Origin of the sequence: Mesorhizobium sp. B2-7-2 (assembly GCF_006440775.1) — a bacterium.
Classification (GTDB): domain Bacteria; phylum Pseudomonadota; class Alphaproteobacteria; order Rhizobiales; family Rhizobiaceae; genus Mesorhizobium.
This window is the reverse complement of sequence record NZ_VFTZ01000020.1, coordinates 53,902-109,211: the sequence shown is the minus strand read 5'-3', so window position 1 is coordinate 109,211 and position 55,310 is coordinate 53,902. Positions and strand designations below refer to the sequence as shown.

At 60.7% G+C, this 55,310-nt stretch carries 48 protein-coding genes, 2 tRNA genes and 1 pseudogene (1 of these 51 running past the window's edge); 25 read left to right on the top strand and 26 right to left on the bottom strand.

The genetic code is table 11. From position 1 onward, the window contains the following. From FJ425_RS32165 to FJ425_RS24010, 6 genes and pseudogenes are all read right to left on the bottom strand, one after another. A pseudogene (locus FJ425_RS32165) lies at positions 1–138 on the bottom strand (IS110 family transposase); the annotation flags it as partial. 246 nt (positions 139–384) lie between these two features. After that, on the bottom strand, positions 385–1,773 hold the full coding sequence (locus FJ425_RS24030) for a HAMP domain-containing sensor histidine kinase (RefSeq protein ID WP_140636593.1): 1,389 nt from the start codon (positions 1,771–1,773) through the stop codon (positions 385–387). Positions 1,774–1,818: 45 nt separating this feature from the next. Next, positions 1,819–2,496 carry a winged helix-turn-helix domain-containing protein gene (locus FJ425_RS24025; RefSeq protein ID WP_140636595.1) on the bottom strand — a complete coding sequence of 226 codons (678 nt, stop codon included), beginning with the start codon at positions 2,494–2,496 and terminating at the stop codon, positions 1,819–1,821. A gap of 151 nt (positions 2,497–2,647) precedes the next feature. Then, complete coding sequence (locus tag FJ425_RS24020; RefSeq protein WP_140546516.1) at positions 2,648–3,151, bottom strand: SRPBCC domain-containing protein; 504 nt, start codon at positions 3,149–3,151, stop codon at positions 2,648–2,650. Then, positions 3,135–3,494 (bottom strand): metalloregulator ArsR/SmtB family transcription factor, encoded by a 360-nt coding sequence (locus FJ425_RS24015; protein WP_140546515.1) that lies wholly within the window; start codon positions 3,492–3,494, stop codon positions 3,135–3,137. Before FJ425_RS24015 ends, FJ425_RS24020 begins: the two co-directional genes overlap by 17 nt. 503 nt (positions 3,495–3,997) lie before the next feature. Next, entirely contained in the window at positions 3,998–4,777 is a 780-nt protein-coding gene (locus tag FJ425_RS24010; RefSeq protein ID WP_140636597.1) for a hypothetical protein, read from the bottom strand. Between the two features lie 199 nt (positions 4,778–4,976). Between FJ425_RS24010 and FJ425_RS24005 the strand changes: the two genes are divergently transcribed. Further along, positions 4,977–5,609: an isoprenylcysteine carboxylmethyltransferase family protein gene (locus FJ425_RS24005; RefSeq protein WP_140636599.1), complete on the top strand. Its 633-nt coding sequence runs from the start codon at positions 4,977–4,979 to the stop codon at positions 5,607–5,609. Between the two features lie 419 nt (positions 5,610–6,028). Here FJ425_RS24005 and FJ425_RS24000 read toward each other — a convergent pair whose 3' ends face one another. Both FJ425_RS24000 and FJ425_RS23995 read right to left on the bottom strand, forming a co-directional pair. Next, complete coding sequence (locus tag FJ425_RS24000) at positions 6,029–6,238, bottom strand: hypothetical protein (RefSeq protein WP_140636601.1); 210 nt, start codon at positions 6,236–6,238, stop codon at positions 6,029–6,031. Further along, a complete protein-coding gene (locus tag FJ425_RS23995; RefSeq protein ID WP_140636603.1) occupies positions 6,235–6,990 on the bottom strand; it encodes a COG4280 domain-containing protein in 756 nt (251 codons plus the stop codon). Before FJ425_RS23995 ends, FJ425_RS24000 begins: the two co-directional genes overlap by 4 nt. Positions 6,991–7,248: 258 nt before the next feature. Here FJ425_RS23995 and FJ425_RS23990 point away from each other — a divergent pair, with 258 nt between their 5' ends. From FJ425_RS23990 to FJ425_RS23965, 6 genes are all read left to right on the top strand, one after another. Then, positions 7,249–8,268 carry an LLM class flavin-dependent oxidoreductase gene (locus FJ425_RS23990; RefSeq protein ID WP_140636605.1) on the top strand — a complete coding sequence of 340 codons (1,020 nt, stop codon included), beginning with the start codon at positions 7,249–7,251 and terminating at the stop codon, positions 8,266–8,268. A gap of 143 nt (positions 8,269–8,411) precedes the next feature. Continuing rightward, positions 8,412–9,287, top strand: coding sequence for an SDR family oxidoreductase (locus FJ425_RS23985; protein WP_140636607.1), 876 nt, complete (start codon positions 8,412–8,414; stop codon positions 9,285–9,287). A 166-nt stretch (positions 9,288–9,453) separates the two neighbouring features. Then, positions 9,454–10,419: a sugar ABC transporter substrate-binding protein gene (locus FJ425_RS23980; protein WP_140636609.1), complete on the top strand. Its 966-nt coding sequence runs from the start codon at positions 9,454–9,456 to the stop codon at positions 10,417–10,419. Between the two features lie 138 nt (positions 10,420–10,557). Beyond that, a complete protein-coding gene (locus FJ425_RS23975) occupies positions 10,558–12,057 on the top strand; it encodes a sugar ABC transporter ATP-binding protein (protein WP_181165069.1) in 1,500 nt (499 codons plus the stop codon). Continuing rightward, positions 12,054–13,070 (top strand): ABC transporter permease, encoded by a 1,017-nt coding sequence (locus tag FJ425_RS23970; RefSeq protein WP_140726497.1) that lies wholly within the window; start codon positions 12,054–12,056, stop codon positions 13,068–13,070. Before FJ425_RS23975 ends, FJ425_RS23970 begins: the two co-directional genes overlap by 4 nt. Before the next feature lie 12 nt (positions 13,071–13,082). Further along, positions 13,083–14,081, top strand: a complete 999-nt coding sequence (locus FJ425_RS23965) for a substrate-binding domain-containing protein (RefSeq protein ID WP_140636615.1) — start codon at positions 13,083–13,085, stop codon at positions 14,079–14,081. Positions 14,082–14,620: 539 nt separating this feature from the next. Here FJ425_RS23965 and FJ425_RS23960 read toward each other — a convergent pair. Both FJ425_RS23960 and rocF read right to left on the bottom strand, forming a co-directional pair. Beyond that, a complete protein-coding gene (locus FJ425_RS23960) occupies positions 14,621–15,679 on the bottom strand; it encodes an ornithine cyclodeaminase (RefSeq protein WP_140636617.1) in 1,059 nt (352 codons plus the stop codon). Positions 15,680–15,681: 2 nt separating this feature from the next. After that, complete coding sequence (gene rocF, locus FJ425_RS23955; protein ID WP_140636618.1) at positions 15,682–16,614, bottom strand: arginase; 933 nt, start codon at positions 16,612–16,614, stop codon at positions 15,682–15,684. A gap of 127 nt (positions 16,615–16,741) precedes the next feature. Between rocF and FJ425_RS23950 the strand changes: the two genes are divergently transcribed. Next, a complete protein-coding gene (locus FJ425_RS23950; RefSeq protein WP_095769871.1) occupies positions 16,742–17,182 on the top strand; it encodes an Lrp/AsnC family transcriptional regulator in 441 nt (146 codons plus the stop codon). Between the two features lie 178 nt (positions 17,183–17,360). Here FJ425_RS23950 and FJ425_RS23945 read toward each other — a convergent pair whose 3' ends face one another. From FJ425_RS23945 to FJ425_RS31695, 6 genes are all read right to left on the bottom strand, one after another. Then, the gene (locus FJ425_RS23945) at positions 17,361–17,744 is read right to left on the bottom strand and encodes a hypothetical protein (protein WP_140636619.1); all 384 of its coding nucleotides are present in this window, start codon (positions 17,742–17,744) and stop codon (positions 17,361–17,363) included. 238 nt (positions 17,745–17,982) lie between these two features. Further along, the gene (locus FJ425_RS23940; RefSeq protein ID WP_140726495.1) at positions 17,983–18,180 is read right to left on the bottom strand and encodes a hypothetical protein; all 198 of its coding nucleotides are present in this window, start codon (positions 18,178–18,180) and stop codon (positions 17,983–17,985) included. 24 nt (positions 18,181–18,204) lie between these two features. After that, a complete protein-coding gene (locus tag FJ425_RS23935) occupies positions 18,205–18,504 on the bottom strand; it encodes a hypothetical protein (protein ID WP_140726493.1) in 300 nt (99 codons plus the stop codon). Positions 18,505–18,780: 276 nt separating this feature from the next. Beyond that, the gene (locus FJ425_RS23930) at positions 18,781–19,371 is read right to left on the bottom strand and encodes a hypothetical protein (RefSeq protein ID WP_140726490.1); all 591 of its coding nucleotides are present in this window, start codon (positions 19,369–19,371) and stop codon (positions 18,781–18,783) included. Continuing rightward, positions 19,368–20,225, bottom strand: a complete 858-nt coding sequence (locus FJ425_RS23925; protein ID WP_140726488.1) for a hypothetical protein — start codon at positions 20,223–20,225, stop codon at positions 19,368–19,370. The genes FJ425_RS23930 and FJ425_RS23925 overlap by 4 nt, the downstream gene beginning before the upstream one ends. A gap of 402 nt (positions 20,226–20,627) precedes the next feature. Continuing rightward, positions 20,628–20,703, bottom strand: a tRNA-Gly gene (locus FJ425_RS31695). Positions 20,704–20,846: 143 nt separating this feature from the next. On the opposite strand from FJ425_RS31695, the gene FJ425_RS23920 reads away from it, so the two are divergent. The 3 genes from FJ425_RS23920 to dgt are packed head-to-tail and all read left to right on the top strand — an operon-like array spanning position 20,847 to position 23,892. Beyond that, positions 20,847–22,307, top strand: a complete 1,461-nt coding sequence (locus FJ425_RS23920) for a site-specific integrase (protein WP_140726485.1) — start codon at positions 20,847–20,849, stop codon at positions 22,305–22,307. A gap of 57 nt (positions 22,308–22,364) precedes the next feature. Further along, complete coding sequence (locus FJ425_RS23915) at positions 22,365–22,586, top strand: hypothetical protein (protein WP_140726483.1); 222 nt, start codon at positions 22,365–22,367, stop codon at positions 22,584–22,586. A 7-nt stretch (positions 22,587–22,593) separates the two neighbouring features. Beyond that, positions 22,594–23,892: a dGTP triphosphohydrolase gene (gene dgt / locus FJ425_RS23910; protein WP_140726480.1), complete on the top strand. Its 1,299-nt coding sequence runs from the start codon at positions 22,594–22,596 to the stop codon at positions 23,890–23,892. 73 nt (positions 23,893–23,965) lie between these two features. On the opposite strand, the gene FJ425_RS32495 is transcribed toward dgt, so the two are convergent. The 4 genes from FJ425_RS32495 to FJ425_RS23890 form a co-directional block, all read right to left on the bottom strand. Further along, a complete protein-coding gene (locus FJ425_RS32495) occupies positions 23,966–24,160 on the bottom strand; it encodes a DUF6527 family protein (RefSeq protein WP_246677993.1) in 195 nt (64 codons plus the stop codon). 158 nt (positions 24,161–24,318) lie between these two features. Continuing rightward, positions 24,319–25,683, bottom strand: a complete 1,365-nt coding sequence (locus FJ425_RS23900) for a ThiF family adenylyltransferase (RefSeq protein ID WP_140726474.1) — start codon at positions 25,681–25,683, stop codon at positions 24,319–24,321. A gap of 35 nt (positions 25,684–25,718) precedes the next feature. Beyond that, positions 25,719–26,132 (bottom strand): E2/UBC family protein, encoded by a 414-nt coding sequence (locus tag FJ425_RS23895; protein WP_140726471.1) that lies wholly within the window; start codon positions 26,130–26,132, stop codon positions 25,719–25,721. 3 nt (positions 26,133–26,135) lie between these two features. Then, positions 26,136–26,477: a multiubiquitin domain-containing protein gene (locus tag FJ425_RS23890; RefSeq protein ID WP_210241704.1), complete on the bottom strand. Its 342-nt coding sequence runs from the start codon at positions 26,475–26,477 to the stop codon at positions 26,136–26,138. A 160-nt stretch (positions 26,478–26,637) separates the two neighbouring features. Between FJ425_RS23890 and FJ425_RS23885 the strand changes: the two genes are divergently transcribed. Together FJ425_RS23885 and FJ425_RS23880 are read left to right on the top strand one after the other, a co-directional pair. Then, positions 26,638–27,033, top strand: a complete 396-nt coding sequence (locus FJ425_RS23885; protein WP_140726468.1) for a helix-turn-helix transcriptional regulator — start codon at positions 26,638–26,640, stop codon at positions 27,031–27,033. Next, positions 27,020–27,952, top strand: a complete 933-nt coding sequence (locus tag FJ425_RS23880; RefSeq protein WP_140726465.1) for a hypothetical protein — start codon at positions 27,020–27,022, stop codon at positions 27,950–27,952. The genes FJ425_RS23885 and FJ425_RS23880 overlap by 14 nt, the downstream gene beginning before the upstream one ends. 138 nt (positions 27,953–28,090) lie before the next feature. On the opposite strand, the gene FJ425_RS23875 is transcribed toward FJ425_RS23880, so the two are convergent. Then, on the bottom strand, positions 28,091–30,001 hold the full coding sequence (locus FJ425_RS23875) for a hypothetical protein (RefSeq protein WP_140726462.1): 1,911 nt from the start codon (positions 29,999–30,001) through the stop codon (positions 28,091–28,093). Positions 30,002–30,120: 119 nt separating this feature from the next. Here FJ425_RS23875 and FJ425_RS23870 point away from each other — a divergent pair, with 119 nt between their 5' ends. Further along, positions 30,121–33,513, top strand: a complete 3,393-nt coding sequence (locus FJ425_RS23870) for a TM0106 family RecB-like putative nuclease (protein WP_140726458.1) — start codon at positions 30,121–30,123, stop codon at positions 33,511–33,513. Positions 33,514–33,685: 172 nt separating this feature from the next. Here FJ425_RS23870 and FJ425_RS23865 read toward each other — a convergent pair whose 3' ends face one another. Next, a complete protein-coding gene (locus FJ425_RS23865; RefSeq protein WP_210241703.1) occupies positions 33,686–34,516 on the bottom strand; it encodes a hypothetical protein in 831 nt (276 codons plus the stop codon). 121 nt (positions 34,517–34,637) lie between these two features. Between FJ425_RS23865 and FJ425_RS23860 the strand changes: the two genes are divergently transcribed. Together FJ425_RS23860 and FJ425_RS23855 are read left to right on the top strand one after the other, a co-directional pair. Further along, on the top strand, positions 34,638–37,892 hold the full coding sequence (locus FJ425_RS23860) for a site-specific DNA-methyltransferase (RefSeq protein WP_140726455.1): 3,255 nt from the start codon (positions 34,638–34,640) through the stop codon (positions 37,890–37,892). 5 nt (positions 37,893–37,897) lie between these two features. After that, positions 37,898–40,723, top strand: a complete 2,826-nt coding sequence (locus FJ425_RS23855) for a DEAD/DEAH box helicase family protein (protein ID WP_140726452.1) — start codon at positions 37,898–37,900, stop codon at positions 40,721–40,723. Positions 40,724–40,747: 24 nt separating this feature from the next. On the opposite strand, the gene FJ425_RS23850 is transcribed toward FJ425_RS23855, so the two are convergent. Continuing rightward, positions 40,748–41,911, bottom strand: a complete 1,164-nt coding sequence (locus FJ425_RS23850; protein ID WP_140726449.1) for a hypothetical protein — start codon at positions 41,909–41,911, stop codon at positions 40,748–40,750. 662 nt (positions 41,912–42,573) lie between these two features. Here FJ425_RS23850 and FJ425_RS23845 point away from each other — a divergent pair. The 3 genes from FJ425_RS23845 to FJ425_RS23835 all read left to right on the top strand — a co-directional run bounded on the left by FJ425_RS23845 (position 42,574) and on the right by FJ425_RS23835 (position 46,210). Next, positions 42,574–43,308: a DUF4145 domain-containing protein gene (locus FJ425_RS23845; RefSeq protein ID WP_140726446.1), complete on the top strand. Its 735-nt coding sequence runs from the start codon at positions 42,574–42,576 to the stop codon at positions 43,306–43,308. A 154-nt stretch (positions 43,309–43,462) separates the two neighbouring features. Next, a complete protein-coding gene (locus FJ425_RS23840) occupies positions 43,463–44,107 on the top strand; it encodes a hypothetical protein (RefSeq protein WP_140726443.1) in 645 nt (214 codons plus the stop codon). A 183-nt stretch (positions 44,108–44,290) separates the two neighbouring features. Beyond that, positions 44,291–46,210 carry a hypothetical protein gene (locus tag FJ425_RS23835; protein WP_140726440.1) on the top strand — a complete coding sequence of 640 codons (1,920 nt, stop codon included), beginning with the start codon at positions 44,291–44,293 and terminating at the stop codon, positions 46,208–46,210. A gap of 394 nt (positions 46,211–46,604) precedes the next feature. Here the strand turns inward: FJ425_RS23835 and FJ425_RS23830 are convergent, their stop codons facing one another. Then, on the bottom strand, positions 46,605–46,802 hold the full coding sequence (locus FJ425_RS23830; RefSeq protein ID WP_140726506.1) for a helix-turn-helix transcriptional regulator: 198 nt from the start codon (positions 46,800–46,802) through the stop codon (positions 46,605–46,607). Positions 46,803–47,190: 388 nt separating this feature from the next. Between FJ425_RS23830 and FJ425_RS23825 the strand changes: the two genes are divergently transcribed. Continuing rightward, positions 47,191–47,508: a hypothetical protein gene (locus FJ425_RS23825; protein ID WP_246677992.1), complete on the top strand. Its 318-nt coding sequence runs from the start codon at positions 47,191–47,193 to the stop codon at positions 47,506–47,508. Between the two features lie 341 nt (positions 47,509–47,849). After that, positions 47,850–48,314 (top strand): MucR family transcriptional regulator, encoded by a 465-nt coding sequence (locus FJ425_RS23820; protein ID WP_140726437.1) that lies wholly within the window; start codon positions 47,850–47,852, stop codon positions 48,312–48,314. Positions 48,315–48,602: 288 nt separating this feature from the next. Here FJ425_RS23820 and FJ425_RS23815 read toward each other — a convergent pair. Beyond that, a tRNA-Gly gene (locus FJ425_RS23815) sits at positions 48,603–48,677 on the bottom strand. A 262-nt stretch (positions 48,678–48,939) separates the two neighbouring features. On the opposite strand from FJ425_RS23815, the gene FJ425_RS23810 reads away from it, so the two are divergent. The 4 genes from FJ425_RS23810 to FJ425_RS23795 all read left to right on the top strand — a co-directional run bounded on the left by FJ425_RS23810 (position 48,940) and on the right by FJ425_RS23795 (position 51,930). Then, the gene (locus tag FJ425_RS23810; RefSeq protein WP_140726434.1) at positions 48,940–49,434 is read left to right on the top strand and encodes a prolyl-tRNA synthetase associated domain-containing protein; all 495 of its coding nucleotides are present in this window, start codon (positions 48,940–48,942) and stop codon (positions 49,432–49,434) included. A 138-nt stretch (positions 49,435–49,572) separates the two neighbouring features. Then, positions 49,573–50,568: a thioredoxin gene (gene trxA / locus FJ425_RS23805; RefSeq protein WP_140726431.1), complete on the top strand. Its 996-nt coding sequence runs from the start codon at positions 49,573–49,575 to the stop codon at positions 50,566–50,568. A 271-nt stretch (positions 50,569–50,839) separates the two neighbouring features. Beyond that, the gene (locus tag FJ425_RS23800; protein ID WP_140544699.1) at positions 50,840–51,511 is read left to right on the top strand and encodes an LON peptidase substrate-binding domain-containing protein; all 672 of its coding nucleotides are present in this window, start codon (positions 50,840–50,842) and stop codon (positions 51,509–51,511) included. A gap of 170 nt (positions 51,512–51,681) precedes the next feature. Then, on the top strand, positions 51,682–51,930 hold the full coding sequence (locus tag FJ425_RS23795) for a Trm112 family protein (protein WP_140544697.1): 249 nt from the start codon (positions 51,682–51,684) through the stop codon (positions 51,928–51,930). A gap of 283 nt (positions 51,931–52,213) precedes the next feature. Here FJ425_RS23795 and FJ425_RS23790 read toward each other — a convergent pair whose 3' ends face one another. Beyond that, positions 52,214–55,310, bottom strand: the 3' portion of a protein-coding gene (locus FJ425_RS23790; RefSeq protein ID WP_140726429.1) for an error-prone DNA polymerase. The gene runs 236 nt beyond the window's last position; 3,097 of the gene's 3,333 nt are visible here — the last part of the coding sequence; its start codon lies off the right edge, out of view; its stop codon occupies positions 52,214–52,216.

The following is a 55,310-nucleotide window of genomic DNA, read 5'->3' as shown; positions in this document are numbered from 1 at the left end:
CGGCGGCTGCGCGGCGAAGAACTTCTCCACCTGCGCGCGGCGCAGCTGGCGTTGCACCACCACCTGTCCTGCCGCATCCACGCCGTGCACCTGAAACACATTCTTGGCCAGATCGATTCCAAATCTGATAACTTGCATGACGGACGGTCTCCTCCGCTGGGGTTTCAACACGGCCAGTTTGGCACATTCGATGCCGCAAGGGGCCGTCCACCCATCATTCTAGGGCGAGCGGGAAGCGAAGCGTACCGCGTGGACCCTAGAATCCATGCCGTGACGTTTAGGCGTTGCAGCGGTTACAGAATCTTCTGCACCGTCGCATTCCTCGGCAGAAGTCATGGCATGGATTCTAGGGTCTGCGCGCGTCGCTGCGCTCCTTGCTCCGCCCTAGAATGACGACGTCACCGGAGTTCGCACAGCCGGAAAGCTGACTGTAACGCCGAGACCCGGATTGCGGTCCTCGAGCGTTATCGCGGCGCCATGCAGGTCGGCCACCGCCTTGACAAGGCTGAGGCCCAGGCCGCTGCCCGGCGTCGTGCGGCTGGCATCGAGCCGATAGAGCCGGCGGAACACTTTCTCGCGCTCCTCGGCGGGAATGCCCGGGCCATTGTCGCGGACATGAATGAGGACGTGGTTGCCTGCCTTGGTCACCGAGAGCTCGATCGCGGTGCCCGGCGGGCAATGCCTGAGCGCGTTCTCGACCAGATTGGCCAACATCTGCATGAGCAGGTCGCGGTCGCCATGCACGTACCATTTCGTATCCGGAACGATCACGGTGGACAGAGACTTGCCGTCGTCCTCGGCGACATCGGCATAGACTTCGCCGATGGTCTCGACGACCGGCCCGACATCGAGATCGACGAAGCGCGCCTTGCGGGCGCCGGCTTCGATCTGCGCGATGCGCAGCAAAGCGTCGAACGTGCTGTTGATCTGCTGGCTCTCGGCGCGGGCGTCGGTCAGCTCGGTCGAGACATCCTCGCCCGACACCGTCTTGTCGGCGGCCGATTCCAGGATCATCTGCAACCGGTTGAGCGGCGTCTTCAGATCATGGGCGATGTTGGCGCTCACTTCGCGCATGCCGTCGACCAGGGCAGACAGGCGCTCGAGCGCGGAATTCACCTGGGCCGAGACGGCGTCGATGTCGTCGCCATTGCCGATCAGCGGGATGCGGGCGTCGAGCCGCCCATGCGAGACGTCGACCATGGTGTCGGCGATGCCGTCCAGGCGCCGCTGGACGCGCGAGGCAAGCATGGCGCCGCCGCCGATCGCCAGGACAGTGATGAAGAGCGTGGCCCAGCCGAAGCTCATCAGCACGATGGTTTCGAGATCCTCGGTTTCCGAGAGCGAGAAGGCGACCGTCAGCTTGCTGTCGCCGACCGTTCCTGAGTAAGCGCGGTATTCGGTATGGGGCGGGACACCCGGCAACTCGGCAGCGAACATCGAAAAACCCTCCGGTAGGCCGGAAGCGGTGAAATCCCCAGCGAGGCGGTTGCCGTTCCGATCGGTGAGGGAAAAGATCTGGTCCTTGTCCTGGCTGAACTGGGCATGGTCCCTGACGGTTGAAACGAGGTCTTCCTCGTCGCCCTCGGCATGGGTCGCCGCAATGAGCGAATAGGTCTCCTTGATCGACTGATCGAGCTGCCTGGCCAGCGAGGCGCTCATCAGCTGATAGACGATAGCGCCGGACAGGATGAAGGCCAGCAGGAACAGGAAGGCGAAGGTCAGCGCCAGCCGGAACGGCGTGCTGCGCAGCAGGCTGGAGCGCGTCCCGCTCATGCGATCGCGCCGGCGGTTGGCCGCCCCGCGATTGCGGAGGCAAGATCAGGCCGGGACATGCAGGCTGTAGCCGGTATTGCGCACGGTGTGGATCAGCGGCACGTCGAACGGTCTGTCGACCTTGGCCCTGAGCCGGCTGATATGCGTCTCGACGACACTGGTCTTGGGGTCGAAATGAAAATCCCACACGCGCTCGAGCAGCATGGTTCGGGTGATGACGCGGCCCTCGCCGCGCATCAGCACCTCGAGCAGGCTGAACTCGCGCGGCTGCAGGTCGATCGGTTGGCCCTGCCTGGTGACGCGGCGCTGGATAAGGTCCATTTCGAGGTCGGCGACGCGCAAAGTCGTCTTCTGCTCCTGCGCAGCCGGCCGGCGGCCGAGCGCATGGATGCGGGCAAGCAGCTCGGAAAAGGCGAAGGGCTTGACCAGATAGTCGTCGCCGCCGGCTTCGAGGCCCTCGACGCGGTCGTCGACGCCGCCGATCGAGGTCAGGAAAATAGCCGGCGTACGGATGCCGGCGGCGCGCACCGCCTTGATCATCGACAGGCCGTCGAGGCCGGGCACCATGCGGTCGGCGACGATCACGTCATAGGCGTTGCGGGTCGCGGCGAAGAGCCCGTCATGACCGTCGCGTAAGAGATCGCAGACATGGCCGGCCTCGGTCAGTCCCCTGACGATATAGTCCGCGGTTCTCGGATCGTCTTCAACAAGCAGAAGTCGCATCGCCCAGTGCTGTCCTTGCCGCCTCAACCATTTGTTTTTACGAGCTTTCGGACCGAGTGCCGCTTCACATTTTTGCGAGAGACAGCCGATATCCATCGCGGGCCGACGAGGGCAGTCGCGAAGAACCGGGCGGCCGGCGGTGAGAGCGACCTCATGGTCGTCCCGCGCTCGCGCCCAGCGTGAGGAGAAGCTCGTCCAGTTGCCCGAACGTCTCGCCCATCGCATCGGCCGCCCCGGTGCCGGCAGCGTCGAGAGCTTCTTTCGAGGGATAGAGCTCGTGCATGACCAACAGCGTCTTGCCATCCTTTTCCTCGAAGGTCACCGTGGTGACGGGTCCACCGTCGCCGCCTTCGTCGTTGGTCCAGGCGAGGCGCGAGTACGGTACCACTTCGATATACCTGCCGAAGAACTCAGCGGGGTTCGAGGCGTCGTGGCCGAACGCCAAACGGTACCCGCCCCCGACGCGAACATCCATCTCGCAGGAACGCAGGATCATCCCCATCGACTTCGGCGCCCACCACCGCTTGAACAGTTCGGGCTTGGTCCACGCCTCGAACACGATGCGCGCCGGGGCGTCGAAGGTTCGCGTAACGACCAGCTCACGGTCGGACCTCCGTTCTACCGTCGTGCGAGCAGGCTCACTCCGTTGTGCCATCGACTTCCTCCTTCCGTTTCAGGTCCTCGACAACCCTGTCCAGCTCTTCGAAGCGTGCGTCCCAAAGCCGGCGGTATCTCTCGATCCAAGCCGCCTCTTCCTCCAGTCCGCGCAGGCCGAGCCTGCACGTCCGCACCCGCCCGGCTTTCCGGGTGGTGACGAGCCCCGCCTGTTCCAAGACGCCGACGTGCTTCTTCATGCCCGTGAGGGTCATGTGGAATTTCTCGGCAAGGTCCGTGATCGAGGCTTCCGCGCGTCCGAGCTGCTCCAGAACGCCGCGCCGTGTGGCGTCCGAGAGCGCGGCGAACGAGACATCGAGGCTGGGTTTCGAATACTGAACCATTTGGTTCAGTATCTAACGCATCGATGAGCGGCGCGCAAGGGATAGCGGGCGTGCTGCGCCGCCGACCGCCTCCGCCCGGGCCCGTCTCGCTGCTGCAACTTATGGTGAATGTCGACATGCTCTAGTTCCCCGGACAGGGATTTTGAAAGGTTGGCGTTTGTCTTAGGGCAAGATTTCCGTTCACTTCGGTGAAATCAGCGCAAACGCCGGGGATTGGTTGAAGCCGCCCAACGTCATCATTCTATGGCGGAGCAAGGAGCGAAGCGACGCGGCGCAGACCATAGAATCCATTCCGTGACTTGGAAGCGCCGCCTCGGTGCAGAATTTTGCTCCGTTGCACGCCTTGGCGAAGGTAACGGCATGGATTCCAGGGTCTTCGCGACGGAGCTTCGCTCCTGCTCCGCCCTGGAATGACGGTCGCGATGGGCGTTTCGGCCAATCTCCAACGCATGCCACCTGCCAACACAAACAGAGCCGACCGGTCAAAATCCTGTGCGGCGCCTCTAGTCGAGGAGCGCCAGCTCGTCTTCGTCGATCAGCTTTCTCAGCGTCATATGGAGAACGATGGCCACGATGCAGCCGAGAAAGGTCAGGCTGGTGAAGGTGACGCCGAAGCCCAGCCCGCCATATCCGGCCGGATGCGAGAGCAGGTCGCCGAAGGAGGCGCCGAACGGCCGGGTCAGGATATAGGCGAGCCAGAAGGCGAGGACGCTGTTCAGGCCGAGGAAGAACCAGGCAAAAGCGATCGCCGCGATCACGCCGCCGAAGATGAGGCCGGTGGCGAGATAGCCGATATCGAAGCGCTCGGCCACCAGATCGCCGGCAGCCGTGCCGAGCGAGAAGGTGAAGAGGATCGCCAGCCAATAGAAGATCTCGCGCCTGGCGGTAAAGATGGTGTGGATCGAGAGGGTCCTTTCGCTGGCGTACCAGACCGCGAAAGTCAGGGCTAGGGCGACCGAGAAGACGATGGTCGTCGTCTCCAGCCGCACGCCGAAATCATCGACGAGGTTGTCGGCGACCAGGGTGCCGACGACGCTGATCAGCACGACCGCGAGCCAATAGGCCCAAGGTACATAGCGTTTCTGCGCAAACTGCAGGACGAGCGCGACGATGAGGATGCCGCCCATGATCAAGGACGTGACGGTAAGGCCGAGGCCGATATTGACGGCGAGGTAGTCGGCCGCCGTCTCGCCCATGGTCACCGCCATGATCTTGATCAGCCAGAAATCGATCGTGACGTCCGGGACGCGGTTGGGCGCGAGGCTGTCGGCTTGAGAGATCATGGCGCGATCCGTTGTTCGTTCGAGCCACCTCGAATTCCGTATGGCGGCGACGCCCAAATTAAGCAGGCGAATTCACCGCGGCCTGTCCGCGTTCTTACAAATTCGTAAGATTGGCCAAAAACATCCGCGGGGCCTCGCCATCACGCGGCAGAGAAGCTAGACAAGCTTGGCGCGCCTTCTTGGCGTCGGAACGGTGAGAATGGCCTACACATCCCTCAAATCGGCGCCGAAGGCGTTCGACCAGCACAAGCGCCTGATCGTCGTGCAGGCGGCCGCGGTGATGGCTATCGTCCTGTTGCTGTTTTCCAAGCCGTTCCTCAGCGAGGGCTCGAACGGGCACGAGCTGATGGAGACGGTCGGCTTCGGCCTGGTGCTCGTCTGTTTCCTTGGTCGGCTGTGGAGCATCCTCTATGTCGGCGGCAAGAAGAACAACGAACTGGTCGTCGCCGGCCCGTTCTCGGTGACCCGCAATCCGCTCTATTTCTTCTCGACCCTCGGCGCGACTGGAATTGGGCTGATGTTCGGGTCGGTGCTGGCGGCCGTCATGCTCGGCCTGGCGAGCTATCTCGTCTTCCGCTTCACCGCGCGTAAGGAAGCCGAATACCTCGCCGGCAAGTTCGGCGCGGCTTATGCGGCCTATGCCAACCGCACGCCGCGCTTCTGGCCCAACCCGCTGCTTTACCACGACGAGGCGCAGTGGCTGTTTTCGACGATGGCGTTGCGGAATACGTTTCGCGACGGGCTCTATTTCCTGGCTTTGTTTCCGGTGATCGAGGCGGTCGAGTATTTGCGCCTCAGCGGCGACCTGCCGACGCTTTTCACGGTTTATTAGTTGGGCGGCGGGCCATGCCGGCACGCAGCATGCCTTGGAGACTAGCCGAAATGCCCATCGCTATCGTCATTCTATGGCGGAGCAAGGAGCGAAGCGACGCGCGAAGACCATAGAATCCATTCCGTGACGTCGAGGCGTTGCCACGGTGTAGAATTCTGCTCCGCTGTGCCCTTCGATCAAGGTAACGGCATGGATTCCAGGGTCTTCGCGACGGAGCTTCGCTCCTGCTTCGCCCTGGAATGACGAGGTTGAGAGGCTTCCGCCAGTCTCCAGCGTTTGCGCTGCGTTTCCACGGCCAAAGTCACGGAATGATCCTCGGGTCTGCGCTCCGCTTCGCGTCGCTACGCTCGTGGATGACGAGGTTCGGGCGGCTCCACCGATCTCCAGCGGTTGCGCAGCTTCACCTGAATGAACGCCGATTAACGCGTCCTGCCGCGCGCGGCGCGGCGCGTGCTCTGCACGAGAATTGCCAGGCAGCCGGCGAGAAGCAGTAAGCCGCCGATGAGCGGCGGCAGCGCCAGCAATTTTACCGCCGCGGCGATCAGAGCGATCAGGATCAGCGTCAGCAGCGCAAGGCTGCCGTCGTCGACGAACATGCCGACGAGTTCGTTGAAGACCAGACGGATCATCGGACTACTCCTTCGGCGGGCGCCGGGTAGGCGCCGCGCAGCCAGCGCACGATGGCGAAGGATGCGGCGGCAATGACGACGAAGATGGCGAGCAGAGCGAGGTCGGCGCCCGGCCACTCGGCGCCGAGGCCTTCGCCGGTCCAGAACACGCCGAAGCTGGTCAGCATCAGGCCGACGACGAATTTCAGCGCATTCTCGGGCACGCGGGCCAAAGGACGATGCACGGCAAGGCCGATCAGCATCACCAGCACGAAGGCCGCCAGCGCGCCGAGGCCGGCATAAAGCGTCTGGCCGTGCGCGGCGCCGACGGCAATGACGATGAACACCACTTCGACGCCCTCGAGCAGCACCGCCTTGAACGACGCGACGGCCGCCAGATACTCGGCGCGGCGGTCGGCGGCCTGCCGCTGCAAGGCGGCCGTCTCCCTGGAAAAGGCCTGCTCCTCGTCATGCAGCGCGATCACGCCGACGCTGCGCAGGATCGCCTTTCTCAGCCAGCGCATGCCGAACAGGATCAAAAGCACGCCGACCACGAATTGCAGGACGGTGATGGGGACGAGCGCCAGCAGCGGCCCGAATGCCAGCACCAGCGCCGCAAGCAAGATGAGCGCCAGGGCCGCGCCGGTCAGGGCCGGGCGCCAGCTGCGCGTCACGCCGACGGCGAGCACGATAGTGAAGGCTTCGACCACTTCGACGAAGGATGCCAGGAAAGAGGCCGTTACGGTGGAAAATATGGGGGTCAGGCCATGCATGCAGGCTTCGTCCAATGCTCGGGAATCATCGGGTAGCGTGAACGATACAGCGCTTTGGCGGCGCAGAGAATGCCAGGGATGAGGCGATCGGCGCCGCCTCCGGCCCAATCACGCCCTGACGCGAGGGCGGACATTCGCAGAACGCATTGACGGTCTGTATCCGTTCGGTGTCCGTTGTATCGCAGCACTGCCCTGGCTATCTGCTGGAGCAACAAGAAGTTCAAGCGGTCGATGGGCCGCTCCAGCAGGAATGGAGCCATGAAGAAGATCGGATTTCTGTCGTTCGGGCATTGGTCGCCCTCGCCGCAATCGGGCACGCGCTCGGGCGCCGACGCGCTGCTGCAGTCGATCGACCTCGCGGTCGCGGCCGAGGAGCTCGGCGCCGACGGCGCCTATTACCGCGTCCACCATTTCGCCCGCCAGCTCGCTTCGCCGTTTCCGCTGCTTGCCGCGGCCGGCGCCAGGACCAAGCGTATCGAGCTCGGCACCGCCGTTATCGACATGCGCTACGAGAACCCGCTCTATATGGCCGAGGATGCGGGCGCCGCGGACCTGATTGCCGGCGGGCGTCTGCAGTTGGGCATCAGCCGCGGCTCGCCCGAGCAGGTGATCGATGGCTGGCGCTATTTCGGCTACGTGCCTGAAGAGGGCAAGAGCGATGCCGACATGGCGCGCCGGCACTCGGAGATATTCCTCGACCTGTTGCGCGGCGAAGGCTTCGCTCAGCCCAATCCGCGGCCGATGTTCCCCAACCCGCCCGGCCTGCTCAGGCTCGAACCCTTCTCGGCGGGCCTGCGCGAACGCATCTGGTGGGGCGCGGCCACCGACGCCACGGCCGTGTGGGCGGCCAAGCTCGGCATGAATCTGCAAAGTTCGACGCTGAAGTTCGATGAGACCGGCGAGCCGCTGCATGTCCAGCAAGCCAAGCAGATAAGAGCCTACCGCGCCGCCTGGAAGGAAGCCGGCCATGCCAGGGAGCCGCGCGTCTCGGTCAGCCGCAGCATCTTCGCTCTCGTCAACGACATGGATCGCGCCTATTTCGGCGGCAGCGAGGGCGAGGACCATTTTGGTTATATCGAGCCGGAGAAGCGCGCCGTGTTCGGCCGCACCTATGCCGCCGAGCCGGATGTGCTCATCGAGCAGTTGAAGGAGGACGACGCGATCGCCGAGGCCGACACGCTGCTGCTCACCGTGCCCAACCAGCTGGGCGTCGACTACAACGCCCATGTCATCGAGTCGATCCTGAAGCATGTCGCGCCGGCGCTGGGCTGGCGGTGACGCTTGATCCAGCCGCGGCCGACCCGGGTCGCGGCCGGTAAATTTTTTTCGACAGTCGAGAATCCTTTTCATCCGCCGTCTCGTCTTGGCAGGGCGAGGCGTTTTGCCGGGCGGATTCGGCCGGCCGTGAAAAGGAAAGACGGATGATATTGGTGACGGGCGCGACCGGCTTGAGCGGTCAGATAATTGTTCGTGAGCTGGCGCAAAACCATGTGCCGGCGAGGGCTTTGGTAAGAAGCGCTCACAAGGCGTCGGCCGCCGGTCTCGACAAGCTGCCGGGCATCGACGCGATCGAAGGCGACATGCGGGCTGGAGACGATGTCAAGACCGCGCTTGAGGGCGTCACGCGGGTGTTGCTGATCTCGTCGGGGACACCGGATATGCGCGAAACGCAATGCAACTTCATCGATCTGTGCCGGCAGGCCGGTGTCCAGCATGTCGTCAAATTTTCCGGAGCTGAGTCCGGGATCGGGTTCGATCCGGCCAAATTCCGGTTCACGCGCATGCATGAAGAGATCGAAGACCATCTCGAAGCGGCAGGCCCGGCATGGACGCATCTTCGGCCTTCGCAGTTCATGCAGGTCTATCTCAGGGAGGCTTCGACCATAAGCCGGGACGGCGAGTTGCGGTTGCCCTTCGCCGGCATTGAGCTTGCGCCGGTGGCCATCGAGGACATCGCGAAGGTCGCCTGCCGGCTGTTGCGGGACGGCGGCCACCAGGGCGAGAGCCTGGACATGACAGGGCCGGAAGCGCTGACGATGCACGAGCTGGCTGAACGGATATCGGCCGCGATTGGAAGGCCGGTGAGATATGTCCCGGTCAGCTGGGAAGAACGCCGCCGCACGCTGCTCGGTAGCGGTGCCCCTGCGGATTTTGTCGATGCGCTTGGCGAGCAGTTGCAAGAGCGTCTTAGGCGGCCGAAGTCCCGCGTCCATCTCGCCACGCACGACGCCTTCGGTGTCCGGCCGACCAGTTTCAGGGAGTTCGCCCGGACTTACGCACGGGCATTTTTCGGATAGGATTTCACGCGCTCACCTTCAACCAAGTGGTTGAAGACGCGGATGAATGCGGCCAACCCTCCAGTCGGGGGCTGCTCCTGATATTGACACTTTCCAAATTCGCGCTCTACTCTCCGGCGTAATCGGTTACGTAACCGATTACGGCTCAATCAAGTGGAGGAGACTAATGAGCAAGATTTCGAACACGCATGGGCTTGGCTCGTTCTCGCGCCGCCAATTCCTTAAGACCAGCGCCTTGGCCGCCGGCGCGCTCGCTTTGCCGCTCGGGCCGGTTCTCGCCGCCGACAAGCCGAAGGTCGGCCTGGTCATGAAGTCCCTGGCCAACGAGTTCTTCAAGCAGATGCAGGCCGGCGCGGAGGAGTATGCGGCGAAGAACAAGGACAAGTTCGACTTCGCCGCCGTCGGCATGAAGGACGAGCGCGACTTCGCCGCGCAGGTCGACGCGATCGAGAATTTCATCACCCAGAACTACAACATCATCGTCGTCGCGCCGGCCGACTCGAAGGCCATGGTCACGCCGATCGCCAAGGCGCTGAAGGCCGGCATCAAGGTCATCAACATCGACGTGGCGCTCGACACCGAGGCCAAGAAGAAGGCCGGCATCGACCTCGCCTTCTTCGGTCCGGACAACCGGGCCGGCGCCAAGCTGGCCGGCGACGCGCTCGGCAAGGCGCTGGGCAAGGGCGGCAAGGTCGTCATCCTCGAGGGCAATCCCGAGGCCGACAACGCCAAGCAGCGCAAGCTCGGCTTCGACGATTCGGTGAAGGAGTACAAGCTGAAGCTGCTCGACTCCAAGACCGCGCATTGGGAAACCGAGGAAGCCAACACGCTGATGACCAACTTCCTCACCCAGCATCCCGACATCCAAGGCGTGATGGCGGCCAACGATTCGATGGCGCTCGGCGTCGTCAAGGCGATCGACGCTGCCGGTAAGTCCGGCCAGATCAAGGTCGTCGGCTTCGACAACATCCCGGCCGTCGGTCCGCTGCTGAAGGAAGGCAAGATGCTCGCCACCGTCGAGCAGTATGGCGCGAAGATGGCGGCGATGGGCATCGACTACGGCCTGCGCGAGCTCGCCGGCGAGAAATTCTCCGGCTGGGTCAAGACCGACGTCAAGCTGGTCACGGCATGAGGAGAGCCTAGGCGCCGGCACTCCCTTCCGGCGCCAGGCTTTGTCTCTCTCGTCACCGCCGCCGCCAGTTCCGGCGGCGGTGACGAGCGTCCGCGCCGCTATCGTCGCCGACGGGCACGGTTTAGGATTCTGCCGCCCATGGATGCGATTCTCTCTCTTGAAGGGGTCGGAAAGACCTTTCCCGGCGCCATCGCGCTGAGCGAGGTGTCGCTATCGATCGCGCGCGGCGAGACCCACATCATCCTGGGCGAGAACGGCGCCGGCAAGTCGACGCTGATCAAGCTGCTCGCCGGCATCTACCAGCCGGATTCGGGCTTGATCGCCTTCAACGGCCAGCCCTACCGGCCGAAGACGCCGCATGACGCGCAGCAGAGCGGCATCCGCGTCGTGCATCAGGAGCTGAACCTGTTGCCCTATCTCAGCATCGCCGAGAATCTGATGCTGGAAAACCTGCCGCGCCGCGCTTTCGGCATCGTCGACCGCAAGGCGCTCAACAGCCGCGCGCTGGTGCTGCTCAAGGAAGTCGGCCTCGACATCGATCCGCGCATACGCGTCGAGGCGCTCGGCGTCGCGCAGATGCAGCTGGTCGAGATCGCCAAGGCGCTGAGCTACGACTCGAAGCTTCTGGTGCTGGACGAGCCGACGGCGACGCTGACGCCGCCGGAGATCGAGCGGCTGTTTTCCATCATCAAGCGGCTGAAGGCCAAGGGCGTCACCATCATCTACATCTCGCACCGGCTGCATGAGGTGTTCGAGATCGGCGACCGGGTGACCATTTTGCGCAACGGCAGACTGGTCGCGACGCGCGACCTGCACGGCCTCACCGTGCCCGACCTGGTGCGCATGATGATCGGCCGTGACATCGCCGACGAATATGGTTTCGACGCTTCGATCGTGCTGGGCAAGGTCGCGCTCAGCGTCGCCAATCTGAAGCGCGACGTCTCCACCCCGGACATCTCCTTCGCCGTGCGCCATGGCGAGATCCTCGGCGTCGCCGGCCTGGTCGGCAGCGGCCGCACGGAAGCGATGCGGGCGCTGTTCGGCGCCGATCCGAAGCTCGACGGCGTCGTCGAGATCGACGGCAAGCCGGTGGCGATCGCCGCGCCCAAGGATGCGGTGCGGCATGGCTTGAGCCTGCTCACCGAGGACCGCAAGGGCCAAGGCCTGCTGCTCGACATGGCCGTCGACAAGAATATTACCATCACCGATCTCAGCAAGATCTCGCGCAACGGGCTGCTCAACCGAAAGACGGAGGCTGCGGCCGCCAACGATCTCGTCGGCCAGCTGCGCGTCAAGGCGAGCTCGATCGAGCAGGCGGTGCGCAATCTCTCCGGCGGCAACCAGCAGAAGGTGGTGCTGGCCAAATGGCTGTTCCGCGGCACCTCGACGCTGATCCTGGACGAGCCGACGCGCGGCGTCGACATCGGCGCGCGGCGCGAGATCTACCAGCTGCTGTGGATGCTGGCGGCGCGGCAGAAGGGCATCATCATGGTGTCGTCCGATCTGCCTGAATTGATGGGCATGTGCCACCGCATCATCGTCTTTTCGAAAAACAAGATCGTCGGCGAGGTGCCGCGATCCGACTTCGACCAGGAGCGCATCCTGTCGCTCGCCTATCAGGAGTATGTGCGACCATGAGCGAGACGTCCGAGATAGCCGTGGCGGCGCCTGTTTCTCCGGGCCGGGCGAAATTCCTGCGCTTCCTGGTGCGCGATGCCGGTGTGCTCTTGGCGCTGGTGCTGATCATGCTGTTCTTCTCGGCCACCGCCCCCTATTTCGCTACCTCCGGCAACGCGCTGAAGATCTTCGTCCAGATCGCCATCAACACGGTGCTGGCGGCCGGCATGACCTTCGTCATCCTCACCGGCGGCATCGACCTTTCGGTCGGCTCGGTGCTGGCGCTGTGCACCGTGGTCGGCGCCACCGTCATGATCAACGAGAGCCTGTCGCCGGCCGCGGCAATCACGCTGGCGCTGCTTGCCTGCATGGCGACGGGTGCGGTGTGTGGCTTCCTCAATGGCTGGATCTCGACGCGCTGGAAGATCCCTTCCTTCATCGTCACGCTGGGCATGCTCAACATGGCGGCGGGCGCCGCGCGCGTGGTCAGCGACAATTCCACCATCACCGGCCTTCCGCAGAGTTTTGTCGATTTCGGCAACCTGATCATCGGCGGCTTCCTGCCGTCGATCTTCCTGGTCGCGGTGCTGGTGATCGCCGCCGGCTGGTTCGTGCTGCGCTTCACCGTCTTCGGCCGCATGATCTTTGCCGTCGGCACCAATGATGAGGCGGTCCGGCTGTCGGGCCACAATCCGGATTTCTACAAGGTAGCCGCCTTCACCATCAGCGGGCTCACCGCCGGCATCGCCGCAATGGTCTATCTGTTGCGCCTCAACATCGGCAGTCCGATCGCCGGCGTCGGCTATGAGCTCAATGCGATTGCCGCCGTCATCATCGGCGGCACCAGCCTCAGCGGCGGCAAGGGCTCGATCATCGGCACGCTGGTCGGCGCCTGCATCCTGCAGGTGCTCTCCACCGGATTGCAGCTGCTCGGCGTCGGCGACAATTTCAAACCCATCGTAATCGGCCTTGTCATCGTGCTCGCGGTCATCCTAGACGCGTATCGGGAGAGGCTGTTGCGGAGAATCCGCTGAGGGGAACGGGCCATGACGACGATCGCCGATGTTGCGCGCCATGCGGGGGTGTCCGTCGCCACCGTCTCGCATGTGATGAACCATACGCGTCACGTCGAGCCGGAAACGGCCGAGCGCGTGCGCGCCGCGATCGCGGCGCTGCGCTACAGCCCGAACTCGGTGGCGCGCAGCCTCAGGCGCGGCGAAACCAAGACCATCGGTCTTTTGCTCCCCGACAATTCCAATCCGTTCTTCGCAAGCGTGGCGCGGCAGATCGAGGACGCCGGCTTCGTTTCCGGCTACACGGTGATCCTGTGCAACTCCGACGGCAATGCCGAGAAGGAGGAGCGCTATCTCTCGGTCTTGATGGCCAAGCAGATCGACGGGCTGATCTTCGCCGGCTCGTCCGACCATGCGCGGGTGTTCGCCCGCCTCTTGCCCAGCGTGCCGGCGGTGCTGCTCGACCGCGAGATCCAGTCGGTCAATGTCGATTCGGTGCTGGTCGACCACGACCATGGCGGCTATCTCGCCGGGAAATACCTGGCCGGGCTCGGCCACAGGAAGATCGGCGTCATCGGCGGTCCGCGCGATTCGAGCTCCAGCCCGGCCCGCCTGCGCGGTTTTGCCCGCGCGCTTGGCGAGGCAGGCGTGGAGCTGCCGGCGTCGTCGATCGTCGATTCCGACTATCATTTCGCCGGCGGCCGCCTGGCGATGGATCAGTTGATGGCGCAGGCGTCCGGCATCACCGCGGTGTTCGCCTGCAACGACCTGATGGCGATGGGCGCGGTCACCGCGCTGCGCTCGCGCGGCATGCACGTTCCCGACGACATGTCGATGATCGGCTTCGACGACATCCCCTACGCCGTCACCACCTGGCCGCCGCTGACGACGATCGCGCAGCCGGTGGAAAAGATCGGCACGCTGGCGGTGAGCCTGCTGCTCGAGAGGCTGGGCGAGCCGGAAGCGCCTTCAAGGCGCGAGGTGCTGGCGCCGGTTCTGGTGGAGAGGGAAAGCTGCGCGGCACGGGGGTAGCCTGGCAATTGTCGATGCGGGCGCTGCCCCGCTCCGTCTCGGCGCTGCGCGCCGATCCACCTCTCCCCCATTTCATCCACGGCATGCACATTTCCAAGCGGCCGGCTTTTGGCGATAGCGTGCATGGCAGCGCGCTGATCGACCCCCACTCCGTCTCGGCTTCGCCGAGCCACCTCTCCCCCGATCGACGGGGTAGAGGAAAGGGGCCAAGCTTTTTGCCGTCAACGCCAGTCCAGCAACGCTCCCTTCCTTTCCCTCCGGAGGGGGGAAAGGTGGCGCTGCGAAGCAGCGACGGATTGGGGGAACCACCTGGCAATCAAGCCTCAGGTCGATCAGTCGCGCCAGTCACAGAAGATGTGTGCATAGCGTAGCCCGTTTCTGGGGAGAGGAAACGCTAATCACCGAGGGCACGGCCTTCGCAAGCTTGGGTTCCTCGCCCCCGCCAGAGGCGGGGGAGAGGTGGCTCGGCGAAGCCGGGACGGAGAGGGGAGCGCCCTATGCGATTATCCCGCCGTATGAAATCGCCTCAACGAACTCCCTCACGCCGCCGGCTGTATGGCCGCCCTCTCCAGCATGCCGAACAGGTCGCGCGGCTCGTCGGGGTCGGCGAGCAGGTCGAGCTCCTCATAGAGGCCGGTGGCCTGGAGCTGGTCGCGGACGTAGCGCAGCGCGGAAAAATCTTCCGTGGCAAAGCCGACGGAATCGAACAGCGTGATCTGCTCGGCCGACTTGCGGCCCTCGGCCTTCCCGGTCATCACCTGCCACAGCTCGGTCACCGGATGATCGGCGTCGAGCTGCTGGATCTCGCCCTCGATGCGCGTCTGCGGCGGGAACTCGACGAAGATGTCGGAGCGCAAGAGGATGTCGCGGTGCAGCTCGGTCTTGCCGGGGCAGTCGCCGCCGACGGCGTTGATGTGGACGCCGGAGCCGACCATGTTGTCGGTGAGGATCGTGGCGTACTGCTTGTCGGCGGTCACCGTGGTGATGATGTCGACGCCTTCCACGGCATCCTGGCCGGTCGAGCAAATGGTGATATCAAAACCCTTGCCGGCGAGGTTGCGGGCGCATTTTTCCGAGGCCGAGCGGTCGATGTCGTAGAGCCGCAGCCGGTCGATGCCGATGAGCGCCTTGAAGGCAATGGCCTGGAATTCGGACTGGGCGCCATTGCCGATGATGGCCATGGCGCGCGAACCCTTCGGCGCCAGGTATTTGGCGGCGACGGCCGAGGTGGCGGCGGTGCGCAGCGCCGTCAGGATGGTCATCTCGGTGAGCAGCATCGGATAGCCGGAGCCGACATCGGCGAGCACGCCGAAGGCAGTGACGGTCTGGCGGCCCTCGCGCATGTTCTTCGGGTGGCCGTTGACATATTTGAAGCCGTACATCTTGCCGTCGCTGGTCGGCATCAGCTCGATGACGCCGTCATGGCTGTGCGAGGCGATGCGCGGCGTCTTGTCGAACAGCTCCCAGCGGCGGAAATCCTCCTCGATATAGGCGGCGAGCTCGGTGAGGAAGCGCTCGACGCCGATGGCGAGCACCAGCTTCATCATGCGGTCGACGCTGACGAAGGGAACGATGGCGAGGCGCGAAGGCTGGGTCATGATCAGAGGCTTCCGGAATGGCTGCGGGTCGGGCGGTCCATGATGCGGCGGCCCATCAGGCTGGCGGTGAGGTCGACCATCAGGGTGGCGGTGCGGCCGCGCTCGTCGAGGAACGGGTTCAATTCGACCAGGTCGAGGCTCGAGACGAGGCCTGAATCGGACAGCATCTCCATCACCAGATGCGCCTCGCGGAAGGTGGCGCCGCCCGGCACGGTGGTGCCGACGGCGGGCGCGATCGAAGGATCGAGGAAATCGACGTCGAGGCTGACATGCAAGAGCCCGTTCTCCTTCTCGACACGGGCCAGGAAGGCGCGCAGCAGCGGCGCGATGCCGTGCTCGTCGATGGCGCGCATGTCGTGCACGGTGATGCCGGCTTCAGTGAGCGCGCGGCGCTCGGCCGGGTCGACGCTGCGCAGGCCGATGGCGCAGATGCGGGCCGGGTCGACTGCTTGCGGCAGATCCGGGAAATAGCCCTTGAAGCCGGCCTGGCCGCTGGCATAGGCGAGCGGCACGCCGTGCAGATTGCCGCTGGTGGTGGTGTCGAGCGTGTGGAAATCGGGATGCGCGTCGAGCCACAGCACGAAGAGCGGCCGGCCGCGCTCGGCGGCGCGGCGCGCCACGCCGGACACGGTGCCGGCGGAGATCGAATGGTCGCCGCCGAGGAAGATCGGCATGGCGTCCCGCGACGCCGTGTAGGCGGTCTCGGCGATCGCCGCCGTCCAGGCGGAGATCTCCGGCAGCGCCTTCAGCGCGAGATTGCCGTGCACCACCGGGCGCGCCGCGGCCTTCTCGACCGCGCCCCAGTCCTCGACCTCATGGCCGAGCTCGGCCAGCACCGAGACCAGCCCTGCCGTGCGCAGCGCGCTCGGCCCCATTTCGCATCCCATCCTGCCCGCGCCGTCCTGCACCGGCGCGCCGACGATCCTGCAGCGCATTTTTCTCACCTTGCGATTGATTGGAAGAGTGAACCATCAGCCGCTGGCGGTTTGAACAGCGAAAATTGGCATTTCGAGAAGACTAATCTATCATATTGACCAGATGATTTGATCGAAATGGAAAGCCATGGACGCTCTCGACGAGAAACTGGTGACGCTGCTGAGGCACGATGCGCGGCGCAGCGTATCCGACCTCGCCATCGATCTCGGCGTGTCGCGCGCCACGGTCAGGTCGCGGATGGAACGGCTGGAAAAGTCCGGCGAGATCATCGGCTACACGGTGGTGCTGCGCGCCGACGCGGTCGATCAGAAGATACGCGGCGTGATGACGATCGAGATCGAGGGCCACGCCGCCGACCGCGTCGTCAAGGCGCTCGGCGGCCTCGCCGAGGTCTCGACCATCCACACCACCAACGGCCGCTGGGACCTGGTGGTCGAGCTCGGCACCGCCACGCTAACGGATTTCGACGCGGTGCTGCGCCGCATCCGGCTGATCCCCGGCATTACGGGGAGCGAGACAAGCCTGCTGCTGGCGACGCCGAGGACGACGCGGGCGCGGCTGGCGTAGCGGCAGGATCGGTGACGGCAGCGCCAAGGCGTGAAGCGGTTCGGCGATCTTGCGAAACGCCGGGCCGCTTCAGGTCCTTACTTCGTGCGATGCGGGCCGAAGGCGACGGCGCCGGGCCACGATCCGGCTTTCCCGGAATTGCTCCATGACTGCCGCATCGCACCGCTCATGCAGGCGGTCAGCCGTTCGGATAATAGCCGCCGTCCGAGCCGTCGCCCATATAGATTCCCTGGCCGGTAACGTTTCGGAGCCGCTGGTCCAGCTCATTGACCCGCCCGATCGCAGAACGGCCGCCGGCGGGCTGGATGCTATCGGCCTGCCGCATCAGGTCGCGGGCCTGTTCCTGCGTGATCTTGCCGGCCTGCCTGGCCGCACGGATACCTTGCTTCACGCCAAGCAGCTGCTGCGTCGCGGCTCTCGCTTCGGGCTCCGCCGGCACCGACGCCGTGGTCATTGTGTCGACCTGCGCCCTATGGTGGCGGTGCACGGCATAGGCGCTCGAAAGCGGTATGGCCGCGAAGATCGAGGCGGCCGCGATGAGTTTTGGGGTGAAAGAACGCATGATGACATCTCCTCGTGATGGAGGAAGCGGCAAGACCGCTTTTTCCGAAAACGGGCCGTCCGGTCGCGTCGTGTCGCGGTGCTGGCCATTCGCCGCCGGCGGATCTCGGCCCAGAAACGACATATAGAAAGCCGCCCCGGTGTTGAAACGGAGGTGGAACGCAAATGTTATCCGATGTGATCTGGGGTTGAATCGCCGATGCGCGGTCGGCGAGGCGGGTCGCCGAGGCCGGGCGCCTTCAGGCGACGCTGGCGAATGGGACCGGCCAATCGACGGCCTGCCCGATTGGCTCGGCATTGCCCTGGTCGGCAAGGTGCTCGGCTTCGCATTGCGTCAGCCCGATCAGCAGCCGGCCTGCTATCTCCGCCGGGAGATCGGAAACCAGATCGCAGACAAGCCAGTCGTCGCAGGGATCCTGCATTGCCGCGAACCTCATGGGCGCTCCTTGTTTTAGCGCAAGCTAAATTTCCGACGATGCCCAATCGTTCCATCGCGGGGCGATCAAATATCGAGAAAGAGGTACGGCCGAGCGCGGCACCGAGAGGAATTCATTTGCCTGCCCCGCGAGCTGCTGCGCCTCCTCGCGAGTCGGGCCAAGCAGCAGCATGTCCGGTATTCGCGCCGGGAAACCGGACCGCAAATCAAACACCATCCATTGGCCGCACGGATCCTGTAAGGCTGTGAACCTCATGGCCGACGTCTGTTCTATCTTGCTTTGACGCAATTCCGAACGGAAGGCTACGGCGAAGTCGCCGAGCATAACCGCTCACACTTTCCTGGAATTGCTCCAGCTATGCCCCAACGTAACGACTTGCGGGAATGCCTCCCGCGAGACTGCCCGGCCGGATTAATTCCAGCACTTTCACACAACATATAGTTGTCGGGCGCCCGGCAAAAGAGGCTCTACAGTCCCTTCGGCATGCGACTCAAGTCTGATGGGCAGCGGATACTTTCCGGAAGGCGGACGCTACGCGAAGGCAAGGCCGTCAGGATGCAATTTGCGCCCTCGCCTGCCGAGCCTTTTCTCAACCGCTCTTCATGATCGGGCACCGCCGTCATGGTTGCTGGTCCTTCGACGCGGCGGTTGATCGCTCTGGAACACCACAAAGCTTCCAAAAACGGCTGCGAGCGCTCCAAACATGATCAGCCAATCGGCAAGAATCATCGTGCGCATTGCCGCGATGGAGGGAGCGGTCCAAAGCCGACCCGCCTCGAACTGAGCACCGCTCAACTCGTCAAGGTCGAGATAGGGGCATTTCGATGCGAAGACCAGCTGAGCCTCCGGAGTGCAGATAAACCCTTTGACACGATTTTGCTTGATGGCCGGTATCTCGAAGACAAAAAGCGAAAACAAGACTGAATACAGAACGCATGCAGCCACGAACACGCCAGCGCCAATCAGCACCGTGCGGTTCGTTCTCTTTCGAAGCGAAGCTCTCAGCAGTTGGTAGACCAGAACGAGAACGAGCAGACCCACCAATGCCGTGAGCAACTGCACGCCGGGCGGCCAAGGCGGGGCGAAGCCCGCCAAACTGGTCATGAAGGGCAACGCGGCCGTCGCAACTGCCCAACCCAGGAGAGCCGTATATTCCTTGAGCAGATCACGAAAGCCTTCAAGGCCGCTCATTTTGACGGCTTTCGGATCGTCAGGTGTTCCTGCTCACGATTCGCGAATTTGAGCGCGCCTGTTTTTAAACTTCCGTCGGGCCAGCTTGCGCGATATCGGTAGTCGCCAATCACGTTCACAATGTTGTCCGGCGCCTCGCGCCATCTGTCGCATTGCTTCTCATTGTCCGGGTCGAGCTTCTGCACCTTGCAGAGTCGATAGAAAAATTCCGGTATCCAAACCACTCGGCCGTTGGACGGGATTGTACGGACATGCACCGGCCATTCTCCATCACCGCAATCCGTCAAATAAATCAGATCAGGCAATTTCTTCTTGGCGCTTGCTCGATATTTTTCGGCCTCGGAAAATACCTGTTTATGAAACTTGTCGAGCAAGTCGTAGAAATCACTTGTGTCGATGGCGTCGTAATCGGGATTGCGAGCGAAAAATGCGATGGCGGCGGTTTCAAATTGCTGTATCGGCCGGTCCGCAACGGAGGCCGGATAACCTGCATGCTTCAAAGCTTCGACCATGGATACCGTTGATTGGGCCGTCAGCAAGAGACCCGCCACCGGTTCATTTCTTTTGCTGCGCACCATCGTGCGCCCATCCTTGCCGAAAGAAGCGAGATAATGGTCGGGACTAACGACGTCGCAATCCACTAGGTTGTATCCGCCATTCGCGGCCTCACCATAGTCGGTGTTATAGATGTATATGGACTTCACCGCCGCCTTAAATATTAAATACTGCTGCCTAGGATTTTCCAGCACCTTTTCGGAGGAGGTGGCGGCCAACGCCGAGCTTGAATGAACAAGAGTCATGGCGAGCAAAAATGCGGCGCATCGACCAAGTTTTTCCAAGCGATTCAAAGCCATCAGCAGCCCCCAAGGTTTAGAAAATGCCTTTAGCGCTCTACAGATGCGAACAAATTGATGAGATTGCGCTCAATAAAGTGACGCCGATGCACTTACGATAGCTAATGCTGTCGCCGTCAGTCAAGTCTCACTTGTTAATCTACTGACGCAGGGCAGTTAAACGCCGAACACAGGGAAGCTAAACAACTGTTTTATACGGAATAATTGGCGTGCTTAACGAGGCCGCCATAGTCGGATAGCGAGATAGTCGCTATCGGCTGTCGCGCTGCCGGATCGGAACCGCGGCCACGGCGTAATCACCGGCCGGCGCCATGAGCGTCCAACATTTGTGTCGGTGGCAAAAATGAAAAAGGCCGGATCGATCCGGCCCTTTTTCATAGCGCTTGCTTCCTTGAAGGAAACTGGAGCGGGTGAAGCGATTCGAACGCTCGACCCCAACCTTGGCAAGGTTAGAGAGAGGCTACTCCACAGTATCCGCTAATATCCGATAGCACGATAACATGTTGATAATACTTGACGTTATTTTCGGTCGTTCGCTAAGGTAGCCTGAGCTTTTTCTTCTCGGTGTTGACCAGGTGTTGACCAGGTGTTGACCAAGAGGGGTCTTGAGGAGATCATTCTGTGGCAAAGCGCGTCGGCGTAGCTCTTACGAAACGGGTGGTTGATTCCGCCGATAAGAGAGACCAGCGGTATTTCATTTGGGACAGCGAACTGGCCGGCTTCGGCCTTCGGGTCGAAACTAGCGGGGCCAAGACTTTCGTCGTCCGGTACCGTGCCGAAGGCGGTGGTCGATCGGCAGCCCAGCGCTTCGTAACGATAGGTAGGTTTGGCCCTCTCACTCCCGAACAGGCGCGCAAGCAGGCGAAAATTGTTCTTGGTGGTGTAGCCAAGGGTGAGGATCCAGCGGATGAGCGCCGCTTGAAGCGGCGTGAGATGAAGATCGTCGGCTTGGTCGACCTGTATGAAGAGGAAGGCTGCGTTATTCAGCGCGGGCAGCGGCAAGGTCAGGCAATGAAGCCGTTGACCAAGCAACTCACGCTGGCACGCCTGCGCAACCATGTTGTACCTTTGCTCGGACATAAGCGCGTCAGCGAATTGAATGCCGGGGACATCGAACGATTCGTCCGCGACGTCACCGCTGGAAAGACGAATCGAGACGAAAAGGTCGGCCCCCGAAAACGCATCATTGTACGAGGCGGTGAGGGAGCCGCTCGCAAGGTCGTGCGGGACTTATCGGCTGTTTTCAGTTTCGCGATCCGTAGCGAAATCGTCCAGAGGAACCCTTGCGAGACGGCAGCCGTCCGCAAGACGGACAACCAGCGAAAACGCTTCCTCGCGCTTGACGAGGTGACGCGTCTCGGGTCGGCTCTGGATGAGCTGGAAGCCGAAGGGGTCAATTCAAAGGCGGTCAATATTGCACGGCTCTGGGCGTTGACTGGCTGCCGACGAGAGGAGATTGCGTCGCTCAAATGGACCGAGGTAAATCTCAGCGAGGGGCTTTTGGAACTCGACGACAGCAAGACGGGCAAATCAATCCGACCGCTAGGAGCTGCCGCTGTCACGCTGCTCGAAGGCCTGCCACGTGAGGCAGGCAGCGATTTCGTATTCCCAGCGGAGCGAGGCGACGGCTATTTCCAGGGCACCAAGCGTATCTGGGCAAAGGCTATCAAGAAGGCGAAGCTTCCCGGCGTTACCCCTCACACGCTTCGGCATACGATCGGCTCGACCGCGATCTCAACAGGTGAAGCGCTGGCACTGACGGGTGCGATTCTGGGTCATTCGAACCCGCGTTCGACGGCTATCTACGCTCACGTGCAAAACGATCCGTCCCGTCGTGCCGCCAATCGAGTGACGAAGAAAATTGCTGCCGCGCTCGCCGGACGCAACCACGCGTCGCACAAGCCCCTCAGGAAATCGGCAGCGCGGGATGGTTTGACCGACCCTGATGAGTTCACTCAATTATTGTCCACTCGCCTCTTGGTCGAGGGAATCGATCTAGCGCGTGTAAAGGCTATCGTGATGGACGTGATGGCCGCGCGCGAAGCTGGTCCCGCCAACGATGGCATGCAGCCTGCAACCTAACTTGTTGTCAAAAATTTATGGGTATGAGACAACGTTGTGACCGAGGGAGACCGTCGCATGGAACAGCGAATCGCTGAGGCAAGAGATGCATTGCTGCGGCATATCCGCAAAGAAAACCGAGCCATTGATCCCAAGCGGCTCGTCGAGCTTCTCACGGCGGACGGATACTCGCGCCGAGAGGTGCAGGCTGCATTGCATCTAGCCATGAGCCGTAATCAGATTCGTATCGACAGAGAGATGCGTTTCTTCAGGCCAGGCAAAACTTTGCAGGCTGCTTAAGCCACGAATGGCATCGCGTGAATGGACGGATGCGGCTCGGAGAAAGCGCCTCCACAGCACACCTGAAAAAGACCAGCGAAGACCATTTGAAGTCGACCGCGATAGAATTCAGTATTCTTCCGCGTTGCATCGTCTCGCCGGCGTTACTCAGATCGTTAGGGTAGGCGAAGCCGATGTGTTTCACACCCGGCAACAACACACGTACAAGGTAGCCCAGGTCGGGAGAAGGCTCGCTCAAAATTGTATCAATGCCGATCCCAAGCTCGCGAAGAAACTGGGCGTTGATGTCGAGGTGGTGGAGGCTGCTTGCCTCGCGCACGATTTGGGTCATCCTCCATTCGGGCATGCTGGAGAAAGCAAACTCAACGAACTAGTGGAGGCCAAGGAAGATTCTGACGGGTTCGAGGGCAATGCTCAAACTTTTCGAATTTTGACCAAGCTGGGCGTTCGATATCCCGACTGTCTCGGATTGGATTTGACCCGCGCCACCCTTGCGGCTTGCTTAAAGTACCCTTGGACGCGAGATCCAACAAAGCCAGAAAGGAGGAAAAAGTGGGGTGCCTACACCGTCGATCAAGCCGACTTTGATTTCGCGAGAAAGTACCAAGACCACGCGTTCCAAACTACCGAAGCCGCACTGATGGATTGGGCCGATGACATCGCCTATTCAGTTCACGATCTGGAGGACTTTCATAGGGTCGGAGCAATACCCTGGAACCACATCCTTAATGAAGGCTCCCAAGATATCATTCGCAAGACTCATGAGGTCTGGTTCGGGGCTCCGATTGACGCACTTGCGCAATTGAACAAAGGGTTCGACCGCCTAGCACTCGTGCTTAACACCACCTTTAGTGTGCTCCTAAATACCACTTATGAAGGTTCTCGCGAGCAGCGAGTGGCGCTTCGCAGCCTGACATCCTTCCTAATTGGACGCTTCCTAACAGCCGCGAAGTTGACCGAAGGGGGAAACGGGCTACATATTCCGTTGGACACCTTAGCTGAGGTCAAACTTCTAAAGCAGATTACCAAGCAGTATATTATTTCGAATCCTTCTTTGATAGCTAAGCAGTTAGGACAAAAGAGGGTAATAGCAGAATTGTTCAATATATTATGGGAGAATTCGGAAAATGGTTGCCCAAACTTTCTGCCTGTTAGATTAAGGTACATTTGGGAAATTGGTGAAGGACAAAGAGCCAGATTTGCAGCTGACTGCATCGCAAGCTTGACTGAGCATGAAGTTATGGCGCTGCACGCGAGGTTGTGTGGCCTCTCTGGTGGATCCGTCCTGGATCCAATCGTACGATAAGCGGTTGGGCGCTCCTTAGGAAATGCCCGGCGACGGGCGACTCAGGTGCCTGTCATACTCGGTTTGTCCCACGCTACGTGTCGATCTCCCGACACCATTCGACACGGCCGTGTCTGAACCAAAAATGTGACCTGCAATCCTTCTTTCGCCAGACGGAAGGGTGAAGGCTTGCAGTGCCATCCCGATGCCGAGTGAGACGCCAGCATGGGCGTTCATCCGGAAGCAGGTTCATGTGTAGGACGCGACGGCAGCCGCAAGGACACAGCATCGCCGCCTGTTCTTCAAACCCGTCGTCCTCAACGACATAGATGGTTTTCCGCTTTAGCCTTTTTGGGAGGGAATCCCGCGCAATCACCGTGCGATATGGCGGACGCAGCCATTGATTGAGGCGCGCCCTCGCCCCCTCAAGAAAGGACTGAAGCCAGTTCAAGATGGCGGGCATCGGGCCAATTCCATGATGCCGAGTAGCGGAGTTGTGTCGCCGATACCCACGGTGCCACCCAAAATATCGCAGATGCCTTCCTCGGGATCGCTGATCAGTTCCATGCTGGCAAGGCTAAATGTCACGCTCGCATAGTTCGAGTTGGGTTCTTCCCGGAAGGGATGGACGCGGGCCAGGAACTCATCAACGGCGAGTGCAGAGGCGAACATATTCACGCTGATGACAGCGGGCCGATGCGCCACGATGCCTCTGATGTATCCGTCTTCGACCTGGCGCTCATGAGCGTGCGGGTCGTTACGACGGAGCCCGGCCGCGGCAACGTCGGCCATTGTGAACAACCGACGGCTCATCAGGCTGGAGCGACCAGGCCGCAGATAGTTGACGGTGCCGCAAACTTCTCGGATGCGGCCCCTGCCAAAACCATCCCTTACGGCGTCGAGACGGACGCCGATATCGAAATACGGGATCGTGTAGTAGGAGGCGAGCGCATTTAGGAGATAGCGACCGTCGATCGTGTCCATGCAGCCAAATATCACGTCGCACTGGGCGACCTCACGGACGACGTCAGGGTGCCAGAGGTTCTTCGCCACTCGGATGATACGCGTACCAAGCCCGACCCGTTCGGCAGCATCGGCCAGCACGTCGACCTTGCTGCGCCTGTCCTTCACATCCTGTATCGTCGAGTTCAGGATCCGATTGATGTTGCGGTCCTCCATGTGATCGTCATCGACGATGACGATCTCGGCCGCACCGAGCCGCAAAAGTTGCTCGACGGTTGGGCTTCCCGTACCGGAGGCCCCGACAACGGCAAAGGACAAGCGGCGCAACCGCTGGATCGTGCCTTCGTCGAAAGCCTGCGCATGAGACGCGACGAAATCGGGCAATATGGCACTACCCGTGTCGGCGTACCAAAAATGGAGATCGTCGCCCGCGACCGAGATGCAATCGATCGGCGCAAAATTGCCGTCGCCCAAAAGGACTCGGCCGAACATCTGGCCGTAGGGCAGCATGACGGCACTGCCGTGCGGAATGTCCGCTTCGACCCATCCGCGGATCATCGGCAGGAGGCGGGCGTCGCCCTCGTCATCAATTCCGGAGAACGCGCCATAGCCAGTCGGATGGCTGTGGACCTTGACCACAGAAAGCCTTTCGGCCCCGGCCCGATCCAGCATCGGCGCAATATAATCGGGTGGCCAGGTGACCCGCATCGGTGTGCGTTCGGAGCAGTCGTCGTAGGGAATTCCGTGGATTTCCCGGACTACGAGACGATGGCTGCGGTCGCCTTCGCGCCGCCCGCAAAGCAGTATCGCCACGACCTCTTTGCCATCTCCGGGAAACAGGAAGCTCATCAGGTGGGCATGCTGATCGCCTGAGAATGCAAGCGCTATGCGAGGGGGCATTTTTCGAACTCCCGCTCCAGCCAGTCTTCGATCAGGATGATGTGCGTCCCTAGATGGTCGCGCCCGATCTTCCAGGGGTTCGCTCCAGTACGGTGACGAGACCAGCGTTGGTATGACTTCCCGTCGAGCGGCTGCTGCACCTCCGTTGCGCCGATAGGCTTGCCGTCGATCCGCGCGAGGGCTGGAAAGAAATACACCATGTTGAGCTCGGTGTTCGGATATCCGGTCTCGATACGGATCGCCGCGGTGACGCGCGCGTGGTTGTAGCCGTGTGGCGTCGGAAAATCGTGGATGAGCACCCACTGGGAGCCATCCACGATCGTTTCCCACGGCAGTTCGTACTCCTCGAGAAACTCTCGGTCGACGGGGAGCAGGTCGAACTGGCGACGGAGGGTCATGGATCAGCCCTCCGTCTGGTCGCGCGGCAGCGCCTTGAACTTCTCGACGCCCGGGTGGCGCAGATCGATCTTCTCATCGAGCTCGACCTTGCGCAGCTTTTCGCCCGCGAGCTTGACCCGCAGGGTATAATCCTCCGGGGGGATTAGACCAGCGAGTGTCAGAATTGCGCGGCCGGTTGGCTCCGGTTCATAAACGACGAAAGCCTCGCCGTTCACACGAAGCCGGTAACCCTTGGCTAGGGGCGGCCGCTTGCCGAGCTTCGCGTATTCTTCGAGGTCGGCAATTTCGTCGAGGACCTCCTCCACGCCGGGGTCGTCCCCCTTCATGTCATTGTGTTCAGTCATTGTGTTCTCCTTGGAGAATGGGGCTGCCACCACGGCCGCCTCGGTTTCACATATGACATAGCATGCTAAGGATATCAAGCAAAAACTTTGCAAGCTTGACGCCATGAGCGGCGGCTGCTAGAATCGTAAGGAGAACAAAGCGTTGTAGGAGGACGCTGCTATGCCAACTCGGATCGACGAAAAAAGTGCCGTAAAGCCGACGCTAGGACAGTATCTTGTCTCGATTCGTACCGACCGACAAATGACTCTGCGCGAGGTCGAGGAGGCGACGAGCAAACAAGTATCGAACGCATATCTGAGCCAAATTGAAAACGATAAGATTCAGAAACCGTCGCCGAATATTTTGCACGCGCTTGCTGAGTTGTATGCCATAAGCTTCGAGAAGCTGATGGAGATGGCAGGATACCTGACGTCACCAACCACGCGCGATGACAGCCAAAGACATGGGAGGGTGGCCACTTTCGCGGAGCATAATCTTTCAGCAGAAGAAGAAGCTGAAATGATTCAATATCTCCAGTTTATAAGAAGTAGGAAACGACCGGGTGACAAAGCCTGACGACAGTAGCCTCGACCCCGAAGACCTTCGCGCCGTCGAGGAGCGGGCGCGCAAGCTTCTCGACCGCGCAGACGCCTGGGATCGATTTCCCGTGCCGCTGAATGACATTCTCGCTGCCGCCCAAGTGCGGCTTGCGCCTACAAGCTTGTTCGATGCCGCCGCCATCATCGCTTATGTGAGAGGCAAAACCGCTGACGCAGGCGTGCGAATCAAATCTGCGGTTGCCAAAGTGTTTGGCCTCTATGATGCGGCTGAGAGCCTGATTCACATCGACAACACGGTCGCGAAGCCGAAGCAGACGTTCCTAACTCTACACGAAACCGCACATCACGATTTGCCAACCCATCGTAAGCTTTTTCGTTTCTTCCAGGATTGCGAAAAGACCCTTGCTCCCGAAATCGCAGACCAGTTCGAGCGCGAGGCGAACAACTTCGCGCGCTTCGCCCTATTTAAAGGCGACACCTATGCGCGGCACGCCGCCGACTGTCCTTTCGACATTAAGACGCCCATAAACCTCGCAAAGAAATTCGGCGCGTCGATTTACGCCTCAGCACGCGAGTTTGCCCGGACAAATCATCGAGCTTGTGTCGTCTACATCCTGGAACCGATCCAATTGGCGAATGGCCACGGCGCTGAAGCATTTGTCCGGCGAATCGAACCGTCTCCGGCGTTCGTCGCGCAGTTCGGGCGACCGTCAGACACCAAGATCACCCTCAATCATATGCTGGGGCCGGTGCTGCCGATCGGCCGCAAGATGACGGCGCCCGTGTCGCTATCGATCCCGGACAGGAACGGCAGTCCGCACGAATGCCTAGCAGAGGCATTCGACACGAAGCACAACGTTCTGATCCTCATGTATCCGACGAAAGCGCTGACAGCCTCGACGATTATTTTGCCGCCAAGTTTCGGCCCGGCATGACCTGCCAAACTTCAACGCAATTTCACTACGGCGAAGGCGCTTTCGTGAAAGGGCATTAGGTCAGAACATGCAATTGCCTCTGGGCCAGGTCATTTCTCCGACGCAGAGCCAAGTCATTCGGACGCTTTGCGATGAAGTTTAGAATGGGCGGTTTCGCTTAGAACCGAACGCGTTGACCCAGACGTCTAGCTTGCGAAGGACCGTTCGATAGTTCCCCTCGTCCCGGCAAAACATGATGGCCGTCGCACGATTGTAGTCATCATCTCGGTCGTTCAAGAATAACTCGGCATCTTCCTTACTCAATCGCTGTTCAACCGCTTTGCGCAGTTTCTGGCGCCACAAATTTGCCTCGGCTAGGCTGTCACGGTCAGCCTGTTGGCGGCGTTCGATCGCGGAAAGGATCCCCCGCGCCTTCCCGGCAGCGTGATAGCCATGATACGCGGCTTCCAAAGGCGAGCGTCCGTCGAGATCAGGATGCGCCTGGTTCAGCCATAGGCCCGGGTCGTCAAGCACCGTTTTGGCGTACTCTGCAAGTTCCTTCTGCCGATTGATCTTGATCGTCTCAGCTTGCACAGCCGCTCCGGCCTTCTTCTCCGCCTCCTTCGCAGTAATCACAGCTAGGCGACGATCGCATTCGTTTGCAATCGGAAGGCCCAGAAGTTCACGCACATCAGTCCGAGTACCGTTGAAAAGGCCAACGATGGCGCGCAGCTCAGCTTCGACTGGTTTCATCGTGTGCGTGCTTTCCAGCAGGGCAGCGTAGGGTTCAGCAGTCTCCGGATTGGTCACACTCAGCCAATCCTCAACCGTCATACCGTCGCGCTCTTCGTCGCGCAGTTGGTCAAGAAGCCATCCTACCGCTTCTTCTATCCCCTTTCGGGCGGCAGACCTGCCCATCTCTTCCATGACCCAATCGAACCAGGACGAGACTATAGCTGGCGACAGCGCGAAACCGTGCTTCCAATCCAGCGCGACGCCAATTCCCGTAAGATATTTCAGATAGAATTCCACAGCTCTCCATGGGGCGGCGAAGCGGTTGTCTAGCGCCTCGACGGCCGCCCCAAGGTCGTTGCTGATCCATCTAAATTCCGGGCGGACAAGGCCCTTGCTCACAAGGTGCTTTGTCACCGAAAGTGCTGTTGGCAGCTTCTTTCCAAGTCCCTTTCCGTACAGGACGTCGGCGAGAACAATAGCCTGCCAGTTGGTGGGATGCGTGGTGAAGCAGGCATGCCCGGGAACCTCTATCCCGATGTGTTTGTCTAGGCCGATGCCGCGCAAGACATCGATGGTCGATATGGGCAGAGGTTTCGGACTTGAGCGCAGAGCAATGTCGTAGGCGCGGGCTTTCTGTCGGGCGTCGGCTGTCAGTTTATTCTGAGCAGCGAGTCGTGCGGCATTAGCCTCTTTTTGCAGCTCTATAACAGCATTGTCGATCGCCTCGTTGAACAGCCATTTGCGGGGGGCCGAGCGGATTACGGCGTCGGCAACCACCTCTGGCGCGGCATCCCTGGCTATGTGCGAAAGGTCAATTTCTATCGCCGCAATGCCGTGTTGGCGGATGCGTCGAATCTTTTCTTCGTCGCAAGGATGGGTCACCGCAATTTCTACAAACAGCTTTCGTCCGTCGAGGGTGACATAGAGATCAGGGACTATCTGTTGCGGGTCATGGAATTCGAGAGTTGCCGACTCGAGTTCAATTCTTTCTCGACCTGGCAGGATCCGTTCGACATTCCCATGGCTCGCGATCCGCTTCGGGACGAACAAGAGAAGGCGTTCCTGGACAATCTGCTTGGCTAGTTTGTGGAGGGCAGTTTCGGGACCTCCGCCACAGGCATCGCGATGATGGTGCGCGAAATGTGGCGTCTCTGCCAAGGTCTTGGCTATCAGGCGACTCCCGCACATCCCGGGGCAGACGCAATCGCATCGGAGCCCGCGGACGGCCATTGAGATGTGTACCAGGCTGCCATCAGACTGCTGCCCATACACAAGCTCGGCGCGATCGGTACCGAACTTTGCGCGCAGATGTGAATGGCCTTCACGAACTGTCATCTGGCAACCGAACTGTGTCGAATAGTTAGTCGGCCACATCAAACCATGCGAACGGTTGCGCGGTAAACTCTGCTCCGGCACAATTGCCGGGCTGTCACCAATCTGCGTAGACTTTGTCTATGCTGAGAATCGGCTCCGAACTACAGCTTAGCGCCTCCGACTTGGTTGGCCACTTGAACTGCGGTCACTTGACGGCGCTTGACCTTCAGGTTGCGGACGGCGCGCTTGAAAAGCCGAAGATCTGGGACCCGCTGCTCGAGATACTGCAGCAGCGCGGCGCCGTGCACGAGGCGGCCTATGTCGATCACCTACAGGCCTCCGGCTTTACGGTCGCGGTCATCGAGGGCAAGGTCATGGATGACGGCTCGTTGGCCGCCACGATCGAGGCGATGCACGCCGGTGCGCAGATCATTGTGCAAGCCGCTCTGCGCGCACCGCCCTTCACGGGCCGGGCCGACATCCTCCGACGCGTCGAGACACCAAGCGATCTCGGCGCCTGGTCCTATGAAGTCGTCGACACCAAGCTCGCCCGAGAGACCAAGGGCGGGACGGTGCTGCAGCTCTGCCTCTATTCCGACCTCGTCGGGCAGGTGCAGGGCCTCGTGCCAGAGCATGCCTACGTTGTCGCGCCGCTCACTGGCTTCGAACCGGAGGTCTTTCGGATCAGCGACTATGCTGCCTACTACCGCAATGTCCGGGAACGTTTCGCTGCGTCCTTGAACGGAAACGGCGTCACCTATCCGGAGCCGGTCGCTCATTGCGATATCTGCCGCTGGCGGGCGCGATGCGACGATCAGCGCCACCAGGATGATCACCTCTCCCTTGTAGCAGGGATCACGACGGTGCAGCGCGGTGAGCTCGCCGGCCACGACGTCACCACCATGACCGCGATGGCCGAGCTTCCCCTTCCGATGCCGTGGAAGCCGGAGCGCGGCGCCGCTTCATCCTACGATCGCATCCGGGAGCAGGCCCGGATCCAGGTCGCGGGGCGCGCAGCCGGTCAGTTGCTTCATGAAGCACTGCCGATAGAACCGGGCTTTGGGCTGTGCCGCCTGCCGGAGCCCGACGGCGGCGACATCTTCTTCGATCTCGAAGGCGACCCATTCGTCGGCGATGGCGGCCTCGAATATCTGTTCGGCTATGCCTTCAAAGACGCAGACGGCGTACTCACCAACGTCGCCGACTGGTGTCTCACGCCGGCAGATGAAAAGGCCGCCTTTGAACGCTTCGTCGATTTCGTGATCGAGCGGCGAGCGCACTATCCCAGCATGCACATTTATCACTACGCGGCCTATGAGCCGGGCGCGCTCAAACGCCTCATGGGGCGCTATGCCACGCGCGAGGAAGAGATCGACTCACTGCTGCGCGGGCAGGTCCTGGTCGATCTCTACGCGGTGGTTCGCCACGCCATCCGCGCCAGCGTCGAGAGCTATTCCATCAAGAAGCTGGAGCCGCTTTACGAGTTCGCGCGCGCAGTGCCACTGCCCGAAGCCAACTATGCTTTGAGCAAGATTCAGGCCTGTCTGGAACTCGGAGATGCAGGCGGAATCAATGCGGATGATCGGGCCGTCGTGACGGGCTACAACCAGGATGATTGTATCTCGACGGAGCGGCTTCGGGACTGGCTGGAGGGTCTGCGGACTGACGCGGTCGCCTCAGGCGTGGAGATTCCCCGGCCGGCTCCGCCTGGAGAAGATGCTCCCCCGGATATTAAAGCCTGGCAGGCGCGGATCGATGCAGTGGTGGCCGTGCTAACTGATGGCATTCCGGTAGACTCCGCAGAGCGCAACGCTCAGCAGCAGGCGCTTTACGTGCTGGCTAACACGCTTGACTGGCATCGCCGGGAAGAGAAGGCGATCTGGTGGGAATATTTCCGGCTGGCGGCGCTATCCGCCGACGAACTCGAGGGTGAGCGGGCGGGCATCGCCGGCCTTGAGTTCGTGGACACAGTGGGCGGAACCGTCAAGGCCCCTATTCACCGCTATCGATTTCCCCAGCAGGACGCTGAGTTTCGTGGCGGGGAGGATTTGCGCAGCGTCGGCGGCGAGCGATTTGGCAAAGTCGAGGCCGTCGACCTGGAACATCGCTTTATCGACGTCAAGAAGAGGGGCGACACTGCCGGTTTTCACCCCGAAGCGGTCTTTGCCCATACCTACATCGACACAAGCGTTCTGGCCGAGTCCTTGGTGCAGATCGGTGAGTACGTGGCCGATCATGGCATCGGCGGTCTCGGCGCCTACAAGGCCGCGCGCGATCTGCTGCTGCGGCTTCCACCCGATGCCGGCGGCGCGGCGCTGCGCCAGCCGGGCGAGAGCGCGGTCGATGCGGCCTGTCGCCTCGTTCCGGCCTTGCAGGGGGTGCTCGCCATCCAAGGACCGCCTGGCGCGGGCAAGACCCATACCGGCGCCTACGCGATCCTTGCGCTGGTCAGGGCCGGCCTTCGCGTCGGGGTGACCGCCAACAGCCACAAGGTCATTCGCAATCTGCTCGTGAAGACCGCCGAAGAAGCAGCGAAGGAAGACTTCGACCTGCAGTGCCTGCACAAGGTCACGGATGCGGAAGACAATGTCCCACACCTCACATTCACCACGAAGAACCCTGAGGCTCTCGGCGCCTTTGCAAGCGCCTACCACGTCCTCGGCGGCACGGGGTTCCTGTGGGCCCGGCCCGACGCGGCTGGCCTCGTCGACGTGCTGTTCGTAGATGAGGCCGCGCAAATGTCGCTCGCCAACGTGCTTGCCATATCGCCGGCCGCAGCCAGCCTTGTCCTGCTGGGCGATCCGCAACAGCTTGAGCAGCCGATGCAGGGCTCGCACCCCGAGGGTACGGAGGTCTCGGCACTCGACCACCTTCTTGGCGGACGGCAGACTATTGCAGAGGACGAGGGCCTGTTCCTCGAACAGACCTGGCGCCTCCACCCCGACATCTGCCGTTTCACCTCGGAGCTATTTTACGAAAGTCGCCTCCTGCCCCGTCCCGGTCTCGAAAACCAGGCCATCCTGATGGACGGACCGCTTGGCGGGAACGGCCTCCGCTATTTTCCGGTCCAGCACAGCGGCAACCAGAATTCCAGCCCGCAGGAGGCCGACCGTATTAGCGATATGGTGCAAAGGATTCTTGCCTCGGGCGCAGGGTGGCGCGATCGCGAAGGCAATGAGGCGCCGCTTAACCTGGACGACATCCTGGTTATCGCGCCCTACAACGCGCAGGTCTTTGAAATCCAAGCACGCCTCCCCGGCGCGAGGGTAGGGACGGTTGACAAGTTCCAGGGACAGGAGGCGCCCATCGTGATCTATTCCATCACGACCTCCAGCCATGCCGATGCCCCGCGTGGTATGGAGTTCCTTTACAGCGCGAATCGCCTCAATGTGGCCACCTCTCGCGCCAAGGCACTGTGCATTCTCGTGGCTAATCCGGAGGTGTTCGAGCCAGAATGTCGGACGCCGCGCCAGATGCAGCTGGCCAACGGCTTCTGCCGCTATCTGGAGATGGCAGATATGGTCAAACCATAGGCTCCTAGATGACCCCGGGCCGTCAACTTGAACTAGACCCAAATATCCGACGCACTGGTCGAAAATGAACGTTTCGCATCAACATCGACCACGAACTCTGACCATAGGCGAGATCCGATTTTTCGCCCCGCGAAGGCGCCAGCCATAGCCAGGAAACCGCGCAAGACAACGGCTAGATCATCAGTGAACCCCGTGAGAAGTGTTTCGGTGCTTGATCCGTACGCGAGGAAAAGCGCCTCACGATATTAGCTTTTCCTCTATATCGGGATGCTTGGTGTATGAAGCCAACGCTCTTCCGACCCAACCGCCCGTCTCGAAGCGCTTGCGCAGCTTTCGTTCGAAAATCTTTGACTCCAAGGGTTTTGAATTCTGATGTATTCATGATCTCTTCTTTGGCCCGCCATGCGTGCCAGTTGGCAGATCCCGAAAGGTACTCGGCCGCAACGCCTAAGGCCTCCGATTTGGTGGTTGGCTTTATCAAAAGCCTCCCGGCACTGCCCGCCTTGTATGCTGCAATCTCCGGCTTGTACGTCCTTTCGACGAGGCTGCTGACCCGCCAGTTGAATGGCTCCATCGCTAGGCCACGGCTCGCGATTTCTGTATCCCACAATCGGGCTGTACCGGTGTGGTCCTCCTGAAATGACCCGGACTGCGCGGCGGTCATGGCGCTGGCAGCGTTGGCAATGCCGTAGTACCAAGCAAGGATTCCGACGCGCGCGAAGTCTGACGTTTTCGTGCCTGATCGGAATTGCTCAAGAGCTGACAGATGATGCAACCCGAGGAAAAGCTGCTCAAGAACGGTGTTCTCCACCAAAGTGTCCATGCTGCGTTTCCCCAGGCGCGCGTAAAAGGCATCGGCGGCTGTGAAGTTTAGACCACTGTCTTGGATAAGGATGCGCAGCGCATGCATCCAGTTCACTGTCGACGGAAGGGCAAATTGCGGGTCAGGTTTGCCGCCCGGCTCGTTGATAGTTCCCTGCTTGATGATCCGATCGTACAGCATGGCTCATCCAGTTCGATTGTTAATGCATCTGAGTACTAAGGGGATTCGCGCGTGCAAATAGAAGATTGACTCGGTACGGTCATGGAAAAACAAGCATCCCGCAAATACTGAAGAGTCGCAAATGTCTGACAGCCTGACCGAGTTGATTCTTGCGCTGACACCCGAAGACGGGTCGTCCATAAACAATGGCGCATTGTTGGCACTCCTGCGCGATCATGTCCCTAGCTTGTCTGAGGATGACTATATCAGCGCTCGCGACATCCTGCTGGGCGAAGGGATCCTCGGCCGGGGACGTGGTCGAGGCGGATCGATATTCCGGATGGTTGAGCAAGCGATGGACGATGATGAGGGCGATGACGGCGCGGAAAGATTGGATGAAGATGACGGGTTCGAACTGATACCCACCGAAGAAACAGCACCAACTCAAAGGTCGAAATCTATCAAGAAGAGCGCCCGTCGGTCGGGAGAACCGCTCCAGGTGCTCAGCTATCGACATGGCGAGAGGCGGGTCAACAACCCCGAAGTCGGAATGGTCCATGCCGGGACCGATCCTGACGGGGACAAGACCGGATGGGCGTATGACCCGCATCTGGATCCCGTGTTGAACTTCGACAGCGCTCGGGCAGGGATCGAGAAGTTAATCGACGACGCGTTGGCCAGTGACGACCTCCAGCGGATGAAAAGCGCTCTAACCGAGCTCAAACGACTCCAGCAGCCTTACCTCAACTGGTCGGGCAAGGCGGAGCGGACGTCGTTCGAGGTCGATACCGTCTCCCTCCACGTCCATGAGCGCGTAGATCCGGCAACAATCTTGGCCAATGCGGCTCGGCGGCTGAAAGGTAAGGATGCGGGAGCACAGTGGCGACAGCCCGACCTATTCGCAGCGCCGTTCGAAAACCTACCGCTGCGGCAGGCCCTCCATTTCTACAGCCATGAAAAGGGATGGTCGAACCGCCTGGTGGCAGGCGATAGCCTTCTGGTCATGAATTCTCTGCTCACCAAGGAGAGCATGGCAAGAAAGGTACAGATGATCTACATCGATCCACCCTACGGGATCAAATACGGGTCGAACTTTCAACCTTTCACCAACAAGCGTGACGTCAAGGACCGCTCCGACGCGGACTTGACCCAGGAACCCGAGATGATCAAGGCGTTCCGTGATACCTGGGAGCTGGGCATTCATTCATACCTTACCTATCTGCGCGACCGGTTGGTGCTTGCTAAGGACCTATTGCATGATAGCGGATCGGTGTTCGTGCAGATTTCGGATGAGAATATTCATCGCGTACGATCAGTTATTGCAGAGGTAATGGGCGAGGAGAACTTCGTCGCGGAGATACCCTTTAAGACAACTAGCGCATTTACGAGCAGTAATCTTTCTCGATCTGCAGACTTCATTATCTGGTATGCAAGAGATCTACAAAAGTTGAAATACCGGCAGCTCTACCTCGAAAAGTCACTTGCCGATGATCGCGGTGGTCGCTTTACACGACTGTTGGAGGTCGATGGCCGCCGACGCGTGCTCACTACTCAAGAACGGGCCGACCCAAGCTTCACCCCTGCCGATTCAATGATTTATCGGCATGACAACCTTTTCTCCCAGGGGCGTGCCTCTGATCCTCAGGAGTTCATTTTTCAGGGCGCAGAGTTCGATCCGTGGAAGAAGAACGCCCATTGGAAGTGCCATCATCCAGTGGGCGTGCAGCGTCTGGGCAAAGCGGGACGCCTAGCTTTGCCTTCTACCGCGTCAATTGCCTATTTGCGCTACCTGGATGACTTCCCCGTGATGGCGATTTCGAATGTTTGGATGGATACCCAAACGGGCGCATTTACGGATGAAAAAACATACGTCGTACAGACTAACCAGAAAGTCATCGAGCGCTGTCTGCTCATGACCACGGATCCCGGTGATCTCGTGCTTGATCCAACCTGCGGCTCGGGCACAACCGCTTTTGTCGCCGAGAAATGGGGGCGGCGCTGGATCACTTGCGACACCTCGCGTGTGGCGATTACATTGGCCAAGCAGCGGCTGATGACTGCCAGTTTCGAGTACTATGCTCTGCGCTACCCGCATGAGGGACTGACGGGGGGGTTCGATTACGAGACCGTCCCTCATGTCACTCTAAAGAGCATCGCCAACAATCCCGACATCGACACGATCTTTGAGGAAAATCACCCGAAGATTGAGGCGGCGCTAGAGGGCCTGAACGCGGCCTTAACCGCCGAGCCACCAAGGGCCCTGAAACCCGCGCAGGGCGTGCGCAAAGGCAAACCGGTGGACTTTGCCGCGGGCGAGACGCTCCAAGAATGGGAGGTTCCTTTCGACTGGTCCGATGACTGGCCCAGCGCCGCTCGCGCGCCCTTCGACGCTTTCCAAGCCGCCCGCCAGGCGATGCAGCGGCGCATGGACGAGAGCATCGCTGACCATGCGGAACAGGAAACTCTCTACGACAAACCGCGGATTGACCGGAACCGCCTGCGCATCACTGGCCCGTTTTCGGTCGAGGCCGTGCCAGCGCCCACTGTCCTGTCGCTCAATGACAGCCTGCCGCCCATCGAAGCCGATGACAGCATCGCGCGCGCAGGCGAGACGTCGCGTCAGTCGTCGTGGCGCGCCGAGTTGTTGAAAACCGGCGTTCGCGGTAAGGGCGGCGCTATGCTCAGCTTCGCTGAGTTTGAGACGCTGCCCGGGCTGAAGTATATCCACGCAAGCGGATCGCTGTCCGAAACAGGTGAGCGGGTCGTCATCAGCTTCGGTCCCGAGCACGCGGCTCTGGAACAGCGACAGGTGGAACTCGCCTTGGCAGAGGCCGAAACCCTCAGGCCGGCACCGAAGTTCATCCTATTTTGTGCCTTCGCCTTCGATCCGGAAGCGGCCAAGGACATCGAAGAGGTTAACTGGCCCGGCGTGACGTTACTCAAGGCGCATATGAACATCGACCTGCTGACCGAAGATCTGAAGAAGGCGCGGTCATCCAACCAATCCTTCTGGCTGATGGGGCAACCGGATGTGGAACTGCGCCACCGCGAGGACGGGATGTGGGAGGTCGAGGTCAACGGCTTCGATTATTTCGATCCCAAGGCGGGCGACTTGGTGTCCGGCGGTAAGAAGCAGATCGCGATGTGGTCGCTGGACACCGACTACGACCAGCGATCACTGATGCCGCGTCAAGTGTTCTTTCCCATGGCAGATGCAAAGGGTGGTTGGAACCGGCTGAAGGCGACAATTCGCTCTGAACTCGATGAGGACCTTCTGGACCAATTCCACGGCACTTTGTCGTTGCCGTTCGCGGCGGGCGACAACCGTCGTATTGCCGTGAAGATCGTGGATGACCGTGGGATCGAATCCCTTAAGATCATTCCGCTCGAGGGCTGAAACCTATGTCCCTCATCATCAATACGCCTTTCGTCTGCCCGGCGCAGCATTGGGTCGAAGGTAAGGGCGGCAAGCTCGAGATCAAGCCTGAGCGCCGCTCTGCAAGCTACGAGGTCTTTGACGCACGCAACAACACCAAACGGACCGAGGTGCTGGATCTGGTCAACACCATCCGCGCCCGTGTGGACGTCTGGCGTGAGGCGGGCTGGCCTGGCATAACGATCGTCACCCGGAAGCTCTTAGAGCACTGGCACGACGCGGAGGCTCGCCAGCATCCGTTCTACTTCTGCCAGCTCGAGGCGATTGAGACCCTAATCTGGTGGGTGGAAGGCGCCGAAGCCTTCAAGCAGGGTATCGCGATCCCTGATGACGGAGGCGCGTGGGAGCGGCTCTGCAACAAGATGGCGACGGGTGCGGGTAAGACCACGGTGATGGCGATGATCATCACTTGGCAGGTGCTGAACGCGCTTACCTACCCAAAACGGAACAAGGACTTCAGCCGTGCTGTGCTAATCGTGGCCCCCGGACTCACGGTGAAAGAGCGCCTGCAGGTGCTGCTACCAAGCGACGGCAGCTACTACGACGAATTCAATCTGTGTCCATCAGAGGCGCTGCGGCAGAAGCTGAACCAGGCCGAGGTGTTAATCGAGAACTGGCACACGCTGATGCCACTTAAGGATCAGCAGCGGTCCGTTGTGAAGAAGGGCCGAGAGTCCGATGAGGCATTCACGCGCCGCGTACTCGGCAAGCTTGCCCCGTACAAGGACATCATCGTCATCAATGACGAGGCGCACCATGCTTACCGCAAGCCGCCCGAGGTGAAGATTAGCAAGAAGCAGGCGGCCGAACAGGGTATCGATCTTGAGGAAGCGACGCGCTGGATCGAGGGACTGGATCGCATCCACAAGACACGTCGCATTCAGCGCTGCTTTGACCTTTCGGCGACGCCCTTTGCACCGACCGGTAAGAAGAGTACGGACACGGCGCTGTTCGACTGGATCGTCTCTGATTTTGGGCTGAACGATGCGATCGAGGCTGGCCTCGTCAAGACACCGCGCGTTGTAGTTCGGGACGACGCGCTGCCAGACGCGAGGACGCTGCGGTCAAAACTCTATCACATCTACCGCGATCCGGCGGTGTCCGAGGATCTGAACAGGGCCAGGGCCGAGCCGCACGAGGCGCTGCCGAAACTGGTGCAGGATGCCTATACGCTTCTCGGCGCCGACTGGCGCGAGACGCAGAGGCAGTGGCGAGATGCAGGGCATCATACCCCGCCGGTGATGCTGACTGTATGCAACCGCACCGAGACGGCAGCTCGGGTCGAGCACTATTTTAACAAGGGCGACTCGCACTGGCCGGAGCTGCACGCCCCGAACAAGACGTTGCGCGTTGATTCAAAGGTGCTTGAGAAGGCGGAGATCGGCGAAGCCGCTACATCCGACAAGGACTACGAGGACAGGCTGAAGGGCATCATCGAGGCCGCGAACCTACCGGAGACACGAAAGCAGCAGCTTCTCAGCATGAAGAAGGAAGAACTGCTGCGCGAGATCGTGGATAACGTCGGCAAGCGCGGGGCTGCGGGCCAGGACCTGCAGAACGTCGTCTCCGTCGCTATGTTGTCCGAGGGCTGGGACGCCAAGAACGTGACACACATCATGGGTTTGCGCGCGTTCACCTCGCAGTTGCTGTGCGAGCAGGTCGTAGGCCGCGGGTTACGCCGGGTCTCCTACGATACCGACGAGAATGGGTTATTCCTGCCAGAATACGTGAACGTTTTCGGCGTCCCGCTGTCCATTTCCGAAACGGGAGAAAGTGGCGACGCGCCTCCGCCTCCCAGGCCGACCACCCAGATCGAAGTCGTCCCAGAAAGGGCGAGCTTCGAGATAAAGTGGCCCAACGTGTTGCGTATCGAAACCGTGGTGAAGCCTCAGTTGACCATGGCATGGGGCAATGTACCGGCCCTCGTGCTTGACCCATCCTCAACCCCCATCAGCGCTGATCTGGCGCCGGCCTTGGGCGGTGCGACGGACATGGGCAAAGTCACTGCAATCGACCTCGAACGCCTTCCGGATGGCTTCCGGCTGCAGAGATTGGTATTTCAGGCAGCACGGAAAGGCTTCGCTGAACTGCGCCACAGCTTCTCGGGAACCGAGGAGTATCTTGCCGCGCAGCTGGTTCGCATCGTTGAGTGCTTCCTGAATTCCAAGCTGGTGGATATCCCGTCACTCTTCCATTCCGATCCTCTCCGTCGACGGATTCTCATCGCGTTAAATATCGATCTCGTCGTTCAACATGTGTTGCGCTACGTCAGCGAGCACAACACGGAACGGCTCACCCCGGTCTTTGACGAGGAAAACCCTATAGGCGCTACCGGTCAAATGCGGACCTGGTACACGACCAAGCCCTGCTTTTCGGCGATCAAGTCACATATCAGCCACCTCGTCGGGGACTCCTCATGGGAAGGTCATGCGGCTAACGTTTTCGAAAACCGTGATGATGTAGTCGCCTATGCCAAAAACGATCATTTGGGCTTCCAGATTCAGTACATGTGGGCCGGTTCGCGTCGCAGATACGTGCCCGACTTCCTTCTGCGACTGTCAAGCGGCAAGACACTGGCGCTCGAAATCAAGGGAACGGATAGCGCGCAAAACAAGGCCAAACGCGACGCACTAAATGAATGGGTCAAGTCGATCAATGAGACTGGTGGGTTTGGCCAGTGGGCTTGGGACGTCGCCTTCAACCCCAGCGATATGCAGGACATTATCACCGAGCACGCCAATGCTGCCCTGGGTGGGCGCAATGACGCAGTAACCCATGACTCCACGATTTGATGGCCGCGATCTGCTGGGCGCTTGTCAGAATGACGGCTCCTGAAGGTGCGTTAGAATTTGACCAGACCGCACCGGATCGATCCTATCAGCCTCTGCGAGTGCCCAACGTTGCCAGGCTTCCAGTGCCGAGGGATCGATGTCTGCTGAACCTTCATCGATCGCGCGACGGACGCGCTCGACAAGCGCGCGAATGTCCTCCGCTTGACGTAGCAACTCTCCACTGGTCCGCAGGTTTTGCAGGCGCTTTTGGTTGAGTTGGACTAGCCATTCTTGGCGCTGCTTCTCCCTTTCAATCCGCTCCCGCTCTGCACGCTCCTCGGCTTCCCGCAGGTTAAGTCGGAACTTCTTCTCGCCAGCCACGATGATCGCAGCCGCGATCTCAGCGACCTTTGACTCAAGCTGACCGTCACCGTCGTCCTGCCAAGAAACTGTATTCTTGCGGTCGAAACCCGGATCGATCCGCAGGGCAAGTGGGGTTGATGCTGGCAGATCCGGCGCCGGCCGCAGGTACCCCTGCTGACGCACCGTGCGGTGGCTGCCGACTATTCCAATGTCCAAACCAAGATAGGTGTCGCCGATGCCTGCTCGCGCGTGAATTTCTCCATCGCGCTCGTAGGCATCACCGTCATGGCCGCGCTTGCGGAGCGCCAAAAACAGCGCATTGAAGATTTTCAGCCGCCGCTTGCCCAGTGGATTGTCGAACCTGGGTTCGTCAAAGGTCCACTCGCGTTTTGCATTTTTGTCGCGGCGACGCTGCTCCTGCTTTAGCAGTTGAACGAGCCCTTTGTGGGGCCTGTCCAACGTCTGTGGGACGGAAACTTTGCCAATCGCCTTAAATTCCTGTGCGTGGAGTTCGTCGAGGTCTTCTGGAACCAGAGCGGATGCAAATGGCCCATTGGATGCAAGAGGGGCTGCAATCGTCAGAACCTTTGAGAAGCGGGCATCGACACTTGCTCGGCCCGATTCACCGGGGCGCCGCGGTGGCGCCTTGGGTAGTGCTGGCACCCTCTTTCCGGCACGGATTTTGTTCCAATAGCCTTGCGGCGGCGATGCAACGCCACATCGCGTCAGCAGCTTCTTCAGCCCGACGTCGGACAGGTCGAGCTTCGCCGCCAAGTCCCGCATCGGTGCAGACCATGCGAACGCAATCAGATCGTCAGGCAACACAAGAATGTCGTTCTGCCACACGTCGCCTTACCTCCATTTTGTTCAACGAGGCTGCTTTTGGCACGCCTTCGCAGTGTCGATATGACAGGCCGGCCAGTGCCATCTAAGGTCAAATCTGGCAATTCCTACGTGCCCTCGATAGCGTCAGGAATGCGCTTACATCATCAAGACGGCTGCAGATCGGCTGCAGCTGAAGCGGCGCTCTTGGTGAGCATCAGCAGGACGCTCAAGAAGCGATTTGCTTCCTTTCGTAGTTCCTCGCGCAAAAGGGGGCAGCCGGACATTTTTGCGGGGCAGAGCGAGGTTTGGTTGTATCGAGACACGGCTACGAGATCCGACCAAAGAGCGATGGCAAGATAAAAGGGCGCACATTGCGCATCGGTTGGTTGGTTGCTTTTGTTGGATTATTCTCTGCCTTCCGCACATTGCGAGTTTGCGAGGCAATGTGTCGTTTACTGTCAAAGGATTGTTTTGGTGTGGAAATTGGCAATTTGCAGAAGCAAATCGCCCCGCAATTCGGATCGGTTCCCGTCCAACTCCGCCGGCCTCTCGGAATGACTGTAGTTGGAGCTGAAGGGAACTAAGCGGCTTCAGAGCGGCCGACCATAGAAGCGGACTTCGGCTGCGCCGACACTTGCTCGCTCACCGTTGGAAAAACTGGTTCGTGTTTGCTATTGGGCTCTATGGCCAAAGCACCGAAAGCAACAAAAAAGGCGCACTGCCCCACCTGCGATGGTGAGCGCACCTGCGAAGTCCATGGAACGATCTACAAGCCTTGGGATTGGGAGGATCGGCAACATGGCTATTCGGTCAACGGCGGCGTGGACCACTCCCTGCTTGAATGTCGAGGATGCGAAACCGTGTTCTACGAAAACTCCAGCTGGAACAGCGAAGATATACATCGCTACTACGATGCGATGGGGCAGGAGCAGTACGAGAATCCGAGGGAGATCACGACCTTTCCGAAGCCGGAAGCCAAGACGAAGCCGGTATGGTTCGACGCCATGCAGAAGGCTGACCCACAGCTGCACAATATCTTGAGCCAAATGTACGTGGCGTACGATAACCAGGCGTACATCCTCACAGCAATCGGGCTCAGAACCGCATTGGACCGAGCGACCGAAGTTCTTGGCATCGATCCGGCCAAGACATTTGATGAAAAGCTGGACGAACTTCGCAACGGAGGATGGATCGGGCAAACTGAGCGGGACATCCTCGCCGTCGTCACTGATGCGGGCAGTGCCGCTGCGCATCGCGGATGGGAGCCCGGCAGCCGAGAAGTTTCCGACCTGCTGACGTCGTTGGAGGTTTTTCTCCACCGCGCCTTCATAGTCGGCCAGAAGGCATTGGGCATTAAGAGCAGCATTCCTGCGAAGCAAAAGCGGCTCGCCGCGGCTGCGAAGAAAACGACGCCTTAACCGCCAAGGGGTCGAAAGTGGAACGACAGCTTCTGGTACATGCCGGCCAAAACGCAAAGCAAGCTGCGCGAGGTGTCGAAGCCTATGACTGCCCGGCATACCCGCTTCCGTCGATCATGGAAGGGGAACAGAAACATGGACGATGGAAGTGGTGATGTCGGACCAGGACTTGAAAGCTCGGATCGAGGAATCTCTGAAGTTGGGACGCGTAGGCTCATCCGAGTGGCAGTCGTACACATGGAAGAATGAGCTCGCGGAGCAGCGGCGCAGAATAATTCTTCATCTCGGCGAGGTGCTGGCAGAGGCGGAGACCGAGCACAATCCCTATCACATGCTGGAACGGGCAGTTGGAGTTGCCGCGGTATGTATGAGACGGTTGATCGAATGCCGGCTGGTGACGGATCGGTTTCGCGAGACGCCACTTGAGGTTCATGAGATCGATGTCAAGAAGGATGCGGAATGGCGCGAACCATTCGTAAGCCGCACTGCGAGCGAGATCTTTAACAACTATGACATGACGGCGCGTCGTCTCGAGAGGCGAACGCCTAAAATGATCTCCGACAAGATGCTACACGCCCGCGTCATCGGCATTCTTTCCGGGAGCGCTTATTTGCCGGACGGCTTGCTGATTGCGTCGGATACGCAGAGCAAGACACAGCTCTTTCATTTCTCACCGCCCGAGATTGCAGGTATCTTCGATGGATTCCTAGAGGATGAAGTCCGACGGACCTCCGACGGATATATGGATAAGGATGGCCAGATCTCGGGAACCCGCAAGGTCTTCGCGATCAGAGAATAGACCGGATTTGCTGGCGACCGAGTGCCTCGCCAAGTCAAAGCATTGATGGCGGATATGGGTCTGCAGGTTAGCGATGGAGTTGCGTGCGCATTTCGCTTGGCGATCTGTAGCCTTTCGATTTCTACTGGCCATGCGGTCACTGAAAGTGTCAAAGCTGAGTATCGTGTAGCTTCGTGGTGATGGATGTTTGGTTTAGGAAAAAAGGCAGAATCTGGTGTGCCGACGGCCCAGGTTGAAAAGGAAGTCACGGTAACAACCATCGCCCGCGATCCCGTGACCCATCTCGAGCAGTATCTCGCCTACTACGTCAGCCGACTGGAGCCAGGTTATGCGGTTCTCGTCACTGGTGGTTGGGGTTCGGGCAAGACACACCAGGTGACCGCGGCCCTACCAACGAGCCATGCCTTCTACGTATCTCTTTTCGGCTTGAATTCTCCGGAGGAGATCGAAGGACAGATATTCGCCGCTATGTACCCTGGAAAAGCGGCGATCCAGAGAATCGCAGAGAAAGTCGACGGCATATCCCTCAACATCCCAGTTTGGGGACCGATCGGGACCGGAGGTTTAAGCTCCGCCCTAGCAAATATCTTCATCAAGAACGAGGTGAACACGTCGAAACCCCTGATCCTCGACGACCTCGAGCGCTCCACCGTCGACATCAAAATACTCTTGGGCCTCATCAACCGGTTTGTCGAACACCGCAAGTGCCGTGTCGTAGTGATCGCGCACGATAGCAAGATCGTCCAGGACTTTATGGAAGCCAAGGAGAAGGTATTCGGTCAAACTCTGGTCGTTGAGCCGAACGTGAAAGAAGCCTTCGCGGCATTCGTGGCGAAATTTGCTCGCGCCGACGAACCGCCGCAGCTGAATGCTCTGCGGAGCGAAATCCTCAGCATATTTAGGCAGTCGGATACCGATTCCCTCCGGATCCTGCGCCACGTCGTAGAGGACTTCGGACGATTAACGGCGGTGTTGGAGGAACGCCACCTGAGCAACCAGGCAGCGATGTCAGAACTCGTCCGTCTTTTTTCGGCCTGCGCGATCGAGGTACGCCAGGGCCGCCTCAACCGCGATGGCCTCACCAGCCGGAGTGAGCGGTTGATCTATCACCGTATTAACGGGGAGAATCGTGAAGGTCCGCCATCGCCCATTGTCGATTCAAGCTTAAGATACCCGTCCGTCGACATGAGCAGCGCCCTCCTCCAAGACGGCGTCCTCATCGAAATGCTCATCGAGGGCCGCTTCGTCACCGAACACATCCGCCAGTCGATCGATTCAAGCGCGTATTTCTTGATGGAGGCGGATGCACAACCGTGGCTACTCGTCAGCGACTTCGACAAGCTGGACGACGATGTGGTCGATGATGCCCTGAAGCGCATGGAAGAGCAGTTCGTCAACCGGGAAATTCTGGAGTCAGGCGAATTCCTTCACGTTGTTGCCCTGAAGATGATGATGGCCTTCAGAAGGCTATCCAAGGCCACTGTAAGCGATGTCAAGAAGGCTGCCCTTTCGTATATCGACGAGTTACTGGCACAGGACCGCTTGCCCCCCAGACCGGCTGGTTTCCGGTGGTTTGAGAGCTTTGACGGTTCGTCGGCGGGTGTGTCGTACTGGGTGACGGAAGACTACCAAGACGACTTTCGGGAAGTGTTCAACTATCTGGTCGACGCCCGAGGCAAGGCACTGGATAAGCGGCTCCCTGGCTTGACGCCCGGCCTGCTGGAGGTCGTACGAACCGACGGTCGGAAATTTTTCGAGAAGGTGTGCTATTCTCGGAATGGGACGATCGAGTTCGAAGACGTTCCCATACTCTCCCTCATTGCCGTGAAAGACTTTGTCGACGCGTGGATAGCTTCCCCGAAGACCGGGTGGCACTGGATCAGCAACGCGTTGAAGGAACGATCTAAGGCCGCGCCTCAATATCCAGAGCTGCATCCAGAGATCAGTTGGTACCCAAAGGTGGCCAACGAGATGCAGGCTCGCGCTCGGGCGAACACCGGCCTTGCCAGGTTCCGTATCGAACGTGCCATCGGTAAGCTCGGGTTACCCAAGCCTCCTCCGCATAAACGTCGGCCAAAAGCGCCCGCTCCACCTGCCGCATAGGCCTAATCCTTGGAGCGGTGAAGCCTGGACGTCCACCGCGTTTTCCATTGCCGGAGCGCAGCGTATAGTCATGGAAGTCCCAGCCTACCAATGGCTCAGGATATCGGCGAATGCCACCTGCGGGACGCGCCACAAGCTCGATGCGGTCAGTTCCTCACAAGGCCGCTTTCTGGGGATTTTGAATATAAGGGCCGTTATTGTTTGGCGACAGCTCCGCCTGCAGATTGGTTTGAGCCCGAGGCATGCAACCTCAAGGGTCGCAGCCATCGCTGACTGATAGTTGAACTGGCACCCCTGACCTGAACGGGCAACGTGCGGCGCCAGGCCGCCGCTCGCTCGCTACGGCGCCGTTCGGGGCGTGCTCGCGAGCCGCTCGGCCCAGCATCACTACCGATTAGTTTGGCTCCGCTGACAATCTCTTGATAGCTGCAGCAGGATCGAACCCCAGGATGTTAGCCAGATCGATAAACTCGATTACGTCGACGCGACGTTGGCCGCTTTCGAGCCGAGCTACAAACGACTGATATTCGCCTAGCCTCGTTGCGAGCTGGGTCTGAGTCAGTCCGCTAGCCTCACGCTTTTCAACCAGCATTGCGATCAACGACTGGTGGCGCGGAGTACCGAGCGTTTTGACCACAGGTTTGCCTCATCCGGTTCAGATGAGGGCTTCAATTATATCTGATTTCCAGTTATCTTAAATTCAGATACGACTTGGCCGCGTCGAATTGGAGGATTGAGTGATGGCCTCATCAAAAACGCAAAGACACGACCCCGCAGTCGGCCTATGGGCCAAGTGGCATCGTGCCCGCCATGCGTCTTCGGTATTGTGCCGGGTACAACAGCGGTTGGAGACGAGAATTGTCAGCAATACCGCAATTCAGGTATTGACTGAGGGAGACCCGGTGGTGGGGTGCGCGCGCATGATGCCGTCCGAGGAGATCCGCCGATTCGCTGTCGCTCGGGAGGCAGAAGTCCTAGCCATGACCCAGATGCTCAAACTTCAGGATATGCTTCCAGAGGTTGAAGCCCTCTCGCTGGCTGGCATTGTGGCTAAATTGGATATGATCGTCGGAGCAGACCGGGATATCGGCGATCCGACAGATTTCCCTTGGCCACACATCGCCTCCGCTCTTCGCGACTTGAAAGCCATTGCAGGAGATATGCCGGCGTACCGACCAAGACGCTCTACGACCCGCGTAGATGTGGCAGTGCATTGGGAGGGTGCGGCCAGGCTTATCGCGTGCTTAGAGGCGGACGAGGCTGCTGCACGCAGTGAACGGACTACTCGACCGATCTAAACTTGGCGCGCCGATCGGTGACCGTGGCGACGACAATCGGGTTTGTGTCAGACGCTCGCCGGCAGACGGCCACGATTTTCGCGTCTAGAGCAAAACGCAAAAGCCTTCGCGGTTCCGTTCGGCCCATGCCTTGTTCGGACGGCAACTGTGGTTAGATTTGGCCCTCGCCAATCTGATGGAGGGGGCGTCCGATGAAAATTAACTCCTGACCCTAGGTTCGTAAACTAGAACGAGAAGGCTGTGCCTCTCTGCTCTTTGTGCGGTTGGAAGCTCGGTCGATGACTGGAGTTTTTCGGAAAACCGGCTAAGAGGTTCGGTTTGCCGCAGACAGGAGATATCGCGTGTCGGAAGAAATCGATAATCACCGGAGCCAACTGATCGAGCTCACTGCGGACATTGTGTCCGCCTACGTCGGCAACAACCCCGTACCTGTCGCGTCTCTCCCTGATCTCATCGAAAGCGTGAACTCGTCTCTCGCGAGAATCGGGCAGCCTGTCGAACTCGAGAAGCCGATCCAGACCCCCGCGGTTAATCCGAAGAGGTCGGTGTTCCCGGATTACATTGTTTGCCTTGAAGACGGGAAGAAGTTCAAATCGCTAAAGCGTCACCTTGGCGTCCACTATGGCCTTACGCCCGATGAATATCGCGAGAAGTGGGGGTTGAAGTCGGACTACCCAATGGTGGCGCCGAACTATGCAGCTCAACGGTCGGCTTTGGCGAAATCGAGTGGGCTCGGCCGGAAGGTGCCGGCAAAAGCGATGGCAAAGAACGCCCGTAAGCCCAACATCCCCCGGACTAAATCGTAAACGCTGCGACGCGCCAATATGGCGACGGGGGTCGAGGAACCCGCCGACCGCTCGCTACAGCGCTCGGTAGTGCGCGCTCGCGATCGGCTCGCCCGATAGGCCCTCGGCTAGAAAATTGTCAGTAAACCCGGATCGGACTGTCATGGCGGCGGAGATTTCGCGCCTCGTCACGGAGACAGCCCAGAGAAAACCTCATCGGTGGTGTTGACCAGGTGTTGACCAGACCGAAAACAGAAAGGGCCACCGCTTGGTGGCCCTTATCTAAGTGCTTAATTTCCTAGAGGAAACTGGAGCGGGTGAAGCGATTCGAACGCTCGACCCCAACCTTGGCAAGGTTGTGCTCTACCCCTGAGCTACACCCGCTCGCGCGGCCTTGGGCCGCAAGCCGCGCCTATATGGCCGAAGAGCGCGGCGATTGCAACAGGGAAATGACGGTCTTTTTTGGCGCGAATTCTTCCCGCGGCGACATTCACTTCAAAAGCATCGAAGCGGCGCCAAGCCGGACCGGTCGCAAATCCGCACGCGCCGCCGCCGCCCGCTTTGGCCGGAATGCGTCGGCGGCCTTGCCCCGACGGCACGGTTGGCCGTAAACGGCATGACCCATTTTTTGACCGCGCGAGGACCGATGCCGAAGACCGAAGCCGAGCTCAACGAATTTCTTGCCGATCTCGGCATTTCCGTCTCGACGGTCAGGCACCCGCCACTGTTCACGGTCGCCGATTCGCAAGGCCTGCGCGGCGAGATTCCCGGCGGCCACACCAAGAACCTGTTCCTCAAGGACAAGAAGGACAATTATTTCCTCGTCACCGTCGGCGAGGACGCCGTGGTCGACCTGAAGCAGATCCACCACCTGATCGGCGCCGCCGGCCGGGTGTCGTTCGGCAGGCCGGAAATGCTGATGGAGCTGCTCGGCGTCATCCCCGGAGCGGTCACCGTTTTCGGCCTGGTCAACGACACGGAAGGCAAGGTCAAGATCGTGCTCGACGAGGCCTTGATGAGCCACGACGTCATCAACGGCCATCCGCTGACCAATGAGGCGACGACCTCGATCACCGCCGCCGACCTGATCAGATTCGTCGAGGCAACCGGCCATGATCCTGTTATTCTGAAAGTCTCATGACCTTGAAAGTGCCCCTGCCTTGAAAGCCTTATTGCCTTGAAACTCGGGGGCTGATCGCCACATGGAAGGCGGTTTCCGAAATCCGACAATGACGCGCCGGGCGCCGACGCCTGAGAGCGTGACCGAAAGGGCGACAAGATGAGTGACGAAAATCCGTATAGCGGCGCGTTTGGTGGCAATGGCGGCCAGTATGCCCAGACGGTGCAATATGGCGGTGGCGGCGACCGCGCCAAAGTTTCGCTCGGCGACGCGCCGGCGGCGGCCGACCTGATCAAAGACACCACAACCGCGACTTTCGCAGCCGACGTCATCCAGGAATCGCGCCGCCAGCCGGTGCTGGTCGACTTCTGGGCGCCATGGTGCGGGCCTTGCAAGCAGCTGACGCCGCAGCTCGAAAAGGCGGTGAAGAACGCCGGCGGCAAGGTCAAGCTGGTCAAGATGAACATCGACGATCACCCCTCGATCGCCGGCCAGCTCGGCATCCAGTCGATTCCCGCGGTCATCGCCTTCAAGGACGGCCAGCCCATCGACGGGTTCATGGGCGCGGTTCCGGAAAGCCAGGTCGCCCAATTCATCGAGAAGGTCGGCGGCAAGGGCGGCGGCGCGCCGCAGATCGCCGACGCTCTTGCCGCGGCGGCCGAGGCGCGTACGGCCGGCGACGTCCAGACCGCGGCCGACATCTATGACGCGGTCCTCGAGCAGGCGCCGGAGACGATCGAGGCGGTCGCGGGTCTGGGCGAGATCCTGTTCGATGCCGGGGACGTTGAAGGCGCCGAGGCCGTGCTCGCCCGGGCGCCCGAGGACAAGAAGGACGCGCCGGCGCTGGCCGCGCTGCGCGCCAAGATGACGCTTGCCGCGGAAGCGGCCGCGCTCGGCAATCCGGCCGAGCTCGAACGCCGGCTCGCCGCCGATCCGGCCGACCATCAGGCACGCTTCGATCTGGCGATGATCCAGAACGCGCGCGGCGAGCGCGACGCTGCCGCCGACAATTTGCTGGCGATCGTCAAGGCCGACCGGACATGGAACGACGACGGCGCCAGGGCGCAGCTGTTGAAGCTGTTCGAAGCCTGGGGAATGACCGACGAGGCGACGCTCGCGGCACGCCGCAAGCTCTCGTCGCTGCTGTTCTCGTAGAACGGTTTCGGCAATTCACAGGGCCGGCGAACCGCTTTAAGTTCGGTTTGCGCAATTCTGGACGGAATGCTGCGGCGAAGTCGCCGGGCCAACTGCATAGTTTTCCCGGAATTGCCGTGAATTTTTGCCGGCTGTCGCGGCCGGCAGGCTTGCGCAGCGGGACGTCAGCGCCAGATAAGGGCGGGGCCGGATGCGGATCGTGACGAATTTGCCGGTGCGAGAGGAGATTGCAGCTTGATACGCTTGCCGGCGTTGCTTTGGGAGGGTTGCGGTGCGCGTCGGTAACGCACTTTACAGGCTTGCCAAGGATCTGCCGGCGGCAATCCCGGTTTTCCCGCTCGCCGGAGCGCTGCTTCTGCCGGGCGGCCGCATGCCGCTCAACGTTTTCGAGCCGCGCTATCTGCAGATGATCGACCTGGCGATGGCCGGCTCGCGGCTGATCGGCATGATCCAGCCCAGCCTCGACGGCGCATTGCGCGACGACGGCGAGCCTGAACTGTGCAGCGTCGGCTGCGCCGGGCGCATCATCTCGCTCGCCGAGACGGGCGACGGGCGCTATTTGATCTCGCTGCAGGGCGTGTGCCGGTTTCGCATTGTGCAGGAGCTCACGGCGAAGGCGCCGTTCCGGCAGTGCAAGATCGCGCCGTTTCTCGCCGACCTCGAGGAAGACCCGGCCGGCGCCGAGGTCGACCGGCCGGCGCTGCTCAAGGCTTTTCGCTCCTATCTGCAAGCCAACGACCTCGAGGCCGACTGGGAAAGCGTCAGCCGCGCCGAAAACGGCATGCTGGTCAACGCGCTGTCGATGATGGCGCCCTACGGGCCGGCCGAGAAGCAGGCGCTGCTGGAAGCGCCGGACCTGAAGACGCGCGCCGAAACGCTGATCGCCATCACCGAGATGACGCTGGCGCGCGAGGATGATGAGTTTGGCTCGAGTCTACAATAAGTGTATTGATATTCAGGCGAGCCCGGCCTGCGAACGGCAGCTTCCTGCGCTTCCGGTGCTCACGTACGTTAAGTACGCTCCGCTCCGGTTCTCGGAAGCCACCGTTCTCGACTCGGCCTGACCTGAATCTCAACACACTTAGACCGTGTAGTGGACAAGGGAAGAGTGCGATGGCGGCGGACGGACGGGACGGACGAAAAGCCACGGTCGACCCGAAGCTGCTGGAGCTGCTCGCCTGCCCGCTGACCAAGGGACCGCTGACCTGGGACCCCGAGCGCAACGAGCTGGTCTCGCGCGTGGCGAAGCTCGCCTATCCGGTGCGCGATGGCATCCCGATCATGCTGCCCTCCGAGGCGCGCACGATCTCGGCCGAGGACATGCTGACCCCGCCGCCGCCCCGGCTCGGCGGGCCGTCGTGAAGCAGGGCTTGCGCTGTCATGCGGCCTTCGAGATTGGCTGGACGTTCTTACGTCGTCATTCCAGGGCGAAGCAGGAGCGGAGCTCCGTCGCGGAGACCCTGGAATCCATGCCGTGATCTTGATCGAAGGGCGCAGCGGAGCAGAATTCTGCACCGGAGTGGCGCTCCGAGGTCACGGCATGGATCCTCGGGTCTGCGCGCGTCGCTTCGCTCCTTGCTCCGCCCGTGGATGACGAAGGCGCTTTTCGCCCCTGCTGCGTTCCCTGTTGTGCTGGAAATCGCTGCTACTGGAAATTCCGCCCTTTCGGCATGACCTGTTGCGCGGCACCCGACAGGGCCTCGATCTCCTGGCGGACCGGCTGGCCGTGGCTTGCGGCGGCTCCAACCGGCCGTTCGGCGGGATTATGCTCGATGACCGGCCGATTGGCGGACTCCAGCAGCACGCTCAGCCAGGACGTCAAATCTTCGATCCGGTCGGCGACGATGTGGATGACGTCCGATTCATGCTGCAGCTTACCGGTGACGCGGATGAAGCGCGCGCCCATGACCACCGGGCGGAAGCGGTCGAAGACGCGTGGCCAGATGATGACGTTGGCGATCGACTTTTCGTCTTCCAGCGTGAGGAAAATGGCATTGCCCTTGCCTGGACGCTGGCGCACCAGCACCAGCCCGGCGACGGAAACGTGGCGGCCGTCGCGCACAGACGGCAGGCGGGCGTTGGGGGTGACGCCGGCGCGATCCAGCCGCTCGCGCAAGAAGGCGACGGGATGCTCCTTCAGCGACAGGCCAAGCGAGCGGTAGTCGTGCACGACATGCTCGCCGAGCGGCATTTTCGGCAGTTTCGTTTCCGGCTCCAGCTCGCGCAGGCGAAGCGACGGCTGATCGAACAGCGGCAGTTTTTCGGCGGCGCTCTTGCCGTCAAGGGCGCGGACTTCCCAGAGCGCGGCACGGCGGTCGAGGCCGATCGAGCGGAAGGCGTCGGCTTCAGCCAATCTTTCGATCTCGCCGACATCGAGACCCGAGCGCAGCCAGACATCCCTGACTGAACGATAGCCGTCGCCGCGACGGGCAACGACTATATCCATGCGCTCTTCGGACAGGCCCTTGACCTGGCGGAAGCCGAGACGGACGGCGTGAGCCGTCTCGATGACGCCGCGCATCGAGGCGTGGCGCTCGAGGATGCGGGACGGATCCAAGGCGGTTTCCTCCAGCGTGCAGTCCCAAACGGAATGGTTGATGTCGACCTCGCGTATCTCGACGCCATGGTCGCGCGCATCGCGCACGAGCTGGGCCGGCTGGTAAAAACCCATCGGCTGGGAATTCAGGATCGCGGCGCAGAACACGTCCGGATAAAAGGTCTTGAACCAGCAGGAGGCGTAGACAAGAAGCGCGAAGGAGGCGGCGTGGCTTTCAGGAAAACCATATTCGCCAAAGCCTTCGATCTGCTTGAAGCAGCGCTCGGCGAACTCCCTGGGATAGCCCTTCTTGACCATCCCTTCGACCATTCGCGTTTCATAGTTGCCAATCGTGCCGGTGCGTTTGAAGGTCGCCATGGCACGGCGCAACTCGTCTGCCTCACCCGGCTTGAAGCCGCCGGCGACGATGGCGATCTTCATCGCCTGCTCCTGGAACAAAGGCACTCCAAGGGTCTTGCCGAGAATCTCCTCCAACTCAGGCTTGGGGTATTCGGCCTTCTCCTTGCCCTGCCGCCGGCGCAGATAGGGATGCACCATGTCGCCCTGGATCGGCCCGGGGCGCACGATCGCCACCTCGATGACGAGGTCATAGAAATTTGCCGGCTTGAGGCGCGGCAGCATCGACATCTGCGCACGCGACTCGATCTGGAAGACGCCGAGCGTATCGGCTCTTTGGATCATGGCGTAAACGCGCCTGTCCTCTTCGGGAAGGGTCGCGAGCACATAAGGCTGCCCAAACGGATCCCGCGCCCGCGGATAATGATCGGTGAGCAAGGTGAAGGCGCGCTTCAGGCAGGTCAGCATGCCGAGCGCCAGCACGTCCACCTTGAGGATCTTCACCGCGTCGAGATCGTCCTTGTCCCACTCGACCATCTTGCGCTCCTCCATCGCCGTCTTGACGATGGGCACGACCTCGTCGAGCCGGTCGCGGGTGATGACGAAGCCGCCGACATGCTGGGAAAGATGGCGGGGAAAGCCCATGATCTCGTTGGCGCGTTCCAGCACCTGACGCGACAGTGGGTCGGTGCGGTCAAGGCCGCCGGCATTGGCTTCCCTTTCGCCGAGCTCGGAGGTCGACCAGCCCCAGATGGTGCTGGACAGCGCGCTGCGGACATCCTCCGACAGGCCCATGGCCTTGGCCACCTCGCGCAGGGCCGAGCGGCCGCGATAGCTGATGACGGCGGCGGCCAAAGCGGTGCGCTTGGCGCTGTATTTCGTATAGATGTACTGAATGACCTCTTCGCGCCGTTCATGCTCGAAGTCGACGTCGATGTCGGGCGGCTCGTTGCGCTCCTCCGAGATGAAACGTTCGAACAAGGTGTCGATGCGCTCGGGTCCGACCTCGGTGATGCCGATGCAGAAGCAGATGATCGAATTGGCGGCCGAACCGCGGCCCTGGCAAAGGATGCCCTGGCTGCGGGCGAATTTAACGATGTCATGGACGGTGAGGAAGTAGCGGGCATAGTTCAGGCGCTCGATCAAAACGAGCTCGCTGTCGATGCGTTTCAGCACATCCTCGGGAACGCCGGCCGGATAGCGAACGGTGGCGCCTTCCCGCGCCAACCGTTCGAGCTCGGCCTGCGGTCCAAGCCCGGATTCGGTCGGCTCGTCCGGATAATTGTATTCGAGGTCGCTGAGCGAGAAGGCGAGCTCGTCGGCGAAGCGCAGCGTCTCGGCCAGCGCCTGCGGGTGACGGCGGAAGAGCCGCGCCATTTCCAGCGGCGGCTTCAGGTGGCGCTCGGCATTGGCGGTCAGCTCCAGCCCGACCTCGGAAACCGGGGTGTTGAGACGGATCGCGGTCAGCACGTCCTGCAGCGGGCGGCGATCGGCGGCATGGTAGAGCACGTCGTTGGTCGCCATCAGCGGGACGCGGGCATGCTCGGCTACGGCGGAAGCCTGCTCGATGCGGAAACGGTCGTTGCCGGCATAATCCGGCGCCACGGCCAGCCGGAGCGCCGCGCCGAAGCGATCCTTAAACCGGCTAATGAATGCCAAGCTGTCTTCCGCGCCTGCCGACAGATCGGGCAGGATCGCCAGCGACATCCGATCGCCCCATTCGAGCAGGTCGCTCAACTGGAGCAGCGTCGCGCCCTTCTCGTTCTCGTCGCGCAGATTGGCTTGCGTGAGCATGCGGCAGAGATGCCCCCAGCCCTGGCGGTCACGGGGATAAGCGAGGATGTCCGGC

Excerpts from the sequence above, each read along its gene's own strand:
- FJ425_RS24020 (WP_140546516.1), bottom strand. The coding sequence starts at position 3,151 with ATGGCACAACGGAGTGAGCCTGCTCGCACGACGGTAGAACGGAGGTCC.
- FJ425_RS24015 (WP_140546515.1), bottom strand. The coding sequence starts at position 3,494 with ATGGTTCAGTATTCGAAACCCAGCCTCGATGTCTCGTTCGCCGCGCTC.
- FJ425_RS24030 (WP_140636593.1), bottom strand. The coding sequence starts at position 1,773 with ATGAGCGGGACGCGCTCCAGCCTGCTGCGCAGCACGCCGTTCCGGCTG.
- FJ425_RS23900 (WP_140726474.1), bottom strand. The coding sequence starts at position 25,683 with ATGAGCTTCCTGTTTCCCGGAGATGGCAAAGAGGTCGTGGCGATACTG.
- FJ425_RS23870 (WP_140726458.1), top strand. The coding sequence starts at position 30,121 with ATGCTGAGAATCGGCTCCGAACTACAGCTTAGCGCCTCCGACTTGGTT.
- FJ425_RS23840 (WP_140726443.1), top strand. The coding sequence starts at position 43,463 with ATGTCGGACCAGGACTTGAAAGCTCGGATCGAGGAATCTCTGAAGTTG.
- FJ425_RS23965 (WP_140636615.1), top strand. The coding sequence starts at position 13,083 with ATGACGACGATCGCCGATGTTGCGCGCCATGCGGGGGTGTCCGTCGCC.
- dgt (WP_140726480.1), top strand. The coding sequence starts at position 22,594 with ATGGCATCGCGTGAATGGACGGATGCGGCTCGGAGAAAGCGCCTCCAC.
- rocF (WP_140636618.1), bottom strand. The coding sequence starts at position 16,614 with ATGCGCTGCAGGATCGTCGGCGCGCCGGTGCAGGACGGCGCGGGCAGG.
- FJ425_RS23950 (WP_095769871.1), top strand. The coding sequence starts at position 16,742 with ATGGACGCTCTCGACGAGAAACTGGTGACGCTGCTGAGGCACGATGCG.
- FJ425_RS23890 (WP_210241704.1), bottom strand. The coding sequence starts at position 26,477 with ATGACTGAACACAATGACATGAAGGGGGACGACCCCGGCGTGGAGGAG.
- FJ425_RS23935 (WP_140726493.1), bottom strand. The coding sequence starts at position 18,504 with ATGCTCGGCGACTTCGCCGTAGCCTTCCGTTCGGAATTGCGTCAAAGC.
- FJ425_RS23810 (WP_140726434.1), top strand. The coding sequence starts at position 48,940 with ATGCCGAAGACCGAAGCCGAGCTCAACGAATTTCTTGCCGATCTCGGC.
- FJ425_RS23795 (WP_140544697.1), top strand. The coding sequence starts at position 51,682 with ATGGCGGCGGACGGACGGGACGGACGAAAAGCCACGGTCGACCCGAAG.
- FJ425_RS24005 (WP_140636599.1), top strand. The coding sequence starts at position 4,977 with ATGGCCTACACATCCCTCAAATCGGCGCCGAAGGCGTTCGACCAGCAC.
- FJ425_RS23990 (WP_140636605.1), top strand. The coding sequence starts at position 7,249 with ATGAAGAAGATCGGATTTCTGTCGTTCGGGCATTGGTCGCCCTCGCCG.
- FJ425_RS23970 (WP_140726497.1), top strand. The coding sequence starts at position 12,054 with ATGAGCGAGACGTCCGAGATAGCCGTGGCGGCGCCTGTTTCTCCGGGC.
- FJ425_RS24025 (WP_140636595.1), bottom strand. The coding sequence starts at position 2,496 with ATGCGACTTCTGCTTGTTGAAGACGATCCGAGAACCGCGGACTATATC.
- FJ425_RS23895 (WP_140726471.1), bottom strand. The coding sequence starts at position 26,132 with ATGACCCTCCGTCGCCAGTTCGACCTGCTCCCCGTCGACCGAGAGTTT.
- FJ425_RS23855 (WP_140726452.1), top strand. The coding sequence starts at position 37,898 with ATGTCCCTCATCATCAATACGCCTTTCGTCTGCCCGGCGCAGCATTGG.
- FJ425_RS23865 (WP_210241703.1), bottom strand. The coding sequence starts at position 34,516 with ATGCTGTACGATCGGATCATCAAGCAGGGAACTATCAACGAGCCGGGC.
- FJ425_RS23830 (WP_140726506.1), bottom strand. The coding sequence starts at position 46,802 with ATGCTGGTTGAAAAGCGTGAGGCTAGCGGACTGACTCAGACCCAGCTC.
- FJ425_RS23985 (WP_140636607.1), top strand. The coding sequence starts at position 8,412 with ATGATATTGGTGACGGGCGCGACCGGCTTGAGCGGTCAGATAATTGTT.
- FJ425_RS23835 (WP_140726440.1), top strand. The coding sequence starts at position 44,291 with ATGTTTGGTTTAGGAAAAAAGGCAGAATCTGGTGTGCCGACGGCCCAG.
- FJ425_RS23925 (WP_140726488.1), bottom strand. The coding sequence starts at position 20,225 with ATGGCTTTGAATCGCTTGGAAAAACTTGGTCGATGCGCCGCATTTTTG.
- FJ425_RS32495 (WP_246677993.1), bottom strand. The coding sequence starts at position 24,160 with ATGCTGTGTCCTTGCGGCTGCCGTCGCGTCCTACACATGAACCTGCTT.
- FJ425_RS24010 (WP_140636597.1), bottom strand. The coding sequence starts at position 4,777 with ATGATCTCTCAAGCCGACAGCCTCGCGCCCAACCGCGTCCCGGACGTC.
- FJ425_RS23875 (WP_140726462.1), bottom strand. The coding sequence starts at position 30,001 with ATGACAGTTCGTGAAGGCCATTCACATCTGCGCGCAAAGTTCGGTACC.
- FJ425_RS23960 (WP_140636617.1), bottom strand. The coding sequence starts at position 15,679 with ATGACCCAGCCTTCGCGCCTCGCCATCGTTCCCTTCGTCAGCGTCGAC.
- FJ425_RS23930 (WP_140726490.1), bottom strand. The coding sequence starts at position 19,371 with ATGAGCGGCCTTGAAGGCTTTCGTGATCTGCTCAAGGAATATACGGCT.
- FJ425_RS23825 (WP_246677992.1), top strand. The coding sequence starts at position 47,191 with ATGACCCAGATGCTCAAACTTCAGGATATGCTTCCAGAGGTTGAAGCC.
- FJ425_RS23995 (WP_140636603.1), bottom strand. The coding sequence starts at position 6,990 with ATGCATGGCCTGACCCCCATATTTTCCACCGTAACGGCCTCTTTCCTG.
- FJ425_RS24000 (WP_140636601.1), bottom strand. The coding sequence starts at position 6,238 with ATGATCCGTCTGGTCTTCAACGAACTCGTCGGCATGTTCGTCGACGAC.
- FJ425_RS23915 (WP_140726483.1), top strand. The coding sequence starts at position 22,365 with ATGGAACAGCGAATCGCTGAGGCAAGAGATGCATTGCTGCGGCATATC.
- FJ425_RS23975 (WP_181165069.1), top strand. The coding sequence starts at position 10,558 with ATGGATGCGATTCTCTCTCTTGAAGGGGTCGGAAAGACCTTTCCCGGC.
- FJ425_RS23945 (WP_140636619.1), bottom strand. The coding sequence starts at position 17,744 with ATGCGTTCTTTCACCCCAAAACTCATCGCGGCCGCCTCGATCTTCGCG.
- FJ425_RS23980 (WP_140636609.1), top strand. The coding sequence starts at position 9,454 with ATGAGCAAGATTTCGAACACGCATGGGCTTGGCTCGTTCTCGCGCCGC.
- trxA (WP_140726431.1), top strand. The coding sequence starts at position 49,573 with ATGAGTGACGAAAATCCGTATAGCGGCGCGTTTGGTGGCAATGGCGGC.
- FJ425_RS23885 (WP_140726468.1), top strand. The coding sequence starts at position 26,638 with ATGCCAACTCGGATCGACGAAAAAAGTGCCGTAAAGCCGACGCTAGGA.
- FJ425_RS23845 (WP_140726446.1), top strand. The coding sequence starts at position 42,574 with ATGGCCAAAGCACCGAAAGCAACAAAAAAGGCGCACTGCCCCACCTGC.
- FJ425_RS23940 (WP_140726495.1), bottom strand. The coding sequence starts at position 18,180 with ATGAGGTTCGCGGCAATGCAGGATCCCTGCGACGACTGGCTTGTCTGC.
- FJ425_RS23860 (WP_140726455.1), top strand. The coding sequence starts at position 34,638 with ATGTCTGACAGCCTGACCGAGTTGATTCTTGCGCTGACACCCGAAGAC.